Origin of the sequence: Salinivibrio sp. KP-1, from assembly GCF_000968645.1 — a bacterium.
GTDB lineage: Bacteria > Pseudomonadota > Gammaproteobacteria > Enterobacterales > Vibrionaceae > Salinivibrio > Salinivibrio siamensis.
Genome location: NZ_LAQR01000001.1, coordinates 807,402 through 865,072, shown reverse-complemented (window position 1 = coordinate 865,072; position 57,671 = coordinate 807,402). Strand labels below are relative to the sequence as shown.

The 57,671-nt window shown below is 51.8% G+C and carries 52 protein-coding genes, 3 tRNA genes and 2 pseudogenes (2 of these 57 cut by a window edge); 30 read left to right on the top strand and 27 right to left on the bottom strand.

Annotation, left to right across the window (positions count from 1 at the left end; genetic code table 11):
• The 10 genes from hemA to WN56_RS03840 all read left to right on the top strand — a co-directional run.
• Positions 1–203: the end of a glutamyl-tRNA reductase gene (gene hemA / locus WN56_RS03885; protein ID WP_046073693.1), read on the top strand. 1,057 nt of this gene lie to the left of the window's left edge; only the last 203 of its 1,260 coding nucleotides appear in the window; the start codon falls outside the window, past its left edge; the stop codon is at positions 201–203.
• Between the two features lie 11 nt (positions 204–214).
• Positions 215–1,303: a peptide chain release factor 1 gene (gene prfA / locus WN56_RS03880; RefSeq protein ID WP_046073692.1), complete on the top strand. Its 1,089-nt coding sequence runs from the start codon at positions 215–217 to the stop codon at positions 1,301–1,303.
• Positions 1,303–2,148 carry a peptide chain release factor N(5)-glutamine methyltransferase gene (prmC, locus tag WN56_RS03875; protein ID WP_046073691.1) on the top strand — a complete coding sequence of 282 codons (846 nt, stop codon included), beginning with the start codon at positions 1,303–1,305 and terminating at the stop codon, positions 2,146–2,148. Before prfA ends, prmC begins: the two co-directional genes overlap by 1 nt.
• A gap of 31 nt (positions 2,149–2,179) precedes the next feature.
• On the top strand, positions 2,180–2,563 hold the full coding sequence (locus WN56_RS03870; protein ID WP_046073861.1) for a SirB2 family protein: 384 nt from the start codon (positions 2,180–2,182) through the stop codon (positions 2,561–2,563).
• Between the two features lie 2 nt (positions 2,564–2,565).
• Positions 2,566–3,375, top strand: coding sequence for a SirB1 family protein (locus WN56_RS03865; RefSeq protein WP_046073690.1), 810 nt, complete (start codon positions 2,566–2,568; stop codon positions 3,373–3,375).
• Between the two features lie 31 nt (positions 3,376–3,406).
• Positions 3,407–4,258: a 3-deoxy-8-phosphooctulonate synthase gene (gene kdsA / locus WN56_RS03860; RefSeq protein WP_046073689.1), complete on the top strand. Its 852-nt coding sequence runs from the start codon at positions 3,407–3,409 to the stop codon at positions 4,256–4,258.
• 256 nt (positions 4,259–4,514) lie between these two features.
• A complete protein-coding gene (locus WN56_RS03855; protein ID WP_046073688.1) occupies positions 4,515–5,861 on the top strand; it encodes a Na+/H+ antiporter NhaC family protein in 1,347 nt (448 codons plus the stop codon).
• Positions 5,862–6,133: 272 nt separating this feature from the next.
• Complete coding sequence (gene ushA / locus WN56_RS03850) at positions 6,134–7,807, top strand: bifunctional UDP-sugar hydrolase/5'-nucleotidase UshA (protein ID WP_046073860.1); 1,674 nt, start codon at positions 6,134–6,136, stop codon at positions 7,805–7,807.
• Positions 7,808–7,905: 98 nt separating this feature from the next.
• A complete protein-coding gene (gene ybaK / locus WN56_RS03845; protein ID WP_046073687.1) occupies positions 7,906–8,379 on the top strand; it encodes a Cys-tRNA(Pro) deacylase in 474 nt (157 codons plus the stop codon).
• 17 nt (positions 8,380–8,396) lie between these two features.
• Positions 8,397–9,014, top strand: a complete 618-nt coding sequence (locus WN56_RS03840; RefSeq protein WP_046073686.1) for a LysE family translocator — start codon at positions 8,397–8,399, stop codon at positions 9,012–9,014.
• A gap of 69 nt (positions 9,015–9,083) precedes the next feature.
• Here WN56_RS03840 and smrA read toward each other — a convergent pair whose 3' ends face one another.
• On the bottom strand, positions 9,084–9,668 hold the full coding sequence (gene smrA / locus WN56_RS03835; protein WP_077578581.1) for a DNA endonuclease SmrA: 585 nt from the start codon (positions 9,666–9,668) through the stop codon (positions 9,084–9,086).
• Positions 9,669–9,813: 145 nt separating this feature from the next.
• Entirely contained in the window at positions 9,814–9,951 is a 138-nt protein-coding gene (locus tag WN56_RS16725) for a DUF3149 domain-containing protein (RefSeq protein WP_046073685.1), read from the bottom strand.
• Positions 9,952–10,259: 308 nt separating this feature from the next.
• On the opposite strand from WN56_RS16725, the gene WN56_RS03825 reads away from it, so the two are divergent.
• The 3 genes from WN56_RS03825 (at position 10,260) to WN56_RS03815 (ending at position 10,611) form a co-directional block, all read left to right on the top strand.
• Positions 10,260–10,351: transfer RNA gene (locus WN56_RS03825), tRNA-Pro, on the top strand.
• A 53-nt stretch (positions 10,352–10,404) separates the two neighbouring features.
• Positions 10,405–10,481: transfer RNA gene (locus WN56_RS03820), tRNA-Pro, on the top strand.
• Positions 10,482–10,534: 53 nt separating this feature from the next.
• Positions 10,535–10,611: transfer RNA gene (locus WN56_RS03815), tRNA-Pro, on the top strand.
• Between the two features lie 126 nt (positions 10,612–10,737).
• On the opposite strand, the gene WN56_RS03810 is transcribed toward WN56_RS03815, so the two are convergent.
• A complete protein-coding gene (locus tag WN56_RS03810; RefSeq protein ID WP_046073684.1) occupies positions 10,738–11,175 on the bottom strand; it encodes a DUF411 domain-containing protein in 438 nt (145 codons plus the stop codon).
• A gap of 12 nt (positions 11,176–11,187) precedes the next feature.
• A complete protein-coding gene (locus tag WN56_RS03805; protein WP_046073683.1) occupies positions 11,188–14,001 on the bottom strand; it encodes a cation transporter in 2,814 nt (937 codons plus the stop codon).
• A 103-nt stretch (positions 14,002–14,104) separates the two neighbouring features.
• On the opposite strand from WN56_RS03805, the gene cueR reads away from it, so the two are divergent.
• Entirely contained in the window at positions 14,105–14,566 is a 462-nt protein-coding gene (cueR, locus tag WN56_RS03800) for a Cu(I)-responsive transcriptional regulator (RefSeq protein WP_046073682.1), read from the top strand.
• Positions 14,567–14,569: 3 nt separating this feature from the next.
• Here cueR and WN56_RS03795 read toward each other — a convergent pair whose 3' ends face one another.
• The 3 genes from WN56_RS03795 to tesA all read right to left on the bottom strand — a co-directional run bounded on the left by WN56_RS03795 (position 14,570) and on the right by tesA (position 17,326).
• Positions 14,570–15,424, bottom strand: coding sequence for a co-chaperone YbbN (locus tag WN56_RS03795; protein WP_046073681.1), 855 nt, complete (start codon positions 15,422–15,424; stop codon positions 14,570–14,572).
• Between the two features lie 430 nt (positions 15,425–15,854).
• Positions 15,855–16,682, bottom strand: coding sequence for an SDR family oxidoreductase (locus WN56_RS03790; protein ID WP_046073858.1), 828 nt, complete (start codon positions 16,680–16,682; stop codon positions 15,855–15,857).
• A gap of 29 nt (positions 16,683–16,711) precedes the next feature.
• Positions 16,712–17,326, bottom strand: a complete 615-nt coding sequence (gene tesA, locus WN56_RS03785; RefSeq protein ID WP_046073680.1) for a multifunctional acyl-CoA thioesterase I/protease I/lysophospholipase L1 — start codon at positions 17,324–17,326, stop codon at positions 16,712–16,714.
• Between tesA and WN56_RS03780 the strand changes: the two genes are divergently transcribed.
• Both WN56_RS03780 and WN56_RS03775 read left to right on the top strand, forming a co-directional pair.
• Positions 17,325–18,011, top strand: a complete 687-nt coding sequence (locus WN56_RS03780) for an ABC transporter ATP-binding protein (RefSeq protein WP_046073679.1) — start codon at positions 17,325–17,327, stop codon at positions 18,009–18,011. The two genes, tesA and WN56_RS03780, sit on opposite strands and share 2 nt — an antisense overlap.
• Positions 18,001–20,442 (top strand): ABC transporter permease, encoded by a 2,442-nt coding sequence (locus WN56_RS03775; protein ID WP_046073678.1) that lies wholly within the window; start codon positions 18,001–18,003, stop codon positions 20,440–20,442. Before WN56_RS03780 ends, WN56_RS03775 begins: the two co-directional genes overlap by 11 nt.
• Positions 20,443–20,556: 114 nt before the next feature.
• Here the strand turns inward: WN56_RS03775 and WN56_RS03770 are convergent, their stop codons facing one another.
• Positions 20,557–21,453: a TIGR01777 family oxidoreductase gene (locus tag WN56_RS03770; protein WP_046073677.1), complete on the bottom strand. Its 897-nt coding sequence runs from the start codon at positions 21,451–21,453 to the stop codon at positions 20,557–20,559.
• Between the two features lie 226 nt (positions 21,454–21,679).
• On the opposite strand from WN56_RS03770, the gene WN56_RS03765 reads away from it, so the two are divergent.
• From WN56_RS03765 to WN56_RS03745, 5 genes are all read left to right on the top strand, one after another.
• The gene (locus WN56_RS03765) at positions 21,680–22,405 is read left to right on the top strand and encodes a DUF1538 domain-containing protein (protein WP_046073676.1); all 726 of its coding nucleotides are present in this window, start codon (positions 21,680–21,682) and stop codon (positions 22,403–22,405) included.
• Positions 22,402–23,184 (top strand): DUF1538 domain-containing protein, encoded by a 783-nt coding sequence (locus WN56_RS03760; RefSeq protein ID WP_046073675.1) that lies wholly within the window; start codon positions 22,402–22,404, stop codon positions 23,182–23,184. The genes WN56_RS03765 and WN56_RS03760 overlap by 4 nt, the downstream gene beginning before the upstream one ends.
• A gap of 9 nt (positions 23,185–23,193) precedes the next feature.
• Positions 23,194–23,544, top strand: a complete 351-nt coding sequence (locus tag WN56_RS03755; protein WP_025674528.1) for a P-II family nitrogen regulator — start codon at positions 23,194–23,196, stop codon at positions 23,542–23,544.
• Entirely contained in the window at positions 23,541–23,963 is a 423-nt protein-coding gene (locus WN56_RS03750) for a CBS domain-containing protein (protein ID WP_025674526.1), read from the top strand. Before WN56_RS03755 ends, WN56_RS03750 begins: the two co-directional genes overlap by 4 nt.
• Positions 23,964–24,220: 257 nt before the next feature.
• Entirely contained in the window at positions 24,221–26,449 is a 2,229-nt protein-coding gene (locus WN56_RS03745) for a hypothetical protein (protein ID WP_046073674.1), read from the top strand.
• Positions 26,450–26,504: 55 nt separating this feature from the next.
• On the opposite strand, the pseudogene WN56_RS16720 reads toward WN56_RS03745, so the two are convergent.
• Positions 26,505–26,774: pseudogene (locus tag WN56_RS16720) on the bottom strand (IS5/IS1182 family transposase); the annotation flags it as partial.
• A gap of 139 nt (positions 26,775–26,913) precedes the next feature.
• Between WN56_RS16720 and WN56_RS03740 the strand changes: the two are divergent.
• From WN56_RS03740 to WN56_RS03725, 4 genes are read left to right on the top strand one after another with little or no spacing between them, the layout of a single operon-like run.
• Positions 26,914–27,825, top strand: coding sequence for a 3-keto-5-aminohexanoate cleavage protein (locus WN56_RS03740; protein ID WP_046073673.1), 912 nt, complete (start codon positions 26,914–26,916; stop codon positions 27,823–27,825).
• Positions 27,822–28,778, top strand: coding sequence for an L-carnitine dehydrogenase (locus tag WN56_RS03735; RefSeq protein ID WP_046073672.1), 957 nt, complete (start codon positions 27,822–27,824; stop codon positions 28,776–28,778). Before WN56_RS03740 ends, WN56_RS03735 begins: the two co-directional genes overlap by 4 nt.
• Positions 28,778–29,239 (top strand): thioesterase family protein, encoded by a 462-nt coding sequence (locus WN56_RS03730; RefSeq protein WP_046073671.1) that lies wholly within the window; start codon positions 28,778–28,780, stop codon positions 29,237–29,239. Before WN56_RS03735 ends, WN56_RS03730 begins: the two co-directional genes overlap by 1 nt.
• Before the next feature lie 29 nt (positions 29,240–29,268).
• Complete coding sequence (locus tag WN56_RS03725) at positions 29,269–31,035, top strand: BCCT family transporter (protein ID WP_082084414.1); 1,767 nt, start codon at positions 29,269–29,271, stop codon at positions 31,033–31,035.
• A gap of 127 nt (positions 31,036–31,162) precedes the next feature.
• Here the strand turns inward: WN56_RS03725 and WN56_RS03720 are convergent, their stop codons facing one another.
• The 8 genes and pseudogenes from WN56_RS03720 to metN all read right to left on the bottom strand — a co-directional run bounded on the left by WN56_RS03720 (position 31,163) and on the right by metN (position 39,225).
• Positions 31,163–32,134: a GlxA family transcriptional regulator gene (locus WN56_RS03720; protein WP_046073669.1), complete on the bottom strand. Its 972-nt coding sequence runs from the start codon at positions 32,132–32,134 to the stop codon at positions 31,163–31,165.
• A gap of 182 nt (positions 32,135–32,316) precedes the next feature.
• Positions 32,317–32,487, bottom strand: a pseudogene (locus WN56_RS16715) (MetQ/NlpA family ABC transporter substrate-binding protein); the annotation flags it as partial.
• Positions 32,488–32,564: 77 nt separating this feature from the next.
• Entirely contained in the window at positions 32,565–33,449 is an 885-nt protein-coding gene (locus WN56_RS03715; RefSeq protein WP_046073668.1) for an alpha/beta hydrolase, read from the bottom strand.
• A gap of 14 nt (positions 33,450–33,463) precedes the next feature.
• The gene (locus WN56_RS03710) at positions 33,464–35,371 is read right to left on the bottom strand and encodes a TonB-dependent receptor domain-containing protein (protein WP_046073667.1); all 1,908 of its coding nucleotides are present in this window, start codon (positions 35,369–35,371) and stop codon (positions 33,464–33,466) included.
• 130 nt (positions 35,372–35,501) lie between these two features.
• Positions 35,502–36,440, bottom strand: coding sequence for a LysR family transcriptional regulator (locus WN56_RS03705; RefSeq protein ID WP_046073666.1), 939 nt, complete (start codon positions 36,438–36,440; stop codon positions 35,502–35,504).
• Positions 36,441–36,652: 212 nt separating this feature from the next.
• On the bottom strand, positions 36,653–37,468 hold the full coding sequence (gene metQ, locus WN56_RS03700; RefSeq protein ID WP_046073665.1) for a methionine ABC transporter substrate-binding lipoprotein MetQ: 816 nt from the start codon (positions 37,466–37,468) through the stop codon (positions 36,653–36,655).
• A 46-nt stretch (positions 37,469–37,514) separates the two neighbouring features.
• Positions 37,515–38,201 (bottom strand): methionine ABC transporter permease, encoded by a 687-nt coding sequence (locus WN56_RS03695; protein ID WP_046073664.1) that lies wholly within the window; start codon positions 38,199–38,201, stop codon positions 37,515–37,517.
• Positions 38,191–39,225: a methionine ABC transporter ATP-binding protein MetN gene (gene metN / locus WN56_RS03690; protein WP_046073663.1), complete on the bottom strand. Its 1,035-nt coding sequence runs from the start codon at positions 39,223–39,225 to the stop codon at positions 38,191–38,193. The genes WN56_RS03695 and metN overlap by 11 nt, the downstream gene beginning before the upstream one ends.
• A gap of 247 nt (positions 39,226–39,472) precedes the next feature.
• Here metN and WN56_RS03685 point away from each other — a divergent pair, with 247 nt between their 5' ends.
• Positions 39,473–40,111 (top strand): LysE family translocator, encoded by a 639-nt coding sequence (locus tag WN56_RS03685; RefSeq protein WP_046073662.1) that lies wholly within the window; start codon positions 39,473–39,475, stop codon positions 40,109–40,111.
• Positions 40,112–40,118: 7 nt separating this feature from the next.
• Here WN56_RS03685 and WN56_RS03680 read toward each other — a convergent pair whose 3' ends face one another.
• The 3 genes from WN56_RS03680 to WN56_RS03670 form a co-directional block, all read right to left on the bottom strand.
• On the bottom strand, positions 40,119–41,261 hold the full coding sequence (locus WN56_RS03680; protein ID WP_052708008.1) for an amidohydrolase: 1,143 nt from the start codon (positions 41,259–41,261) through the stop codon (positions 40,119–40,121).
• A gap of 126 nt (positions 41,262–41,387) precedes the next feature.
• Positions 41,388–43,535: a phosphate acetyltransferase gene (gene pta, locus WN56_RS03675; RefSeq protein ID WP_046073660.1), complete on the bottom strand. Its 2,148-nt coding sequence runs from the start codon at positions 43,533–43,535 to the stop codon at positions 41,388–41,390.
• Positions 43,536–43,640: 105 nt separating this feature from the next.
• Entirely contained in the window at positions 43,641–44,837 is a 1,197-nt protein-coding gene (locus WN56_RS03670; RefSeq protein WP_046073659.1) for an acetate kinase, read from the bottom strand.
• 356 nt (positions 44,838–45,193) lie between these two features.
• On the opposite strand from WN56_RS03670, the gene yfbV reads away from it, so the two are divergent.
• The gene (yfbV, locus tag WN56_RS03665; protein ID WP_046073658.1) at positions 45,194–45,643 is read left to right on the top strand and encodes a terminus macrodomain insulation protein YfbV; all 450 of its coding nucleotides are present in this window, start codon (positions 45,194–45,196) and stop codon (positions 45,641–45,643) included.
• 155 nt (positions 45,644–45,798) lie between these two features.
• Here the strand turns inward: yfbV and WN56_RS03660 are convergent, their stop codons facing one another.
• The 3 genes from WN56_RS03660 to WN56_RS03650 form a co-directional block, all read right to left on the bottom strand.
• Positions 45,799–46,770: a ChaN family lipoprotein gene (locus WN56_RS03660; RefSeq protein ID WP_046073657.1), complete on the bottom strand. Its 972-nt coding sequence runs from the start codon at positions 46,768–46,770 to the stop codon at positions 45,799–45,801.
• Positions 46,771–46,785: 15 nt separating this feature from the next.
• Positions 46,786–47,613 carry a 23S rRNA (guanine(745)-N(1))-methyltransferase gene (rlmA, locus tag WN56_RS03655; RefSeq protein WP_046073656.1) on the bottom strand — a complete coding sequence of 276 codons (828 nt, stop codon included), beginning with the start codon at positions 47,611–47,613 and terminating at the stop codon, positions 46,786–46,788.
• Positions 47,614–47,742: 129 nt separating this feature from the next.
• Entirely contained in the window at positions 47,743–48,243 is a 501-nt protein-coding gene (locus tag WN56_RS03650) for a YfbU family protein (protein ID WP_046073655.1), read from the bottom strand.
• 182 nt (positions 48,244–48,425) lie between these two features.
• On the opposite strand from WN56_RS03650, the gene WN56_RS03645 reads away from it, so the two are divergent.
• Positions 48,426–49,091 (top strand): energy-coupling factor ABC transporter permease, encoded by a 666-nt coding sequence (locus WN56_RS03645; RefSeq protein WP_082084413.1) that lies wholly within the window; start codon positions 48,426–48,428, stop codon positions 49,089–49,091.
• Positions 49,092–49,190: 99 nt separating this feature from the next.
• On the opposite strand, the gene focA is transcribed toward WN56_RS03645, so the two are convergent.
• Entirely contained in the window at positions 49,191–50,639 is a 1,449-nt protein-coding gene (gene focA, locus WN56_RS03640; RefSeq protein ID WP_046073654.1) for a formate transporter FocA, read from the bottom strand.
• A 197-nt stretch (positions 50,640–50,836) separates the two neighbouring features.
• On the opposite strand from focA, the gene WN56_RS03635 reads away from it, so the two are divergent.
• The gene (locus WN56_RS03635) at positions 50,837–51,742 is read left to right on the top strand and encodes a LysR substrate-binding domain-containing protein (protein ID WP_046073653.1); all 906 of its coding nucleotides are present in this window, start codon (positions 50,837–50,839) and stop codon (positions 51,740–51,742) included.
• 43 nt (positions 51,743–51,785) lie between these two features.
• Here WN56_RS03635 and pflA read toward each other — a convergent pair whose 3' ends face one another.
• A complete protein-coding gene (gene pflA / locus WN56_RS03630; RefSeq protein WP_046073652.1) occupies positions 51,786–52,526 on the bottom strand; it encodes a pyruvate formate lyase 1-activating protein in 741 nt (246 codons plus the stop codon).
• Positions 52,527–52,856: 330 nt separating this feature from the next.
• On the opposite strand from pflA, the gene WN56_RS03625 reads away from it, so the two are divergent.
• Complete coding sequence (locus tag WN56_RS03625; RefSeq protein WP_046073651.1) at positions 52,857–54,479, top strand: methyl-accepting chemotaxis protein; 1,623 nt, start codon at positions 52,857–52,859, stop codon at positions 54,477–54,479.
• A gap of 166 nt (positions 54,480–54,645) precedes the next feature.
• Here the strand turns inward: WN56_RS03625 and pflB are convergent, their stop codons facing one another.
• Positions 54,646–56,922: a formate C-acetyltransferase gene (gene pflB, locus WN56_RS03620; protein WP_046073650.1), complete on the bottom strand. Its 2,277-nt coding sequence runs from the start codon at positions 56,920–56,922 to the stop codon at positions 54,646–54,648.
• A 133-nt stretch (positions 56,923–57,055) separates the two neighbouring features.
• Positions 57,056–57,671: the 3' portion of a DUF3360 family protein gene (locus WN56_RS03615; RefSeq protein WP_046073649.1), read on the bottom strand. It continues 896 nt past the right edge of the window; only the last 616 of its 1,512 coding nucleotides appear in the window; its start codon lies off the right edge, out of view; the stop codon is at positions 57,056–57,058.

Here is a 57,671-nt window from a genome sequence, read left to right as displayed (position 1 = left end):
TTAAACAGGCGGAATTGGAGCAAAGTATTCAGGCTCTAGCCAATGGCGCTGACGCAGAAAGCGTATTACGCCAGCTGAGTAACCGTCTGACCAATAAACTGATCCATCCCCCCACGCAGGCGATGCAGCAAGCGGCGCAAAATGGTGAGCCGGATAAACTGGCGGTGATGCGCGTTTGTCTGGGGCTGGACAGTGACAACTAACGAAGAGACATATGAAAGCATCAATATTAGCCAAGCTAGAGTCGCTATCTGAGCGTTACGAAGAAGTTCAGCACCTGCTCGGCACCCCAGACATCATTAATGATCAGAACAAATTCCGCGCGTTGTCGAAAGAGTATTCGCAGCTGGAAGAGGTGATCAAGTGCTTCAGTGAGTTCAAGCAAGCGCAAGAAGACTTGGCTGCCGCAAAAGAGATGGCCAACGAAGACGACGCAGAGATGCGTGAAATGGCGCAAGAAGAAGTCGCGCAGGCTGAACAAACCATTGCATCACTGACCGATCAGCTCCAGATCCTGCTGCTGCCGAAAGACCCGAACGATGACCGCAATTGCTTCCTAGAAATTCGCGCCGGTGCCGGTGGGGATGAAGCCGGGATTTTTGCCGGGGATTTATTCCGGATGTATAGCCGTTATGCTGAGCAGCGTGGCTGGAAACTGGAAATTATTAGTGCCAGTGAAGGGGAGCACGGCGGCTTTAAAGAAGTGATTGCCCGTGTTGCCGGTGAAGGCGCGTATGGTGTGCTTAAGTTTGAGTCTGGTGGTCACCGCGTTCAGCGCGTGCCCGCAACAGAGTCACAAGGGCGCGTGCATACCTCGGCGTGTACCGTGGCGATTTTGCCAGAAATTCCAGAAGCGGAAGCCCCAGAGATTAATCCAGCTGATCTGAAAGTGGACACCTTCCGTGCATCCGGTGCCGGTGGTCAGCACGTCAACACCACAGATTCTGCGATTCGTATTACTCACTTGCCGACTGGCACTGTGGTGGAATGTCAGGATGAGCGCTCACAGCACAAAAACCGCGCCAAAGCGATGTCGGTATTGGCAGCACGCTTGATTAAAGCGGAAGAAGAAAAGCGCGCCGCAGAAGAGGCGTCAACCCGTCGTAATCTGCTGGGTTCGGGCGACCGCTCAGACCGGATTCGGACTTATAACTACCCACAAGGTCGGGTGTCAGACCATCGAATCAATCTGACGCTGTACCGTTTGGATGATGTGATGCAAGGCGATCTCAATAGCTTGGTCGACCCGGTGATTCAAGAACACCAAGCAGACCAACTTGCGGCCCTGTCTGAGCAGCAGTAATGACAGCAACGATTAGCGCACTACTGGCCGATAGCACCACAGAGCTGACCGCTTTATCGGGCGGCGCTGCGGCTGTCGACGTGAGGGCCTTACTCTGTCACGTATTAGGGCAGCCAAGCAGTTATCTCTACACCTGGCCTGAGCGCAAACTCACCGCGGCACAATTGGCGCAATTTCGCCAGCTGTTTGCCCGTCGTCTACAAGGCGAACCCGTGGCGTATATTTTGGGTTATCGCGATTTTTGGACGCTACGACTCAGTGTCTCATCCGCAACCTTAATCCCGCGTCCTGAAACCGAGCTGCTGGTGGAACAAGCGCTGGCCGTGCTGCCTGCCACGCCTTGTCGTGTGTTGGATTTAGGCACAGGAACGGGGGCGGTCGCCTTAGCCATTGCCAGCGAGCGGCCTGATGTTACCGTCGTAGGGGTCGATCTAATGCCCGAAGCCGTGGCCTTGGCAAGCCGTAACGCCCACGACAACCGCCTTCCCAATGCCCACTTTATTCAAAGTGACTGGTTCGACGCGCTCAGCGATATGAACCCGTTTGAGATGATTGTGAGTAATCCGCCGTATATCGACAGCGCTGACCCGCACCTTCAGCAAGGCGATGTCCGCTTTGAGCCGGCCAGTGCCCTGGTGGCGGAAGAAAGTGGCTTGGCCGCGATTCGTCACATCGGCCAAACCGCGGCCACGTATCTGGTCGATGGGGGCTGGCTGATGGTCGAACATGGCTACAACCAAGGCGAAGCGGTGCGGTCTGCATGGAAAGAAGCGGGCTGGCCTGATGCCAAAACCCAACAAGATTACGCTGGGCTCGATAGAATCACCTTGGCACAGCGACTTTAACTGACACTGATAGGAAGCAGGAATCGTTATGATCTACATGGCCCTGAAGCACACCCACTTACTGACCGTGGTTTTAAGTCTCTCATTATTTGTGATCCGGTTTGTCTGGGTAATGCGAGACAGTGAGATGATGAATAAAAAATGGGTCAAGGTCACGCCGCATGTGGTCGATACCCTATTATTGAGCACCGGTGTGGCGCTGATTTTTGTGACCGGGTTTATTCCCTTCACCGAATCTGGCGCGTGGCTCACGGAAAAGCTGACCTGTGTCTTGGCTTACATTGCCTTGGGCTTTGTGGCCTTGCACTACAGCCGAGGTAAATTATTCCGAACGGTAGCCTTTTTAGGCGCATTAGGGTGGGCCTATGCCGCGGCTAACCTTGCACTACTCAAAGTTCCTCACGTAATGGGATAAACATGATGCCATTAACCGATCAACAATTAGACGCGCTGACATTGGCAGAAGGGGCGGCGACCCTGAACCATGCCATCGACTCGTCAGTCGATGTGCATCAGGTTAAAGCGTCACTGGATCGCCTTGCCGACGAAGCGGAGCACCAGCTTGGTGCCGAGCCCGATATGGCATTACGTCTGGATGGCCTGTGCCGTCTGTTTTATCACCAGTGGCAATTCAAAGGCGACATCGAGCAGTATTTTTCATCGGATAACGTCTTTATTAATAAGGTATTAGAGCGAAAAACTGGGATCCCAGCCTCATTGGGCGCTGTCTTTTTATATCTGTGCGAGCGCTTGTCGCTGCCGGTTAAGCCAATGGCGTTTCCTAGTCAGCTGGTACTGCGTATTGATGAGTTGGAAGACGCGCCGGTTTTCATCAACCCGTTTAACGGTGAACGGGTTAATGAACGTATTTTGCGTGGCTGGCTAAAAGGGAGCCAAGGCCCACTTGCCGAGCTTGAATCGTCGCACTTGCAGCCAAGTGACAACCCCACGATTATCGGGCGTTGGCTCACCGTGGCGAAAAGTGCGCTATTACGGGAAGAAAAATACGCCATGGCGCTGCGTTGTAGTGAACTGGCGCTAACCTTTAGCCCTGATGATCCTTACGAGATTCGCGACCGTGGCTATATTTTCCAACAATTGGATTGCGATCGTGTGGCGGCGACTGACTACGAGTATTTTATTGAGCAATGCCCGGACGATCCGGCGGCAGAACTGCTAAAAATGCAAGTAAAGGCGCTTAACGAAGAGCAACCAACGTTACATTAATGCGTGATCACGCATGACTAAGGATACCTGTATGACGCAAAAAACCGTCCACATTGGTGACACCCCTGTTGCCAACGATCGCCCGTTTACTTTGTTTGCCGGCATGAACGTGCTGGAATCACGCGATTTGGCCATGCAAATTTGTGAGCATTACGTCAAGGTGACCGACAAGCTTGGCATTCCGTATGTTTTCAAAGCCTCATTTGACAAGGCGAACCGCTCATCAGTGCATTCTTACCGTGGCCCGGGCATGGAAGAGGGGCTCAAGATCTTTGAAGAGCTAAAAAGCACCTTCGGCGTAAAAGTGATTACTGACATCCACGAGCAATATCAAGCGGCACCGGTGGCGGAAGTGGCGGATGTCATTCAATTGCCCGCCTTCTTAGCGCGCCAAACCGACTTGGTTGAAGCCATGGCAAAAACCGATGCGGTTATTAACGTTAAAAAACCTCAGTTTATGAGCCCTGGACAAGTGGGCAACATCGTCGATAAATTTGCCGAGTGTGGCAACGAGAAAGTGATCTTGTGTGAACGTGGCAGCTGCCATGGCTATGATAACTTGGTGGTGGATATGCTCGGCTTTGACGTGATGAAAAAAGCCTCAAACGGCAGCCCGATTATTTTTGATGTTACCCACGCGCTGCAATGCCGTGATCCACAAGGTGCCGCCTCTGGTGGACGTCGTCAGCAAACGGTTGATTTGGCCCGTGCAGGTTTAGGGACCAAAATTGCTGGTTTGTTTATCGAAGCGCACCCAGATCCAGACAATGCCCGTTGTGACGGGCCGTCAGCGCTACCACTGGACAAGCTTGAGCCTTTCCTGGCACAAATGAAAGCGCTGGATGATGTGATTAAACACTTTGCAGAGATTGATATTCGCTAATTAGCGGTCGATCGATACCGATAAGAAAGCTGCCGAAATGGCAGCTTTTTTTTGTCTGTATTGAAACACAATAGGTCAGCCAGTGACGGATGCGGTCCCAAGGATAAAAAGGGAAGTAAGCAGTTGCTGAGTAATGAGTCAGCAATCTAGACAAGCAATCAAGATATTTAGATGTTTAGACGTCCATTCGTTGACTGGACGGCTAGAGGTCTGTAACCTTGATCACAGTTTTAAAAGAGGTATTACAAAAACTGCCATGACAACATCAGCAAACACCACACCGCAGCCCTCTGCGCTTGCACTCCTCCCCTTACTATTATTCTTAACCCTTTTTATTGGGGCGGGCGTTTATTTCACTTTAGAGGGCTCGGACTACGCGTTTTATCAACTCCCCGCGCATGTGGCGATTCTGCCGGCCGTGATGCTTGCCATCGGCTTGAGCCGTGAACGTTTGAACACCGCCATCGAACAGTTTATTCGTGGTATGGGACACGGTGACATCATCGCCATGTGCTTAATTTATTTGCTCGCCGGCGCGTTTTCCGCGGTGGCCGATGCGACGGGCGGGGTCGACGCCACGGTAAACCTAGGATTGGCCCTTATTCCAGAGAGCTTAATCTTGCCTGGGTTGTTTGTGATTGCGGCATTTATCTCAACGGCAATGGGCACCTCGATGGGCACCATTGCCGCGTTGGCACCGTTTGCATTGAATATGGCGACAGCCACGGGGCAGGCACCGGCGGTGATGGCCGGAGTACTGCTAAGTGGCGCAATGTTTGGTGATAACCTTTCTTTTATCTCTGACACCACCATCGCTGCGACGCGCTCACAAGGCTGTAGCATGCGTGACAAGTTCAAAGAGAACGTGGGGATAGCCATTCCCGCCGCAATCGCCGCGATTATTCTGTTTGTGTTTAACAACCAAAGCGCACCCGTCGACGCACCAGAGAGTATTAACTATTTGGCGGTATTACCCTATTTGTCGATCATTGTGTTGGCGCTAGCGGGATTAAACGTGTTTGTGGTGCTCACCGCGGGGATTGCATTGGCGTTGTGTGTGGGCTTAATGAGTACCCCAGATTTCACCGTGATGACCTTCAGCCAAGAGGTCAAAGCGGGCTTTGCCAGTATGCAAGAAATCTTTGTCCTGTCGCTAATGATTGGCGGGATAGCGGAGCTAATGCGTTGTCAGGGTGGGCTGAGCTTTTTAACCCAGGCCGTCAACCGTGTGATCGCCCGGTTTGAGAAAAACCGCGGCGCGCATCACTCCCGTGCAAGCGAGTTTGGCATTGCCTTGCTGGTGTCTTTTTCTAACCTGTGCACCGCTAACAACACGGTCGCCATTGTGGTCTCAGGGCAAGTGGCGAAAAACATTGCCAGCGAGCACTCGGTGCCAGCGAAACGCAGTGCCAGCTTGCTGGATATCTTTTCCTGCGTGGTACAAGGCCTGATCCCTTATGGCGCACAAATCCTGCTCCTCGGCGCGAGCTTTGGCTTGTCGCCTTTGGTGATTGTTAGCCATTCTTACTATTGTTTCTTCCTCGCCGCGTCTGCATTGATTGCGGTGATTAGCCGCCGATGGTGGCAAGCGCGTCGCGCTTAATCGCGACGGTTGACACATCACGGCGCTGTCTTTTCTTGTCTAGATAGGTAAGCAAAGGCTGCGCCGTTTTTGATCTGTCTAGAGTGCAGGCTCTAGAAATTTTGTCTCGATCACCAAAGTCGCCTTATCTAGGCGTTGTAAGGTGATCGTAGCAACAAAAATATGAAATCACTCAGCACCATAGCATCAATTCTTTTAGACTAGATAGCGTTTTATAACCACCGACAATGATGTCGATGGTGGTTTATCCATCGCTAAAAAGGTCTATGATCATGAAGGAACGTCTTTGTTTAAAGGCAGCGGTCAGCGCTGCATTAATTGCATCATTGGCAGGCTGTGCCAACTCTGGTTCAGAGACACAAGAGCAAGGTTGGGCGCCAGATACCACTTATAAACTCACCATTCTTCATACCAACGATCACCACGGTCGTTTCTGGCACAACCGCTATGGCGAATACGGCATGGCAGCACGTAAAACCCTAATTGATGATCTGCGCGCAGAAGCCAAAGCGGAAGGCAGCGAAGTACTGCTACTATCGGGCGGTGACATCAACACGGGGGTACCAGAGTCAGATTTGCTGCAAGCGGAGCCTGATTTTAAAGGGATGACCCAAATTGGTTACGATGCGATGGCCATTGGTAACCACGAGTTCGATAACCCGCTTAGCGTGCTTGAACAGCAAATGCAGTGGGCTGACTTCCCGATGCTCTCTGCCAACATTTACGATAAAGAAACCGGTGAGCGTAAGTATCAGGCTTACGAGATGTTTGAGCGCAATGGTCTGAAAATTGCGGTTGTGGGTCTGACTACCGAAGATACCGCCAAAATCGGTAACCCAGAATACATTGGCTCGCTCGACTTCCGCGACCCGAAAGCCGAAGCGAAAAAAGTGATCGCCAAGCTGAAAGAAACCGAGAAGCCTGACATCATCATCGCCGCGACCCATATGGGTCACTACGCTGACGGTAAGAGCGGCGTGAATGCCCCAGGCGATGTGGCGCTAGCACGTTACATGGATGACGGTGACCTCGACCTTATCATCGGCGGCCATTCACAAGAGCCTGTGTGTATGGAAGGCCCGAACATGTATAACAAGAGCTTCGAGCCTGGGGATGCATGTACGCCAGACCAACAAAATGGCGCGTGGATTATGCAAGCCCACGAATGGGGTAAGTACGTAGGTAAAGCGGAATTTGAATTCCAAAACGGCGACCTTAGCCTTGTTAGCTATGACCTGATCCCGGTGAACCTGAAGAAGAAAATTAAGGTTGATGGCGAGAAAAAACGCGTCTTTATTCAAGATGAAATTGAAAAAGACCAAGCGCTGTATGATTTCTTGAAGCCTTACCAGGACAAAGGCCAAGAGAAGCTGAGCGTCAAAATTGCCGAAAGCAACGGCAAGCTAGTGGGCGACCGCAACATTGTGCGCTTCCAGCAGACCAACCTAGGCCGTCTAATTGCCACCGCTCACATGGAGCGCGCCAAAGCAGACTTTGCGGTCATGAACTCAGGCGGTGTGCGTGACTCTATCATTGCCGGTGACATCACCTATAAAGACGTGCTCAAAGTGCAGCCGTTTGGCAATATGGTCACCTATACCGACATGAGCGGTAAAGAAGTGATGGATTACCTGAATGTGGTGGGAACCAAGCCAGTTGATTCGGGTGCCTACGCGCAATTTGCGGGTCTGTCGATGGTCGTTGAAGACGGTAAAGTCCATGACGTGAAGATTGGCGGTGAGCCTATTGATATGGATAAAACCTATCGCTTCACCGTGCCAAGCTTTAACGCTGCGGGCGGTGACGGTTATCCAAAACTGACTAACCACCCTGGTAACGTCAATACTGGCTTTGTTGATGCAGAAGTATTGAAAGACTATCTGGAAGACAACAGCCCAATCGATGTTAACGACTATGCGCCACAAGGCGAGATCGTTTACAAATAAACGGATGTAAGATTGCCAGAAGAAAAAGCGGTACCGATGCGGTGCCGCTTTTTTTATGTAATCATTAGTGACGGGTTTACAAATAAGTGGCAAAAACGATGACGCCTGCAATCAAATTAGCAGAAAAACAAAGCATTGCGTTTGAAGTTCACCAGTACCAGCACGATCCCAATAACCTTAACTTTGGTGAAGAAGCTGTCCAAGCGTTAGGGCAAGACCCCGCTCGGGTATTCAAAACATTATTGTTTTGTATTAATGGTGACAGTAAGCAGCTGGCGGTGGCGGTTGTCCCCGTCAAAGGTAGCCTCAACCTAAAAGCCGCTGCCAAAGCCGCGGGTGGCAAGAAAGCAACCATGGCCGATCCGCAAGTGGCCCAGCGCACAACAGGCTACCTGGTCGGAGGGATCAGCCCCCTAGGCCAGAAAAAGCGGCTACCGACGCTTGTCGACAGCTCCGCGCAGCAGTTTGAGACTATTTGTGTCAGTGCTGGGCGGCGTGGATTGGAAATCGAACTATCACCGGACGATCTGCTGTCTTTGACGGCGGGGCAATATGCCGCGATTGGCGATTAAATAAGAAGGATACACAGATGACTCTTACCATTTGGGCGTCGCTCGCGTTGGTTTGCATGCTTGGGGCGATGTCGCCCGGGCCGAGCTTGGTGGTAATGGCAAAGCATAGCCTTGCCAATAGTCGCTTACATGGCATTGTGGCTTCATGGGCGCATGCCTTGGGGGTTGGCCTCTACGCGCTAATTACGATGTTAGGGTTGGCGGTTATCTTTAAACAATCCCCGTTGCTTTTTACCGTCATTGCCTATGCAGGCGCTGGCTATCTCGCTTGGCTAGGAGTGAAATCATTGCTCAGTAAAGGCGGGGTGGCAGCGAAATTAGAAGCGGGACAACCCGCCAGTTTAGGCGAGGCGGCACGCGATGGGGCGATGATCTCGATGCTCAACCCAAAGCTGGCACTATTTTTTATTGCCTTGTTTAGCCAGTTTGTTGCGGTGGGCACGGACTTATTTAGTCGTAGTGTGATTGTGCTGACGCCATTATTGATTGATGGGCTTTGGTACACCTTGATAGCCTTTTTGTTATCTAGCCCTGCCATTGTCGACAAGCTACGTCACCACGGCGCGTGGGTCGATAAGCTCTCAGGTGTGGTATTGATTGCGCTGGCCGTGCGTGTGGTGGTTACGCTGCAATAGTGAGGCGAGCCAGAGGCAACAAACGGACGCGTTAATAAAAAGACTGGCAAGTGGCCAGTCTTTTTGCTTTTAAGGGCGGTGGCTTAAGTGACGTTCGCGGGTCTCTAGCTTTTTCTCTTGGCTTTTTTTGAGCATCACATATAACGCACCGGTGCCGCCTTGATGACGGAGTGCCGAGTGGTAGCAGAGCACATCTGAAATTTGTTGTAGCCACTGACAGACATAGCTTTTCATCATTGCCTGTGGGTTACTGCGCTCGCCTTTTCCATGCACAATAATCACGGTGCGCACATCCATACGCTGGCATTGTTTTAAAAAACGTAAAATTTCATCTCGGGCTTTTTCCAATGACATCTTATGCAGGTCGAGCCTTGCGTTGACGTCATATTTTCCCAGTCTTAGTTTACGAAACACGCCATCCTGTACGCCATCGCGTTTGTAAGCCATCACCTCGTCGGGCTTCACCATCTGGGCGTACTCGAGCGACAGGTATTCAGGATCGCTGTTTGCCAGTTTCTGTGCGGCCTGTTGGCGTGCAAGCTGGGCCTCAGTGGGCTGATGCGAGCCTGTTTGCTCCTCAACCTTGTCCTGCTTGATGGGCGCCACATCTGACATCATTTCTCGAAACAGCTCAAACTCGTTTTTATCACTCATCACTACAGTGCCATGTGCGTCGTGGAGTCATTTGGGGACAGTATAAACGAAAATAAAAAAAGAAACCTAGAGCCACACTCTGTGACCAACCATGCAACTCCAGGTTAAGCAATTATGCTTAAAGATAGGTAGGCAATAAAACAGGTTATTGAGGTTTGGAAGTCATCACTTTGTAGACAAAATAGCCGCCGAAAAAGCTGATCAGGCCAAATGTACAGATGATGACAATCATGGATGACAAGCCCACGGCGTTGCCGAAAAGTAGATCAAGCCAAAAGTCCATAGTCTGTACCCTCGTGTCCGTTAATGTAGGGTCAGGATGCCAATAGGAAGCGGGTTGAATACTGATCAGGATCAAGAGAAATGTCGAACAAATTATCAACATTTGTTAACAACGATCCGATCACAAACTGCGCGCAACTGATGCGAGTTTCACCGTTTAATGCGCTTAAGTGAAAAAATACACGGCGAGGGCTTGAGGTTTCGCGGTGCTTGAGTATGATAGGCGACCTCAGCAGGCAGGATGCACTTAAACGCATACTAAGCTGCTTGACAAGTTTGATACCTATTCGTAAAACTTGTCAGAGATGTCGGTGAATAGCGCAGTTTGGTAGCGCATCTGGTTTGGGACCAGAGGGTCGGGGGCCGGAAGCCGGTCCAATCGAATCCTTCTTCACCGACCACTATTTTTAAGCTCGGTAATCTAGGGTTGCTTGGCTGATGTAAAGAACATTGTCGGTGAATAGCGCAGTTTGGTAGCGCATCTGGTTTGGGACCAGAGGGTCGGGGGTTCGAATCCCTCTTCACCGACCATTATTTTAAAACTGAGTGATCGAATGTTACTTGGTTGAAGTAAAAAGCATTAACGGTGAATAGCGCAGTTTGGTAGCGCATCTGGTTTGGGACCAGAGGGTCGGGGGTTCGAATCCCTCTTCACCGACCACTATTCGGGTAGTGGAGAGCGCATTTAGTCGGGGGCCGGAAGCCGGTCCAATCGAATCCCTCTTCACCGACCAACAAGAAACCCCAGCCTTTTGGCTGGGGTTTTGTCGTTATAGTGGCAGGGTGTTTATGGTTTTGGGTAATGCTGGAAGGCTTGCGTGTTGCCTGCGTCATCAAACGCCATCACAGTGTAGGGCTGGTGACGGTCGCCATATTCCATGCCTGGCGAGCCGATCGGCATGCCAGCGACAGCGAGACCTTCTAACCCAGTATTGGTAGCGAGTAGCTTTTTCACCTCTTTGGCTGGTACATGCCCTTCAATCACATAGCCGTTGATACGTGCGGTATGGCACGATTGCATCTCCGCAGGTACGCCCATCTCTTGCTTAATGGACGCCATATCATCATGTGGCTTGACCTCTAGCTCAAAACCGGCTTGCGCCATGTGCTCAACCCAATCGTCGCAACAGCCACAGCTGGGCGATTTATACACCACGCCGCTCGCGGCCATCGCTGAGGCACTCATCAGGCCCACTGTCGCTGCAAGTAATTGTAAACGCTTCATTATCGCTCCTTGTTATTTGTCGTTTGATTTTATTTTGAAAAAACGTAGTCGATTGGCGTTGGTGACAACCGTAATCGAAGACAGCGCCATCGCGCCCCCTGCGATAACTGGGCTGAGCAACATGCCAGTGAAGGGATAGAGGATACCGGCCGCGACTGGGATCCCTAAGGTGTTATAAATAAAGGCCCCAAAGAGGTTCTGCTTCATATTGCGCACGGCGGCTTGAGACAAAGCAATCGCGTTAGCCAGCGCGCCAAGGTGCTGGTGCATCAAGGTGATTTGCGCACTTTCTATGGCAATATCACTGCCACTGCCCATGGCGACACCCACATCGGCTTGTGCGAGTGCAGGGGCATCGTTAATGCCATCGCCGACCATCGCCACACGCTTGCCTTGTTGTTGCAGCGCTTGAATTTGCTCGGACTTACCATCCGGAAGTACACCTGCAATCACATGATCAATGCCTAGCTGACGACCAATGGCATTGGCGGTGTCAGGGTGGTCACCAGAGAGCATGATCACTTCGAGCCCTTGCGCTTGCAGGTTGGCAACGGCCTCAATGGCATCGTCACGAATAGGGTCACTGACGCCAATCAGCGCTTGCACACTGTCTGTATTGGCAAGATAGATGGCGGTCTCGCCACGCTGAGTCATGGCGTCGATGTCGCTTTGATGGGAGGCAGTCTCGATCCCTTGTGCGTCCATCCACGCCTGGTTACCAATGAAGTAGCGCGCCCCATCGATCTGCGCCTGGATCCCTTTGCCGGATTCGCTATTAAAGTCGTTTGATGTTGGCAGTGAGAGATCTTGTGCCTTGGCATAATTAACAATAGCCTGCGCCAGCGGATGCTCAGAATGCTGCTCCAGCGAGGCGGCGATCGCCATTAAACGTTCTTGGTCGCCGTTAATCGCTTTTACATGGGTCACTTCGGGTTGGCCGCGTGTCAATGTCCCCGTTTTATCAAACACTAGCGTGTGAAGTTTGGCCGCGGTTTGTAGCGCATCCGCATCACGAATTAATACCCCGACTTCGGCGGCGCGACCCACCGCAGCAGTCACCGATAAAGGCGTGGCCAAGCCAAGCGCGCACGGACAAGCGATAATTAGCACGGTCGTGGCGGTGACTAGCATATAGCTGACCGACGGCTCTGGGCCGACAACATACCAGATAGCCGCCGTGATCAGCGCAATGGCCACTACGATGGGCACAAACACCGCGGAAATGCGATCGGCAAGCTTGGCCAGCTCAGGTTTACTGCTTTGGGCTTCGCGCACCAAATCGATAATACGCGCCAGCATAGTATCGCTACCGACGCCGGTGGCTTTAAACGTCAAGCTCCCTTTTTGGTTGACTGTCCCCGCGTGCAGCGTGTCTCCCTGCTGTTTGCTGACCGGCACGGGCTCACCTGTGAGCATCGACTCATCAATATAGCTGCTGCCTTCGACCACTTCGCCATCTACCGGCACTTTCGCCCCCGGTTTTACCCTAAGCGTCATCCCTTGTTTGACTTCATCAAGCGGACGCTCTGTCTCCTGGCCGTTCTCGATAACCAGCGCCGTGGGCGGCTGCAAATCAAGCAGCTGGTCAAGCGCTTTGGAGGTGTTGGCACGTGCGCGTGCCTCAATCGCATGGCCTAGGCTAATCAAACCAATGATCATCGCTGAGGCTTCAAAATACACATGCCGTGCTTGTTCAGGGAATAATGCCGGTGCCACGACGACGGCGGTAGAATACAGCCATGCTGCGCCTGTCCCGAGTGCCACCAAGGTATCCATGGTGGCACGTTTGTGCTTCAGTGCCTGCCAAGCATTGGCAAAGAAGTGACGGCCACCCGTAGCCAAAAGCAAGAGGGTAAGGATGGCTACCGCGCCCCACGCCCACTGATCTTGGCTGGATTGAATGGTCATGCTGCCACCGAATATCCCCCAAGCCATAATTGGGCCACCAAGACCTAAGCCAGCTATCGTACTGCGTTTAAAGTTTTTTAACTCGGCGGCTTGTTGGTGCTGCTGGCGCTCGCGACGGTCATTGTCATCCTCGACTTTCTCCGCGCCATAGCCAGCGTTCTCCACCGCCTCAACGATGGCATCAGGTGCGGCATTGCCTTTTACAATCGCACTGCGCTCGGCCAGATTAACGCTCACATTGGCCACGCCATCAACGCCACTAATCGCGTTTTCCACACTGCTTACACAGCTGGCACAGGTCATCCCAGACAATACGTATTGCTGACGGCTCACGTTGGAGGTTGCTTTCACGGTGTCATCGCTGGATGAATGCGCTTGTTCAGAGTGAGAGGCGGCGGAGCGGTTGTGTGCACTGTCACTGGGCTCGGCCCCTGACTCTGTATCACTGTCCATGTCTGAGGTTGCTTCATGATCAGTGTGAGCGCTTTGGTTATCGTCGGTGGCAAGCTCAGCCTGATAGCCGAGCTGGTCAACCAGCTCAATCAGCGTATCAGCACTTAAGCTGGTGTGCACATGAGCCTCAGTTTTACTCACTGAGTGAGAAAACACCGTGGGCTGCTCGTCCAGTGCCGCTTCGACTTTGGCCACACAGCGGCCGCAGTTTAGCCCGCTTAAGGCCAAGTGATAATGCTCGCCGACCTGATAGCCGAGCGCTTCAATCGCGGAGACCGCCTGGCGAAGTGGGTACTCGGTGCTTTCACCCAGGGCCTCTAACGACACTGACTGGGTGTCAATCTCTTCAATACGAATCCCGTCGATATCTTCAAGCGCTTTTGTCACTTTTTTCACACAGCCTTGGCAGCTTAAACCACTAAGCGGCAATGTGTAGTCGGTGATGTTAGTGTCGGTGGTAGTCATTGCCTCTCCTTATCGCCTGACATGATTCGATGTTGGCGATTGTCGCAATTTTCGTTAGGCTAAACTGTAAACCTTATAGCTACTGGAAGGTCAAGCGAGCAAAATGAAAATTCAACAAGTGGCAGAGAAAACCGGCCTAACTAGCAAAACCATTCGTTTTTACGAACAAAAAGGGCTGATCACCCCGCCGCATCGGGCGGAGAATGGCTATCGGGACTATCGCGCGCAGCACGTGAATGAGCTGCAAATGATCCGTCGGGCGCGACTGGTGGGGTTTACCTTAGAAGAAAGTGCGGATTTGTTAGCGTTGTCGCGCGATCCGTCGTTACGCAGTGCCGATGTCAAAGCGCGCGCCGAGACAAAATTGGTAGAGATTGATGAGAAAATGGCAGAACTGGCGGCAATGAAAACCACACTGCACGCCTTAACGCAGGCTTGTCCGGGCGATAGTGAAGCGCAGTGCCCAATTATCGAAGCACTGCGCGGTGACAGTGAGCTAGGCGAGTTGGACGCCAGCCCCTCAAGTTGTAGTGCGTCAGGGGATGAATCGCCCGTGACAAACTAACATTTAGTAAAGCAGCGAATAGAGCTGACGACGATAACGCGACGCCACCTCATTGCCTTGGCCGAGCGCGGTAAGGATGTCCATCAGGGTTTTCTTAGCTTCACCCTCGGCATGATTCATGTCGCGGCGAAGAATGTTCATCAGTAGCTCCAGCGCTTCTTCACTGCGATTGATCTGATTGAACTGCACTGCCAACTCATAGGCGACGTTGGCGTCGTCTGGGTTTTCTTCAAGTTGAGCCTGAAGACGGCGGATTTCAGGCGCATCAATCGCTTGGTTATGTAACTCAATCTTGGCGACCAAGCTTTTGTAGGTGGCATCTTGATCTTGCATCAGCACGGTATCCAGCAGCGCTTGCGCCGCATCAAACTGATGAGTCTCGACCAAGCATTCCGCCATCGCCAGTTTGTATTCACCCTTATCGCCGTGACTGGTTTCCAGCGGCTTTAAAATCACCAAAGCATCGGTGTAATTGCCTTCGGCCATGAGCTGACGCGCTTGCTCGAACGCTTGATCTTCTGGGCTTGGAAGGTGCTTGTTCAGCATCTCGCGTACGGTTTCTTCATTTTGCGGGCCAGCGAGGCCATCCACAGGTTGACCGTCTTTAAACAGCGCCAGCGTTGGCAGCGCACGCACACCAAATTGCGCGGCAATCAGCTGCTGCGCTTCGCAATCGATGGTCGCCAGTGTGAAGTTGCCGTGACTGTCGTGAGCAATTTGTTCAACCGTGGGTTTAAGCTCCACGCTTTCGGGCATCATGCTTGCCCAAAAGTACACCAGCACCGGCGTGCGAGACGACGACTCGAGAATCTGCTGAAAATTGTGCTCGGTTAATTCGACGATATAGTTTGCGTTCATCATGGATCCTGACCAAGTGGATTTGCTTTAAGGGTGGGGGCAAACGTGCAGAAATTCAAGCAACTGGGCGTGTATTTGGGCGTGTTATTACGGTTCTGACCAAAGGCGAAAGGGATTAAAAAGAGAAAAAACGAAAAAGCCACCGGAGGGTGGCTCATTTCGTCGGTCTGCAAGCGAAGTCATTACAAAACAAGTGCGAGTTACAACACGAGCACCACGCACAAAGCGACGCTCAAGCAGAGCCAGTTCAATTGATGCAAGGTCATCAGCCGGCTCCTTTATGATTGTTATCGAGGGTGTTGCGTTATTGGCGGATAATGTTCTAACGGACGTTTTCCACCAGTGACGGTCAGATTAGCGCTCGTCTATGACAAACGTATGACAAATGCGACAGCAACCACGCTTTTTTGGCGTTTTTTTCGCTGTTGCATCAACCGCCTTTGAGCAAGACCCGATCCAGCCAGCGGCTGGGAAGGAGCCGTTTGAGGATTGCCATCCACACTGTCGGTTGAGTCACGCGATAACGGATTTTGGGGCGAGGCGAGAACAAGGCATGCGTCAGTGGTGCGACAAGCGCGTCAGCGGGCAACGTATATTTGTTGCCACCTTCGTCTGCCGCAAGGCGGTCAAGTTGGGCTTGGTAGGCCTGTTGATGGCGGCTTTTATTAGGGTCTACCCAATGTTTAAAGGCGCTGAGTGCATTGGCACGAAACGCGGTTTCAATCGGGCCGGGCTCAATCAAGCTTACCTTAATCGGCGTGTCGCTGAGCTCTAAGCGCAGGGTATCAGTCCAGCCTTCGAGGGCAAATTTGCTGGCGTTATACGCGCCGCGGTATTTCAATGCCACTATGCCCAGCACCGAGCTATTTTGCACAATGCGTCCCTCGCCATAATTAAGCAGCATCGGCAACAAGGCTTGGGTTAAATGGTGCCAGCCAAACACATTGGTCTCAAACTGAGCGCGTAAGGCGTCGGTGGGCAAATCTTCCAGCGCGCCCGGTTGGCCGTAAGCGCCGTTATTAAACAGTGCAAAGAGTTTGCCGCCTGTCATTTGCTCGACGGTGTCGACCGCTTGGTTGATGCTGGCCGTGTCTGAAACATCTAACTGAATACAAGTTAGGCCTTCTTGCTGTAAACGGCTGACATCGTCAGCCTTTCGGCAACTGGCGATCACCGTGTGTCCTTGCTCATGCAAGGCTTTGGCGCAGGCATAGCCGATGCCGGTAGAACAGCCGGTGATTAAAATGGCGTTATTCAGCGGTGAGGCAGTGTCCATAAGATCCTCATTCATGATTCGGTTGCGTCAGACAAGTAAGGCGCGAGTTTTTCTGCCATAAAATCGGCAATCCAAGGTTGTGCGGCCGGCATCGGGTGAATGCCATCATCACGCATCCATTCAGGCTTTTGGATCACAGTCTCCATAAAAAAGGGCAGCAAGGGGGTTTGTGTTTGCTCTGCCAGTGTAGGATAAATATCAGCAAATCCTTGTGCATAGCGCTGACCATAATTAGGCGGGATTTGGATTTGCACCAACAAAGGCGTGGCATCGGCGGCGCGGGTTTGAGTGATCAATTGCTTAAGGTTGTCTCGTATACGACTAAATGGCCAACCGCGTAGGCCATCGTTGCCGCCGAGTTCAATCAGCACCCATTCGGGCTGGTGGCGTTCTAATAATTGCGGCAGACGCTGCAGGCCATTGGCGGTGGTATCGCCGGAAATGCTGGCGTTAATCACCTCAATCTCGACATCGTGGTCGTTGAGCGCGCGCGGCAGCTTAGCAGGCCAGGCTTGTTCAGCCGCCATTTGGTAGCCAGCGCTTAAGCTGTCACCAAGGACAAGGAGCGTTTGTGCACTGGCACTGCTCACCCACAAAAAACACAACAAAGTAAGGATGCGTAACATGGCCTCTCCTGTTATTCGAGCCGAAAAAATTGCAAAACATGTCGTGACACGCGAACAGCCGCTTACCATTCTGCAGGATGTCTCGCTACAAATCGAGGCAGGCGAGTCGATTGCATTAATGGGCGTGTCCGGCGCAGGAAAATCCACCTTAATGACTTTGCTTGCAGGATTAGATACGCCCAGTGAAGGCGAGGTCGATCTGCTCGGCCACAAGCTTTCCACCTTGGATGAAGATGCGCGTGCGGCGCTTCGTGCCGAATCGGTGGGGTTTGTGTTCCAAAGTTTTTTACTGGTGCCGTCACTGAACGCGCTTGAGAACGTGATGTTGCCGCTCACCATTCGCGGTGAGGAAGAAGATGACACCCGCGCCAAGCAACTGCTGGCGTCGGTGGGCCTACAAGGACGCGAAAGTCATTTGCCGTCGCAACTCTCTGGCGGGGAGCAGCAACGGGTGGCCCTCGCGCGTGCATTTATTATTCGTCCGCACGTGCTGTTTGCCGATGAGCCGACTGGCAATCTCGATCAAAAAACCGCGGCGACCATCATCGATTTATTGTTTGAGCTGAACGAAAAGCATGGCACCACCTTGGTGTTGGTCACCCACGATCCGGCGCTGGCGAAGCGTTGTCAGCGTACCTTGATGATGGACAGCGGCAAACTACAGGAGCGAGTGAATGGCGAGTAAAAACGGACTACTCAACCGCTGGGCGTGGCGCGAACTGTTACACGGGCAAATTTGGCCAGTGGCGGTGGCGCTGGCACTGATCATCACCTGTGTGTTTGCGCTGTCGGCATTGGCCGACCGCATTGAAAATGTGCTCACCCAGCAAGGGCGCAACCTAATTGCTGCTGATACCGTATTGCGCACTCGCCAGCCGCTTAACACCGAACAAATTGATGCGTTTAAACAAGCCGGCGCTACGGTATCTGCCCAAACCCGCTTTGGCACCATGGCGTTTAGCGAGCAAAAAATGCAGCTGGTCAGCGTGAAAGCGGTGGATAGCCTTTATCCGCTGCGTGGCGACTTGGTGCTGGAGCAAAACGGCCAAGCGATTGGCGGTGACCGCCGCATTCAACCCGGTGAGCTATGGCTGTCTGAGCGGGTGTTTAGCTTGTTGAGCGTCAAACCCGGTGACACCGTGTCGATTGGTAACCTCGATTTAAATGTGAGCGGCACTTTGGCCGCCGAGCCGGAACTCTCGTTTAACCCCTTTAGCCAAATGCCCGCGGTAATGATGCACCGTGCCGATGTGCCGGCTGCGGGCGTGGTGCGCGAAGGCAGTCGCGTGCGTTATCGCTACTTTTTAACCGGTGACGAGCCCAGCCTTAGTGCGGCTAAAGCCAGCTATACGCTGCAAGATGGCGAGCGCTGGGTGGATGAAAATACCTCCGATCGCACCGGCGATATGCTGGATCGCAGCCGTCAGTACTTGTCATTAACCGTGGTGCTGGTGATTGTGATGGCCGCGGCGACGTTAACCTTAACTTGTCAGCACTATGCCAAAAGCCGTGCGGACTTGGTGGCGATGCTAAAAAGCCTCGGCGCTAGCCAGCAATGGGTGCGGCGCTGGTTGGCACGGCAGTTAACCTTATTGTTTGTCCTTGCCACCGCCGTGGGGTTAGCGGCGGGTTACACCCTCGAAGTGCTCTTGCGCTTGCCGCTGACCGATGTGCTGCCCTCGCCATTACCAAGCTATGGCTGGGTGCCTTGGGTGCTTGCGCCCGGTGTCGCGCTGTTGGTGGCGCTGCCAGCCTTGGGGGTGCCGCTGCTTAAACTGCTGGATGCGCCCGCGTTGGCCGCCGTGCAATCGCAGGCTGCCATCGGACGTCGCCGTCGTGGCACCGCGGCTGTTTTGATTGCGATACCGGTGGGGGCGCTTGCGCTGTGGGCGTTTGACAACACCTTGCTATGGACAGTGCTGGGGGCGATGGCGGTGATGATCGTCTTGCTGGCGCTGGCAGGGTTAGGCCTGCTTAGGTTGGTGAAATCACGGGTGCGTGCGCCGTCGGTCAAGCTCGCCTTAAGCCGAATTACCCGCAACAAACTGGCTAGCAGCGTGCAGTTAGGGGCGCTCGCGATCTCCTTTATGCTCTTGGCGATTATCTGGCTGCTGCGCACCGATTTGCTTGCCGATTGGGGACGGATGCTGCCGCCCGATGCGCCTAATGTGTTTGCGCTGAATATCGCCCCGAGTGAGCAGCAAGACTATGTGGGTGAACTCGACGAAGCCAGCCTAATGCGCTCCGATGCCTACCCCATCGTGCGTGGCCGGCTGGTGGGCAAAAACGGTGAGCGTTATCAGCTCCCAACCGACGAGGCCGAGCGCGATGAAGCGGATGAGGCCTTGCGCCGCGAGCTTAACTTTACCTGGCGTGACAGCTTGCCGTCACACAATGAGGTGATTGCCGGAAACTGGCCAACCGAGAATGGCGTGTCGGTAGAGGCCGACATTGCCGAGCGTTTGGAGATTGAGATTGGCGATAGCCTGACTTTTAGCGTGACTGGCCAAGACTTTACCGCCACGGTGAACTCGATTCGTGAAGTCGAGTGGCGCAATATGCGGCCTAACTTCTACTTTATTTTCGACCGCGAGACGCTCGCCAACAAACCCGCCAACTGGCTGGTGAGCTTCAGGCTCGATGAATCACAAACCCCGCTGCTCAATCGCTTGGCACGGGAGTATCCGACCGTCACGCTGCTTGATTTGCGCACCATGAGCAGCCGTATTCAGTCGATTTTGCGTCAAATTGGCTTGTCGCTCTCGGTCTTGGCGGGGCTGGCGGTGATCAGCGGCTTGCTGCTGCTACTGACTTTGCTGCGTATCAGCCTGAGCGAACGCCAGCAGGAGATAAACCTCTATCGCACCTTGGGCGCGAGCCGCACCCGCATTCAACGCACCTTGTGGAGCGAATACGGCGTGATGGCCTTTGTATCGGGCTTAATGGCGGTGCTTGGCGCAGAAGCGGCGATGGTTGGCCTGCTGAAATGGGGCTTTGAAATGGAGGTACGCCTGCATCCTGAGCTCTGGGCGGTGTTGCCTGTGTTGGCGGTGGCGCTGGTGTTTGTCACGGTCGCCTCGATGCTGCGCAAACTGATTGACCCGCAACGGCGTTAACGCGATAAAACGTATCTGATTCGTCGAAAACAAAGCGGGTATCAAGAAAACTGATACCCGCTTTTTTGTGCAGAACGGCTAGCAAGCAACACGCTGTGTGATAGGAAAGGGCCGCTATTTAAAAAGTGACTGCATGGCTTCTTCCACCTTGGGGTGCTGGAATTGAAAGTCCGCATCCTCGAGTGCGTGAGGCAGGGCGCGCTGGCTATCGAGCAGCAAATGCGAGGCTTCGCCCATCATGGTTTTAATTGCCAGTGTGGGGACAAAGAACACATGCGGGCGTTTTAAGGCACGGGCGAGCGCTTGGCTAAAACGTTTATTGGTGACCGGCTCTGGCGCGGTGCAATTAAACGGCCCCTTGAGCTCAGGGGTGTTGAGCAGATGGATAATCGCACCGACCATATCATCAATATGAATCCACGGCATGTATTGCTGGCCTTTGCCAATTGGGCCGCCCAGCCCGAGTTTATACGGCAGCATCATCCGCTTTAGCGCACCACCTTCAGCGCTTAACACCACGCCGGTGCGCAGCAAGCACACCCGCGTTTGTTGCGACGCGCCTTTTAAGGCAATTTTCTCCCACTGATGACACACATGCTGGGCAAAATCATCGGCATGGACCACCAAGGTTTCATCAAAGCTGCGATCTTGCTGATCGCCGTAATAGCCTACTGCCGAGCCGCTAATAAAGGTGTGTGGTGGGGTGCTGCTGGCATGAATTTTCTCCACCAGTTTTTCGGTTAGCCCCCAGCGGCTGGTGCAGATAATCCCTTTTTGCTGCTCACTCCAGCGTTTATCGGCAATCGGCTCACCGGCCAAATTAATAATGGCATCAATATCATTGAGATGAGGGAGGTCATCAAGCCGCTCTAACGGGGTGACCTTATCGCCAAAGCACTGGGAGACCTTTTGCTTGGAGCGGGATAACACAGTGATCTGATGCTCGGTCAGCAAGCGTGGAATTAACGCCTGACCAATCAGGCCAGTGCCGCCAGTGATTAAGAGTTTCATGCCTGATGTCCTAACGTCGGGTAATGGTGATTATTACTAACGCTAAGAGGGTTTTAGACTTAGCGCAAGTGATTGCTTTGTATCCTGTTACGTGCCGCAACCAAAATCGGTTTGATCGCGCAGTTTTCTCTTCTGCTCCTCGCACCCCAAATTGGGAGTGCTAACATAAATAGGCATATAAAAGGTGTGTTTTTCATTCTATTGCGCAGGGAGTCATGTCGCCTACATGCAAGCGTTATTCAAATCATTGCTAGGAAGCTTTCGCGATCTCTTACCCATCATCCTAGTGATTGGCTTTTTTCAAGTGATTGTTCTGCAACAACCGCTGCCCAACTGGATCTCCATCACCTTTGGCTTGGTGCTGGTGGTCGTGGGGCTGACCTTATTTGTATACGGCTTAGACATGGGATTATTCCCGATTGGCGAGTCCATGGCGCATTCGCTGGCCCACAAAGGCAGTTTAGGCTGGTTGATTGCGTTCGCGTTTTTGCTCGGCTTTGGCACCACCATTGCCGAGCCCGCACTCACCGCGGTGGCGGCAGAGGCGGCAGATGTCGCCGCTAACGGCGGGATGATACACACCAGCGAAGCGGCCAAAGACAGCTACGCCAACGGTCTGCGGCTAACCGTGGCGCTCTCGGTTGGGTTTGCGATTGTGCTGGGGGTGGTGCGAATCATGAAAGGCTGGCCGATCCACCGTTTGATTATTGGCGGCTATTTGCTGGTGGTGGCGATGACCATGGTCGCACCGCCGAGTATTATCGGCATTGCCTATGACTCAGGTGGGGTGACCACCTCGACCATCACGGTGCCATTGGTCACCGCGCTCGGCGTGGGACTGGCGACCGTGATCAAAGGGCGCAACCCCATGGTGGATGGCTTTGGCTTGATTGCCTTTGCCTCTCTGTCTCCGATGATCTTCGTGATGGCCTACGGCATGGTGGTGGCATGAACAATCCACTCACCCTGTTTCTCGACACCTTTTTCTCCACCGTGCGCGATGTGATCCCGATTATCGCGATCATCTTTGGCTTTCAGCTGTTTGTATTGCGCAAAGCGCTTAACAATCCCAAACGGATCTTTCTCGGCTTTTTCTATGTCATTCTCGGCTTAAGCCTGTTTTTAATGGGGCTCGAGCTGGCATTGTTTCCACTTGGTTCGTCGATGGCCGAGCAGCTGACCGCTCCCGATTTTGTCGGCGCAGCACTCAAAGCAGGTGGCGAGATCGATTGGCAAGCCTATTACTGGGTGTATCTGTTTGCCGCAGCGATTGGCTTTAGCACCACGGTGGCTGAACCCTCATTGATCGCAGTGGCGATTAAAGCCGCCAAAGTCTCGGGCGGGGCGATTCGGGTGAACGGCTTACGTGCCTCAGTGGCACTGGGCGTCGCCATGGGGATTGCCTTGGGGTGTTACCGCATTGTGGTGGGCGATCCGCTCCATTATTACATCATCACCGGCTATGTGGTGGTGGTGATCCAAACCTATTTTGCCCCGCCGTTTATCGTGCCTTTGGCCTATGATTCTGGAGGGGTGACCACCTCAACCGTGACCGTGCCCTTGGTGACGGCGCTGGGGTTGGGGCTAGCCTCTACCGTACCGGGAAGAAACCCGATGCTTGACGGGTTTGGCTTAATTGCGTTTGCCAGTTTGTTTCCGATGATCACCGTGATGGGCTATGCCCAAATCACAGCCTATTTACAGAAAAAGCACGCACAGCGTTCATCGTAAGGAGAGCCTATGCGGTTCAAATTAATCATGGCGTTTATTGAAGATGCCAAAACCGATGCGGTGCTCGATGCCGCCAGACAAGCCGGCGCTACCGGCGCGACTATTATTAACAACGCGCGTGGCGAAGGCTTGGTGAAAAAGAAAACCTTTTTAGGGCTGACGCTGGATGTGCAGCGGGACGTGGCCATCTTTTTGGTGGAAGAGCACTTAGCGCGCACCATACTCGAAACCATTAATGATGTGGGCGAGTTTGATGCCACCTCCGGCAGTGGTATCGCGGTGCAAATTGATGTGGAAGATGCCGTGGGCGTGGCCCACCAAATGCGAGAATTAACCGAAGTGGTGAAGGACGAGTTATGAAACAACATAAAACGGTAAGAGATGTGATGCATGCCCATGCCGTGTGTATTGATGGGCTCACCACGGTCGAAGAAGCGATCCGCATTGCACGCGAACAAGAAGTGAAAGCGATTATTGTCAATAAACGCGATGAGCATGACGAATTCGGCATTGTGTTAATGAACGACATTGCCAAAAAAGTGCTCGCCAAAAACCGCGCGCCATCACGGGTCAACGTTTATGAAATTATGACCAAACCCGCGCTCAGCGTATCGCCCAATATGAATGTGAAATACTGCGCCCGTTTATTCGAACGCTTCGGCATCAGCCGCGCCCCCGTGATTGAAAACGGCCAAGTCCTCGGCATGGTGAGTTACAACCTAATCGTCATCTACGGTATGCTCGCTGAAGAAGTGGAGAGCCAGCATAGGAAGGATTAGAGGGATAGGTGTAAAGGTGGTTTTAAAGGAGTGGGGGGCTAGCTCATTTGTGCCCCTTTCTTAATTAGAGCAGATGATCTACGTCGGCAGTCCAATCTCCATTTTGCCTACTTTTTCTCATCCGAAAATTTTCAGTAACACCTCAGCATCAAACGACTGATGTCACACCTCTACCAAATGAAATGAAAGCACATAGATTATTTATAGTGATAGTAGTATCGTAACTTCATATAGAGCAGTTAGTTATGAGAACGGATATGGCACTAGAGGAAGTGAACACAAAACTGGCTCAAGTAGCACTTGATAATTGTGAAGGGTTTCCATTTGAACAGTTTGCAAATGAGTTAATTGGAGCCATCGATGGGCCAGGGTTTGTACCAGTAGGTGGTACTTCTGATGGTGGCGCAGACGGCGCTCGTGTGGAAGGTTTATATACAAAAGATAGACCTAAAGTGTTCTACCAAATGTCCGTCACAGCAAATCATAGACAAAAAATCAAACAGACATTAGATAGGCTGGAAGAGTTTGGAAGAGCTGTAAAAACGATCATTTATGTTACCTCCCAAACGATAGGAACATTTGATAAAGAGGAAGAGGATCTAACTGACAAACATGATGTATTTGTTCGAATTAGAGATGCTAAATGGCTACTTTCAAAGATAAACTATAATGAAGCGACAAAAAAAGCGTATTACACGCATTTGCACCGATTCACAGACTTCCTAAAAGACCTGTCGAAAAGTTCACAACTTAAGACTAGTGAGAACATAACTCACCCCTCGGTTTATGTTTTTCTTCAACAACAAGTAGAGAACAGAGAGAAAGACAAACATTTAGTCAAAACTGTCGCAGATAGTTTAATTTTATGGTCGCTGAATGATACAGACCCTGACCAAGATAAGTTCATGACTCTGTTGGAAATTAACCAAAAAATCGCGGAAAACATCCCGTGGGCAAAGAATATAGTTGGGGGAATGCTATCGGATCGTCTTCGAGAACTAGTAAAGAAGAATGGCGTTGGGGGTAAGCAAGTTAATTATCATAAAAAAGGGGATAAGTACTGCTTACCTTATGACACGAGAAAAATTATTGCGAACGAAAAAGCAATAGATGAAGGTGTCAAGATTGATGTAATCACTGAAATTAGCTCTCAGGATGAACTCTCAAAATTATCAATCGAAGATCGCAAAATCATTGCAAATATCGCTATAAGGACATCTCAACTCTTCTTCGAAAAAGAAGGGTTAAAGTGTTCATCTTACCTCAATGGTTCTGAAGGTAGCGAAAGCAGTTTCATCGAAAATACAGTCTTTGACCGAGTGTCTGATGCACTTGATGAATATGAAGCACAGGGGATGGATTTTCATGCTCAAAGAGACATGGTTGTTAATATAGTTCGTTCCATGTTTTACCAAAGCACAGAGAACCAACGAGCATTATTGAATAAGTTTTCTAGAACTTATGTACTACTATTTACGCTACAAGCGGAGCCTAGAGTTGTAGAGTATTTTCAGAAAGCCACAGCAAATTTTAGGTTAGTTGTTGGTACTGATATGATTGTTAGAGCACTTACAGAAAGGTTCTTAAGCAAAGAAAATCAGATGACTCGAAACCTCTTCAAAATGTCAAATGAAGCAGGTATTGAACTAATGCTCACTGAACCAGTGCTCGATGGTGTGATCAAGCATCTGATTGTGACTGATAATGAATATAAAAATCACATCCTTAAAAGAGAATCACATTTAACAGAAGATTTGATTAGAGAATCTGAGCAAATCTTAATTCGCACGTATTACCATGCTAAAAGGGAAGGATATTCTAATTCCTGGCAGTCTTTTATGTCTGGATTCTTAACTTATAATGAACTTCACACTTCGCTTGGTAAAGAGGAGTTAAGAGCATACATTATTCACCAGTTTGGAATGAGTTTTTACTCAAATGATGATTTGAGGTCAGTTACAAATGATGGCGAAGTAAACGAATTGGCAGAAGAAATTTTGCCAATCAAACGCAATCATCAACTAGCTGAAGGCGTTGCGTTAATCATAAAGGCTGTCTACGGCTATAGGAATAAATGGAAAGAGATTTCGACATACCCTGAGTATGGCTATCAAACATGGTGGTTGACGCAGGAGTCGAGAGTTCAACGCTATACTGGTGACCTTGAAAAAAAAAATGCAGCTAAATGTATTATGCGACCAGAATTTCTACTTAACTTTTTCTCATTAGCTCCCAGTGTACGTGATATAAGAGAGTCATATAAATCAATTTTCCCTTCAGTCATGGGCATTCAAATGGGCAACAGGTTACCTGATAAACTATTCCATAAGGTTCTGGAGCAAGTTGATATATGGAAGGAACAAGAAGATGGTCGAGTAGCCGCGAAAACTAGAATGCTATGTGATAAGCTAAAAGCGGAACATTTCGATGAAGACGTAAATGAGGCAAGTATCGACAAATTTATACGAGAAGTAGAGTCCTCATAGGCGTTGTTGATCAAATCATTCCCCTAACGCACTGATCCCAATAGGATTGCTCCCATCAATCAATTCGGTAGCTAACAGGCATACCGAGTCTTATGACTTTGTTTATCGCTTTCACGTTGGCCAATGCTTCGCCAGCTTGTGCATTGTAATTACGCAGAGTCAGCTTAGGGCTGAGTAATTTTTTGTATCGATACATCCCAGTTTCTGACAGAGAGCGTTGGTGGTAATTTTCTTCTCGTTTCCAGTCTTCCAAGTTACCCGACTGTAAGGCGCTGACGGCTGCATTGCGAGGGAGGTCATCCTCCCAATAGCCCGCATTTCTCCTTCATGCTTCCCCTACACCAAACCCCTCAATATTCCCCACAATGTCTCTTTTTGCTGTTTTTATGTCGCTTAGTGTCAAGTTTTGACGCTGTATTCCCGACACACTGTGGCCAGTTTAATCAAGCGACAAGAGGCCGAACATGAATCGCAGCGTCATTCTTACCTGCGCCGTTACCGGTGCGGGCGATACCACGGGCAAAAACCCCAATGTGCCAATCACGCCAAAACAGATTGCCGATAACTGTATTGAGGCGGCGCGTGCTGGTGCCAGTGTCGCTCATATTCACGTGCGTGACCCTGAAACGGGCGGCATTAGCCACAACATTGATCACTTCCGTGGGGTGATGGAGCGTGTTCGCGAATCAGACGTCGATATTGTCATGAACATCACCGGCGGTGGTGGCGGGGATTGGGTGCCGGATGCCCAAGACCCAAGCCGTGGTGGGCCGGGCACCGATATGCAAACCCCAGCCGAGCGCCATGCGCCAGTGGGCGAGCTCTTGCCTGAGCTTTGTACCTTAGATTGCGGCAGCCTGAATTTTGGCGACATGGTGTACATCAACACCGCTGACTGGCTACGTGAGCAAGCACGTATGGTGCAGGCAGCGGGCGTGAAAGCCGAGCTGGAGTGCTTTGACTTAGGTCACGTTTGGTTTGCCCGCCAGCTACAAAAAGAAGGTTTGCTCGAGGGCGATCCGTTGTTTCAGCTTTGCTTAGGCATTCCTTGGGGCGCGGAAGCGGACACCGAAACCATGTTGGCCATGCGCAATAAGCTGCCTGAAAACGCCAACTGGGCGGCGTTTGGAATTGGTCGCCATCAGATGCCGATGGTGGCGCAAGCCATGTTGCTAGGTGGCCATGCGCGCGTGGGCTTGGAAGATAACCTCTATTTAGAAAAAGGGGTGATGGCGACCAACGGCGGCTTGGTAGAAAAGGCGAGCACCATTATTGAAAACCTTGGCGGTCGCATTATGACACCCGCACAAACGCGCGCTGCGCTGAAACTGGTTGATCCTAAGACGGGTAAGCCGGTTGAAGGAGGTGAGCAATGAGCAAGCAGTTAGCGGTCATCGGCACCGGTGTGATTGGTAATGGTTGGATTGCGCGTGCCTTGGCGCAGGGCTGGGACGTGATTGCCTATGACCCTGACCCACAAGCGCCCACTCGCACCCGTGCCTTTGTGACCAATGCCTGGCCATCGTTAGAAAAACTGGGCCTTGCCGAAGGCGCGGATCCTGCTCGGTTAACCTTTGTTGATAGCCTTGAGCAGGCGGTGAAAGAGGCCGATCTGGTTCAAGAGAACGTGCCGGAGCGCATAGATGTTAAGCGCGAGACCTTGGCGGCAATTGATGCGGCCGCGGCGCCAAGCGCGATTATTGGCTCATCGACCTCTGGCTTTAAACCCACCGAGCTGCAGACGGATTGCCATAACCACCCAGGGCGGGTGATGGTAGCGCATCCATTCAATCCGGTGTATTTATTGCCGTTGGTTGAATTAGTGGGCGGCGAGGCCACCCAACCGGATCATATTGACTGCGCCCATGCACTATACCAAGCGCTGGCAATGCGTCCCTTGGTGGTTAAGCGTGAAATCGAGGGGCATATTGCAGACCGCTTGATGGAAGCGCTGTGGCGTGAAGCCTTGCACCTGGTTAATGACGGGGTGGCCACGACTGAAGAGATTGATGCGGCAGTGGTTTATGGCTGTGGCCTGCGCTGGTCGCTGATGGGCACCTTCTTAACCTTCCACCTGGCCGGTGGCGAGCAGGGCATGCGCCATATGCTAGAGCAGTTCGGCCCGGCGCTAAAACTTCCGTGGACCAAGCTGGAAGCGCCTGAGCTGACCGATGATCTGATTGATAAAGTGGTCGAAGGCTGTGAACACCAAGCCGCGGGTCGTCCGGTCTCTGAGCTAGACCGTCGCCGTGATGCGTTTTTGGTCGAGCTTTTAGACTTGGCGCAGAAGTACTGGCCAGAGGCTGAAGGTTTGGAAGGGCGCATCTAATGGCACTGTTAACGATAGACGTCGCCCCCGAATGGGTCGATTATAACGGGCACATGAATGATGCCGAGTACGCGCGTGTGTTCTCGCTGGGTGTCGATGCGTTAATGGCCACCATTGGCTTGGATGACGCCGGCCGCACCCAGCATGGCTATACCATTTATACCCTAGAAACCCATTTGTGTTATCGACGTGAGGCGCATCAAGGCCAGACCTTGGTGGTCGACGTGACTGTGTTAGCGCGGGATCAAAAGCGCCTGCACGTGTTTATGCAAATGTGTGATAGCCAAGGTGAGGTGCTGGCCACCAGCGAGCAGATGCTGATGGGCATCGATACGCAAACCGGTCGCCCCGCGCCGTTTCCGGATGCTGTCGCCAGCTTGATTGAGCGGCTGCCTGCCGCATCCGACAATGAGTGGCCCCAGCTTGCGGGGCGTCGCATCGGTCTACCCAGTAGGCAGTGAGCGCGTCGTCACCGAGATGGTGAGCCATCATGAGGTCCCGCCCAGCAGAGCCTGGGCGGATAACGGGATCGCCGGCCCGACTTCCGGCTCAAGGAGGAATCATTATCGCTACTTCAACACCCCCAAACTCACCCCAGCGCGGTGACAGCCAGCAGGCTGCTACCTCGACCGATTATATGGTCACCGAGCTTGCGCAAGGTGGCTTCTTCCAAGGCATGCATCGTGGCATGACCATTTGTTCAGCCGTATTGGTACTGGCATTTGTATTGTTCACCGGCTTTGAGTCAGAGACGGCTAGTGTCTTGTTTGGCACCACGCGCACCTGGATTGAAAGTACCTTTAGTGGCTATTACCTGGTCACCGTGATGCTGTTATTGACCGTGTGCGGTTTTATCGTTTTCAGCAAGTACGGCAACGTGCGTCTTGGCCCTGACGACAGTCGTCCAGAGTTTAGTAATTTCTCCTGGTTCTCGATGCTGTTCTCTGCCGGCATTGGTATCGGCATCCTGTTTTTTGGGGTGGCCGAACCCATCTTTTATCTCGATAACACCGGTGGATTTGGTTATCCCAACAATCCCCACGCCGACATGGCGGGCGCGGCGACCATTGGCTATGAGCGCGCCATCGATGCGCTGCGGGTCACCGTGTTCCACTGGGGGCTGCATGGCTGGGCCATCTATGTGATTGTCGGTATGTCGCTGGCGTATTTTGCCTACCGTAAGCAACTGCCTTTGGCCCTGCGCTCGGCGCTTTATCCTTTTATCGGCGATCGTATTTTCGGCGCCTGGGGCCATCTGTTTGACATCCTCGGGGTGCTGGGTTGCGTGTTTGGCGTGGCGACTTCACTCGGGCTTGGCGTGAGTCAAATGGCCGTGGGGCTGGAGCGCTTGATGGGTATCGCCTCTGGCTTATCGACCCAACTGGTGTTGATTGCGGTAATTTCGTTTATCTCGATTGTCTCGGCGGTCTCTGGTGTGCGCCGCGGGATCCGTATTATCTCGCAGATGAATATTTGGGTGTCGGTGTTTGTCGTTGGCGTCTTTTTAATTGGTGGCCCCACACTGTGGTTGTTCGGCGCGTTTGGTGAAACCTTACTCGACTATGCGATTAACTTTATCCCCATGGGGCTGTGGTTTGCTGATGAGCCGGGTACGGTAGATTGGCAGCAGGCCTGGACCATTTTCTATTGGGGCTGGTGGCTTGCCTGGGCGCCGTTTGTAGGGTTGTTTATTGCGCGTATTTCCAAAGGGCGCACCCTGCGTGAGTTCGTGCTGGGCGTGTTGTTTGTGCCTACCTTGCTGATCTTTGTCTGGTTGGTGATTTTTGGCGGCAATGCGATTTATCAAGAGCTGTATGCCAGTGGTGGTGTGGGCAGTGCTGGCATTATCGACTTGGTTAATGCTTGGGAGCTGCCAGCGGCCTTATTTGCGGCAGCTGATGGCATTGTCGGCACCGGGATGTTCGGCTGGATACTCTCGGCTCTGATGGTGTTCTTGCTGATGAGCTGGTTTGTGACCTCGTCGGACTCGGGCACCTTGGTGCTGACAACCATCTTATCACTGGGTGACGAAGAACCACCGCGGCGTTTCCGTATTATTTGGGGCGTGGTGATTGGCTTGGTGGCGGCGACGCTGCTGATGGCCGGTGGCCTTAAGGCGCTACAGACGGCGTTGATCGCCGCCGCCTTGCCACTGAGCGTGGTGATCCTGGTGATGACCGCCGGGGTGCTGATCTCACTGTTTGGTGAATCGCGCCGCTCGCTAGTGGCGGCTAAAAAAGCTAGCCGCCAAAAATAGCTGGCCGCGAAAAAATAGCGGTTTAGGGCGTCGCTCCGAGACGCGCTAAACGCGAGACAAGCTGCTCATTCCGTTGCCGATTAAGGTGGCGGGGTGAGCGGCTTTTATCTATCTTGTTTTTCTTCTTTTACTGGCTTTGGGCTTTGCGCATCTGTCGCGGTGACACACCGTAGTGGGTGCGAAACGCGCGGGAAAAACTCGAGTTTGAGCTAAAGCCACACGCCAACCCCACGGATAATACATCAAGATCGGTTTCTTTTAGCAAATAATGGGCACGCTCTAGCCGTAACCCCAAATACCAGCTTCGTGGTGACTGGTTCAGCTCGCTGTCAAAAAGCCGTTGCAAATGACGAAGTGAAATACCACTGCGCTGAGCCACCTCCGATAAAGGCAGGGGGGATTCTATATGGCGTTCCATCACATCCACCGCTTCGACCAGGCGCCGACGATGGGTGCCTAAACGGCGGGCGAGTGTCATTCGCTGTTGATCGCGTCGGGTACGAATGCGCTCGTGCACTAGCTGCTCAGAGACGTCGATCGCTAACTGGGTGCCGTGACGACGCGCAATTACATCCAGCGCCATGTCCATCGCCGCTGCGCCCCCTGCGCATGAAAAACGCCGCGGTCCCAGCTCAAACAGCTCATCTGAGGTCCTGACTTCCGGAAAGCGCTCTTGAAACGAGGGCAGGCTTTCCCAATGTAAGGTGACCCGCTCACCCTTGAGCAAGTCGGCAGCGGCCAGCAAAAAGCAGCCGGTATCGAGGCCGCCGAGCGCGCACCCCGCCGCATCAAGCCGGTGCAGCCAGCGCATTAAGGGGCGACTTAAATAGGCTTCAGGATCAAAGCCACTACACACAGCCAGCGAGGGCAGGTCATGCACCGCATCAATCGCTTTATCCGCCAGCAATGACATGCCGTTAGACGCCTTCACCGGTTTGCCATCTTCACTGATCATTTGCCAATCAAATAGCTGCTTGCCACTGATTTGGTTGGCAATACGCAGTGGCTCGACGGCAGAGAAAAAGGCCATCATCGAGAAGCGGGGCAGTAAAAGAAAGCCGATACATTCTGGCATCGGGCCTGTGTATTCAAGACGCATGACCGCACACCAAGCGTAAAAATAGGGAGGGTATGATGACTGGCCGCTGCTATGGGGGTCAAGTAATGCTGAATGTGTTGAGCGGTGAGGGGGATTACCGGGAGCTCTAACGCCACCATTAAAAACAAAGCCCGCACTTTTCAGTACGGGCTTAATCATTTCAATGTGTTGTGCTTAGCGTCTTACCAACCTTTTACCACGGCGCCGTCAAAGATTTCCATCGCGGCGTTGTAAACCGCATCAGTTTGGTAGGCTTTAACGAAGGTTTTGACGTTTTCAGCGTCGACGTTGTCTTTGCGCGCCACAATCAGGTTCACATAAGGCGATTCTTTGTCTTCAACAAAGATACCGTCTTATTTTACTGAATCTTGTGCCGATTTCCTTAGTCGAAACAGCCCACACGATTGCATACGGTTTTTATACATTCACTTTAACGCTGCGCCGGGAAGTGCTGTTCAAGGAATGCCATCACATGTGGCACGTATTTATCGGTATCAAACACAGCCGCGCTGTGTCCAACACCTTGCTCAATAAATAGCTGATTATCAATGCCATAGTCGTCGAGTTTAGATTGAAGCAGTTGGCTTTGTGACACTGGAACACGCTTGTCTTCTGCACCATGAAGCTGGATAAAAGGGGGCGTATTTGAGTTGATGTAGTGAGTGGTCGACGCGCGTTGTGCAATATCCGGTATGTTGCTCGGTATATCACCTAAAAAGCGCGCGACAGATGATCGCTTGCTCGCTTTTTTGCCATGTTTCTTGCCCAATGCCATCAAGTCTGTGGGACCAAAGAAACTGACCACTGCTTTCACTCTATATTTAGGATTGGAGGTATAAAAAGCGATATTGCTATGTGAGTTGGTGGCTCCCACTAACCCGGCTAAATGCCCCCCGGCTGAACGGCCCATCATCGCTAATTCATCCGCTCTAATATGATATTGATTTGCATGATCATGGAGATAATTAAGCGCATCATTGATGTCCGTTAAAGGGGCGGGGAATATCGCCTCACCGCTTAGGCGGTAATTGACAGCAGCCAATGCATAGCCTTTTTCTAACACAGCATTGAGTAATGTTGGATTTTTGGTTGGGATGGCATCTTTGCTCCCTCGTTTCCATGCACCGCCATGTACCCAAACCAAGAGCGGGTATGGTTGATCAGCTTGAGCGCTGGGTGTGTAGAGATCCAAGCCAATTGCTTTCCCTTCGACCTGTTTATAAGCAATATCCTTATGCATTACATGACTCTCGCTGGCATTTACTGAAGACATACAAATTAGAGAAAGAGATAAAAACTTTATGAGTAATTTCATATTTATTGCTCGTATTAGAATGATGTTTCAACTGCCAACCAATAACGACGGCCATCTTCAACGTAGCCATATTCATCGTAAGTGGTTTGCTTGCCTAAAAGGTTATAGATGCCGGCCATCAGTTTGAAATGGCGGTTGAGCTGCCAATTGGTGCCAAAGTCAACATAAGTAACGGATGGCGCGGTCTGACTTCTTGAATCGATACTAATCGGATCGGATTCTTCACTACGATAGGAAACGCGTAGCCATGAGCCAATGTCATCTTGAATAGCCCAATCAGAGTTGAGCGCGACCAAGTGGGTAGGGACCTGAGTTAATGGCTGACCTTTTTCTTCACCAGCGCGTTTTTCTGAGCGTGTGTAGGTGTAGGTCGCGGTTACATCCAGACTTTTTGTCAGTGCTTTTTTGACCGACGCTTCACTGCCATAAGTGATGGCTTCCTCGATATTGGCATAGGTGGCGTCACAGGCACGCGCGGTGCAGTTTGGATCAAGGTTAACGCGGTCAATTTTGTCTTCAAAGTCGTTATAAAAAACAGTGACGCTGGTACTTAACATGTCTATATCTTCATAGTACAGACCAAGCTCGGTATTGACTGAGGATTCCGGTTTGAGGTCAGCGTTGCCATATAGGTCGCATCGTCCATTACAGCTTTCTTGTACCCAGTCTTCTTCCATTTCGGTCAGGCTGGGCGCGCGGTAGCCTGTCGATACCCCCCCTTTTATCGCCCAGGTGGCGCTGGGAGACCATACTGCGTAAACCCGAGGACTAAGATGGGAGCCGAATTGTTCATTGTTGTCGTAACGAAGCCCTAAGGTGAGAGCAATATTATCGCTGACGTACCACTCATCCTCGGCAAAGACAGACCATTGTGCATTGCGAAACTCGAAACTACCGTTGTCGAGCACTTCACGCTCAAAGTCGGTACCAACCGAAACATAATGAAGGTTAAGCGTTTTGGACCACTGCGTTTTCGCTCGGGTATTCTCTACCTCTAACGAGCGACCCACGTTCTCGACTGATTCCATACTAAAATAGGAGGATCCGCTAATATCGCTGTAGCTTGCTTCGTGTCCAATTCCGATAGATTGCCGGTTATTGTTGGTTTCTGAATCGCGGGTTCTTGTCTTTCCGGCGGTGTTTTCCCGTGTTTGGTCGTGGTGGGTGTAGTCTACACTGATGGTATCGTCGTCAGTGGCAGTAAAGTGCAGTGATGCGCGATAGTTTTCGAGTGTTTTTCCACCATTGGCGAACGCAATGTCATCTTCAATGCGCTCTTGGTATCGTGCTGAAAGATTGGCACTGAGACGATCGCTGACTAGTGGGCCAGGTAAAGACAGCTCGCCTTGATAATAATCACCCGATTGATTATTTTCTTGCAGCACGGATTCAGCACGCAGTTGGCCTGCCCATTCGGTGTTATCTTTGCGGGTAATAATGTTTATTACTCCACCAATGGCATCGGATCCGTAGAGGGTGGACATCGGGCCGCGTATCACTTCAATTCGCTCTATGGTGTTTAGAGGGGGCAGCCAGTCTTGCTCATAGCCACCACCGCCGCTGACTTGTGTTTCTCGTCCTGACTGCTTACGGCCGTCAACGAGAATCACTGTGTAGTCAGACGGCATTCCGCGAAGTGATATCTCTTGGCGTGAACCGCCACTTGTGATCACCACGCCTGGAACGTCTTGAAGAGCATCAGTGATATCTTTGTAGGCACGGTTTTCAATTTGAGACCGATTTATCACACTAATAGACGCAGGGGCTGACAGGGTGGACTGTTCATAACCAGTGGCGGTAATAACCATGGTTTCACTGGACGTCGAGGCCTCAGAGCGTGGCGTATCAGCCAAAGAAACCAGCGGGATTGTTGAGGTTAACCCTACCGCAAAACGATAAATAAAAGGATTGGTTTTAAACATATTGGGCAGCTAACAGTTTGGTAATTAATAATCGTTATCAATTAAATACTCATTAGCAAATGCTTTCAATCAATACCTTATTCGTAGAACAAAAACCAACTATGCGCTATTTGCAATATGGTCCTTTGAGTCAGGAGTAAGTAGTAGTGCTATCGAATAGCTCATCAAATAGCTCACGGATCCAGACACACATAGGGTCATCGTGAAAGCGTTTGTGCCAGCATAGATAGACTTTCGAAAAATGTAACTGCAAGAGTTCAGGGACTTCTCGAGTGATAAGCCTTTCGTCGTGACAGGCTGCTTGTGCAAAAGGGGTAGGCAAATGGAAAATGATATCGGTTTGAGCAGCAATGTTTGGCGCAGAGCTGAAGTTAGTGATTTGTATAGGTGTGGAGAGGCGTCGCTTTTTATTCGCTAACCCCAACTCAATAAATTTGTGCTCAAGCGATAGTGTCTTTTCACCTTGTAATGAAATTTGTCCAAAATTGCACTGACTTAAGTTTTCTGCCGTCAATGTCATATTTGCTAAGGGATGATTGCGGTTCATCAGTAAACGAAAATCTCGTTGTGCAACGGCTTTTCGGTGAATACTTTGCTCAGATGTCGGTGGCTCGTGTGACGATAAAGAAAAGTGGATATCACCCGCAGCAAGCTTTTCAAAATGCTGCTGTGGCGAGGTGTCTATGCTGACAATGAGGTTAGGCGCTCTCTCGCGAATAGCGGCAACGACGTCTGGCATCAATGTGTTGATTTGTGGTTGTAATCCGTAAAAACGAACGGTGCCTGCTACCTTCTCAGGTTCAAATGAGTTCTTATGCGAAAGCTTCTCTAAATTAATGATTAAAGAAGAGATATCTTGCTTAATATCTTCGGCTTTGGGAGTGAGGGCAAAGCCAAAACTTGTACGCACCAAGAGCTCGTCATCGAAAAAAATCCGCATTTTTTGTAGTGCTCGGCTGACAGATGATTGACTGGTATTAAGTAGAAGTGCGGTATTGGACACATGCTTTTCCTCGAGTAAGTACTTGAGAATATAAAGAGATGTCACATCGATGTTGGGTATTTGCATAGTAGGGTATTTAATCAGTGATGCCAGTCATTGAAGCCGTAATGTTGGAATCAACATACCAGAATCTTGTATAAGATGAACAGCACCCCTCCTATTCAAGTATGTAGGGTCTGTTTTTTGGGGAGAGTTACATTTTGATACCTCTCACCACTAAAAAAAGCCCGCGCTTTTCAGCACGGGCTTAATCATTTCAGTATGTTACGCGTAGTGGCTTACCAGCCTTTTACCACGGCGCCGTCAAAGATTTCCATCGCGGCGTTGTAAACCGCGTCGGTTTGGTAGGCTTTAACGAAGGTTTTGACGTTTTCAGCGTCGACGTTGTCTTTGCGCGCCACAATCAGGTTCACGTAGGGTGACTCTTTGTCTTCAACAAAGATGCCGTCTTTGTTTGGCGTCAGGCCCACGCCGGCGGCAAAGGTGTTGTTGATGATAGCCAAGTCTACATCTTCTAACGAGCGAGGCAGTTGTGGGGTTTCTAGCTCGATGATTTCTACGTTTTTCGGGTTCTCAACGATATCCAGTTTGGTGGCGTTGATGCCTGCACCTTCTTTGAGCTTGATGATGCCTTGCTGCTCAAGCAATACCAGTGAACGGCCCAGGTTCGATGGGTTGTTTGGTACCGCAATTTTACCGCCTTCTGGTAGATCCTCGACGCTATCTAGCTTGTAAGAATACGCTGCAATCGGATACACAAAGGTGTTGCCGGCAATCGCAAATTCATAACCACGGTCTTTGATTTGTGCGTCTAAGTACGGTTTATGCTGGAAAGCATTCACGTCGACCGAACCATCGTCCAGTGCCGCGTTTGGCGAGACGTAATCGGTAAAGGTCACTAGCTCTACATCAAGACCGAGCTTTTTCGCTTCTTTCACCGCATGTTCAGCTACTTGTGCCTCTTCGCCGGCCATCACGCCCACGGTGATGCTGTTATTATCGGTTGCGGCTTGTTCTTTCTCACCGCAGCCAGTCAGCACCAAAGTTGAGGCAAGGCCAAGGGTGGCGAGTAGCGTTTTAATGGTGGTTTTCATTGTCTGTCTCCCTGTTTGGAACATATTCGTCATTATTGTGTTTGATTTAGCGGTGATCGGCGCGTCGCACCAAGTAATCACCAAAAGATTGAATCGCTTGTACTAAGACCACCAGCATCACAACGGTGATCAGCATGACGGTGGTATCAAAGCGTTGATAGCCATAGCGGATGCCCACATCCCCAAGGCCACCACCGCCGACGGCACCGGCCATGGCTGAGTAGCTCACCAAGGTGACCAAGGTAATGGTGGCGCCATTGATGATGCCCGGCAGTGCTTCAGGTATCAGCACTTTACAAATAATTTGGAGCGGGTTCGCGCCCATCGCTTTGGCCGCTTCCTCTAGCCCAGCCGGTAACTCGAGTAACGCCCCTTCAACCAAGCGGGCAATAAATGGAATCGCGCCGACGGTAAGCGGCACAATCGCCGCTGCGGTACCGATTGAGGTGCCAACCACCATGCGGGTAAAGGGGATAATCGCCACCAGCAAGATAATAAAGGGGATGGAGCGACCAATGTTCACTATTGCGCCAAGCACCTGGTTAACTTGTGGCTGACCCAGCAAACCACCGGGTTTGGTCACATGCAGTAGCACGCCCAATGGGATGCCAATCACAAACCCCATGATCCCGGAGGCAAACACCATGTACAGGGTTTGGCCAGTGGCTTCGAGGAGCAAGTTGATAAGGGCGCTGTTTTCATTGACCCAGTGAGTGAGTTGATCAATCAACATAGCCGAGTACCTCCGTGTTGACATGGTGCTTGTTGAGGTAAGTGATGGCGTTTTCAACCGCCTCTTTTGGACCCATGATTTCCGCAAGGAGTAGGCCGAATTTCACGCCGCCGGCGTAGTCGATATCTGAGCTTAAAATGCTGATGTCGATATCAAACAGACGCGAGATCTGGCTGATTAATGGGTCATCGACCGTTGCGCCGGTAAACTCGAGGCGCACCAAGGGGTAACTGCCTTCGAAGTATTCTTGTTGTAAGCGCTGGGCAAAATCATGCGGCACTGACAAGTCGAGGGTTGAACGAATAAATTGTTTGGCCAAGTCGGATTTGGGGTGCGCAAAAATCTCGCCCACCGGACCGGACTCGACGAGCTCGCCATCGCCAATAATAGCGACGTCGTCACAGATACGTTTGACCACGTCCATTTCGTGGGTGATCAGCAAAATGGTGAGGTTGAGCTTTTGGTTGATGGTTTGCAGCAGCGACAGAATGGATTGCGTGGTGGCGGGATCCAGTGCGCTGGTGGCTTCATCACAAAGCAAGACATTAGGGCTTGGTGCCAATGCACGGGCAATGGCGACACGTTGTTTTTGTCCGCCACTGAGGCTGGCAGGATACACATCACGCTTATCGGCCAAGCCGACCAGATCGAGCAGTTCGCTCACGCGTGTTTCAATCTCATCGCGGCTCGAGCCACTTAGCTCAAGCGGCAGGGCGATGTTGTCGAACACGGTGCGTGACGAGAGCAGATTAAAGTGTTGGAAAATCATCCCGATTTTACGGCGCGCTTGGGTCAACTGGCGGCTGGGTAGCGCAGTGAGGTTAGTGCCACCCACTTTGACTGAGCCGCTGGTTGGGCGCTCGAGCAGGTTAACCATCCGGATCAGGGTACTTTTCCCTGCACCGGAGGCACCGATCACACCAAATACTTTCCCCTTGGGAATAAATAAGTTGATGTTATTAAGGGCATGAATTCGGCGTTCCCCGAGTTCGAATACCTTGTTGAGGTTGGTTATCTCAATCATCACATGTCCTTGGCGAATAATTTGATCACAGCAGACTCACTCAGCGGCTTGTGCCACATTCTTGCTGTCGCTCTGGTTATTGATGCTATGAGTTAGTCAAAATTAAGTCAATGGATATTTTTACTTCTGGACGTCTAAATGGCAATAAGTCCAATCGCTTGGTTATAAACTCAACAGTAGGCTTGATCTCAAACGATAAAGGGCGTTTACTAGAAGCCCCTGTAGTGCTTTGTTCTGATTACGCTTTATGCCAACTGCTTTGATTGATACCACCATGCTTTCCTTGTTCATCCCGACCTTTTTTCTGGTGTCCGTGACACCTGGGATGTGTATGACCCTCTCGATGACGCTGGGAATGACCATCGGGGTTAAGCGTAGCCTGCATATGATGTGGGGTGAGTTAATTGGCGTGGGGCTAGTAGCGATTGCCTCGGTGATCGGGGTGGCGGCAATGATGCTTAACTATCCGTCAATCTTTCAGGTGTTCAAATACGTCGGTGGTGCCTATCTGGCGTTTCTTGGGGTACAAATGTGGCGATCTCGCGGGAAAATGGCCATTCCTGAGGATGATGACGCTAGCCCCAGTGAAGCATCAGCGTGGTCATTAGCGACCCAAGGGTTTGTCACCGCAATTGCCAACCCCAAAGGCTGGGCGTTTATGATTTCGCTGTTGCCGCCATTTATTAATCCTAAATTGGCGCTGCCTAGCCAGTTAAGTGTGCTGGTGTTGATTATTCTGCTGACTGAATTTAGCTGCTTGATGCTCTACGCCAGCGGTGGTCGCACGTTGCGTCGATTTTTGCAGCAAAGAGGCAACGTGCAACTGCTCAACCGGGTCGCCGGCACCTTGATGGTGGGTGTTGGCGTTTGGCTGGCGCTGGGGTAGGACGTGATTAGCCTGTGATGCAGCCGTGATGCTCAGCGACCAACGCGGTAAAGAGCGCTTTGGCGGTGGGGAGAATCGCATCTGGGAAATCATAATCAGGGTTGTGCAGCTGTGGATGATGCTCACCGCTGCCAATGCCAAATAACGCCCCTGGCCAACGAGCAAGAAATTCGGCCACATCTTCCGACCAACGCATGGGCTCGGTGAGCCTGTGAACCGCTAACCCTAACGACTGCGCGGCATTGACCACATGCTGCGTATGGTGTGTGCTGTTCTCGGCCGCGATAAAGGGTTCATGCCAGCTAACATTGACCGTTAATCCTGCCCGAGCCGCGAGCGTGTTTACTTTGTCGACTAAGTCGGCCTTCATGGCGTGAAAGCAGGCGTTGTCATCACTGCGCAAGGTAGCCATCACGGTCGCCTGGCCGGGTGCGACGCCGTAGGCGGGCTCTCCTAACTGGGCGTGAACCAAGGTAACGAGGCTGTTGGCGTCTGGGTAGGCGTCGGGCAGTTGTGTCAGGGTATGCATCACGCCTGTCATCGCACTGGCGGGGCTGATCCCACGCTCTGGGTAGGCGGCATGAGAAGTTTTTCCGTACAGCTCAATAGCGACCCCGGTTGATGCGCAGGCAAAGGTGCCGGGGCGCACCACGATTTGATGCTGATTAAAGCCGGGGAGATTGTGAAAGGCGTAGACGTTATCAATCTGCACGTTGGCAATCTCGGGGGACTCGCACATACGCGCTGCGCCTTCGCCGGTTTCTTCGGCAGGCTGAAAGGCGAGCAGCACAGTGCCACGAGCGGGCGGAATGTGGCTAAGCTCGGCGGCGACGGCCAGCAACGCCGCGGTATGACCATCGTGGCCACAGGCATGCATCACGCCTGGGTGCTGGGAGCAGTAAGCCTGTGATCCACGCTCTTCAATCGGCAGCGCATCGAAATCGGCACGTAGCAAGGTGGTGGGCCCTGGTGCCGCGCCTTGAATGGTAACCAGGATCCCGTGATCACCGATATCAGTGGCAGGGTGAAAGCCAAATTGCCGCAATTGGGCGGCGATGGTGCGGGCGGTGAGGGCTTCGTGATTAGAAAGCTCAGGGGTTTGGTGCAGGGTATGCCGTAGTGTGACGGGATCGAATTCGTTAGCCATCATCGACTCCAAAACCAGAATGGATACGCCATGCTAGATCGCGTTGGCATGTCACGTTGTGAACGCAAACGCAAAAAAGCCAGCAACAGGTGCTGGCTTTGGTTTTATCCCGACAGGGCGTGGTGAAAATTACACTTGGCCGTTGTCTTCCGCTTGTTTCGCTTGGATAGCGGTCAGGGCCACTGTGTAAACAATGTCGTCTACCAGTGCGCCACGCGACAAGTCGTTCACCGGCTTGCGCATGCCTTGCAGCATTGGACCGATAGACACCAGCTCAGCAGAACGTTGTACCGCTTTGTAAGTGGTGTTACCTGTGTTCAAGTCTGGGAAGACAAACACGGTCGCTTTACCGGCAACCGGTGAATCCGGTGCTTTCGACTTAGCCACGTTTTCCATGATTGCTGCGTCGTACTGCAGTGGGCCATCAATCACGAGATCAGGGCGCTTCTCTTTGGCAAGACGGGTCGCTTCGCGAACTTTATCCACGTCAGCCCCTTTGCCTGAGCTACCGGTCGAGTAAGAGATCATCGCCACGCGCGGCTCAATACCGAATGCTGCGGCAGAATCGGCGGATTGAATTGCAATTTCAGCCAGTTGTTCCGCGTTTGGATCCGGGTTGATCGCACAGTCACCGTAAACCAGCACTTGCTCAGGCAGCAGCATGAAGAAGACCGACGACACCAAAGAGGCGTTCGGCGCTGTCTTGATGATCTGCAGCGGTGGGCGAATGGTGTTAGCCGTGGTGTGCACGGCACCAGAAACCAAACCGTCCACTTCGTTGGCTTCTAGCATCATGGTACCCAGTACCACTGTGTCTTCCAGGTGCTCTTGCGCAATCACTTCGGTGATGCCTTTGCTCTTACGCAGCTCAACCAAGCGGGCAACATATTTGTCACGCGCTTTCACTGGGTCAATGATTTCAACGCCTGCGCCCAGGGTTACGCCCTGTTGATCGGCAACACGTTTAATTTCTTCTGGGTTACCCAAAAGCACACACTCAGCAATTTTACGCTCGGCACAGATAGCGGCGGCTTTGATGGTGCGTGGCTCGTCACCTTCTGGCAGCACAATGCGTTTGGCGGCTTTACGCGCAAACTCGGTGAGCTGATAACGGAAGGCCGGTGGGCTGAGGCGACGCTCGCGGTTAGAGCCAGAGCTTAGTGACTCAATCCAGTTACCATCAATGTGGCTGGCTACATGGTCGTTCACAAACTCAACGCGCTCTTTGTCGTCAGCCGGAACTTCGAGGCTGAAGCTTTGCAGGTTGAGTGAGGTTTGCCAGGTGTTACCTGCGGTGGTGAACACCGGTAGGCCCGTTTCAAAGGCACGATCACACAGTGCTTTGAGCTGATCAGGGATAGAGTAACCACCGGTCAGCAGCAGTGCACCGATTTCTACGCCGTTCATCGCTGCCAAGCAGGCCGCGACAATCACGTCTGGACGGTCTGCCGAGGTCACCAGCAGTGAGCCAGGACGGAAGTGCTCAACCATGTTAGGAATAGAGCGTGCGCAGAAAGTAATGCTCTTGATACGGCGTGAGTGAATTTCACCTTCGTTGATGATGGTGGCATTCAAGTGCTTGGCCATATCGCTGGCGCGGGTGGCAATTAAGTCGATTTTCCACGGCACACAACCCAGTACACGGATTGGGCTCGAGTTGAAGATCTGCATCACTTCAACGTTAGTTGGACGCGCGCCGTCTGCATCGTCAAAGATTTCTGACAGATCAGGGCGGGTGCGGCCAGCATCATCCACAGGCGCATTGAGCTTGTTGATGATCACGCCAGAGATATTGCCGTTTTTGCTGCCACCAAAGTTGGTGCACGCAAACTCGATACGCTCTTTTAGCTGGGCTGGGTTGTCGGTACCTGGTGTGGTGACAAAGACAATCTCTGCATCCAGCGTCTTGGCGATCTCGTAGTTGATTTGGTTGGCAAACGGGTGGTTACGCGTGGTGACCAAGCCTTCAACCAGCGCCACTTCGGTGTTTTGGGTGGCGCGTGTGAAGCGTGCAAGCACTTCTTCAAGCAGCACGTCTTCTTGATCGGAGCGCAGCAGATCTTCGGCCTGGTTCATGGACATCGACTCGGCGACTTTCATGTCACTGTTGGCGTGAATGATTTCTGTCGTCAGGTCTGTCACATCGGTGTCGCTACCGTGATGTGGCTGGGCAATGGGTTTAAAAAATGAGACGCGAACGCCTTTACGCTCCATCGCTCGCATTACGCCGAGGCTGATACTGGTCAGACCGACGCCGGAGCCGATTGGAATTAGCATAATAGTACGGGACACGTTGACTTCCTCTTACTATCTGATTGGCGTGCCGGACAGGCCGGCACAAATATAAAAACGGCTGAGTAGAATCAGCCGTTGGGAATGGTCTTACAGGCCAGTTAGGCGCGCAGTGTCTTGCGCAATGACCAACTCTTCGTTGGTTGAAATCACCATGGCTGGCACACGGCTTTCGTCTGTGGTGATCACGCCTTCGCCACCAAAGCGCGCTTTCAGGTTGCGCTCTTTGTCGACATCAACACCCAGTAGCGACAAGCGCTCAAGCACGAGCTCACGGATTGGACCCGAGTTCTCACCGATACCACCGGTGAAGACAATCGCATCAAGACGGCCGTCTAGGGTCGCGGTGTAGCTTGCTACGTATTTAGCAAGGCGGTGACAGAACACGTTCATTGCGCGCGTGGCTTCTTCTTTCTCGCCATAGTTATCTTCGACAAAGCGGCAGTCAGAGGTCACTTCGGTCAAGCCTTGCAGGCCAGACTCTTTGGTCAGCATGGTGTTGATTTGCTCAACGCTGTAACCCAGTGCATCGTGCAGGTGGAAGATAATTGCAGGATCTAAATCACCAGAGCGGGTGCCCATGACCAGACCTTCCAATGGGGTCATACCCATTGAGGTGTCGACGGATTTACCGTTTTTAATCGCACAAACTGACGCGCCGTTACCGAGGTGGCAGTTAATGATGTTCACTTCTTCTACTGGCTTGCCAAGCTGCTCAGCGGCGGCGTTAGCGATAAAGTAGTGTGACGTGCCGTGCATGCCATAGCGACGGATGCCGTGCTCTTTATAAAGATTATAAGGCAGTGCATATAGGTAGGCTTCTTCTGGCATCGTTTGATGGTATGCCGTATCGAATACTGCCACGTTTTTCAGCGCAGGGAAGGCTTTTTTCGCCGCTTCGATACCTACGATATGGGCAGGGTTGTGCAGCGGTGCAAAGCTGGCTGCATCGTGGATCCCTTTCAGTACATCGTCCGTAATTAATGCTGACTGGGTAAAGTGCTCACCACCGTGAACAACGCGGTGGCCGATGGCACCCAGGTTCTCGGCAAGCTCAGGCTTAGAGGCAAGAATGGTATCGACAATGAAGTTAAGGGCTTCATTGTGTGCGGCACCTTCGCCGAGTTGGGCTTCATGCTTACCGTCCATCTTCCACTTAATGCGGGCTTCTGGAAGGTGAAGGCATTCGGCTAGACCGGTAAGATGCTCATCGCCTGATTGAGCGTCGACAATGGCGAACTTCAAAGAGGAGCTTCCGCAATTGAGTACGAGAACCAGCTTGGACATGTATGACTACCTATGTTTCGTATGACAAAGTGTATTGAACAAAAAGGATAGTGGACAAACAGAGACACTACCTTTTTAAAAAAAGAATTATCTCATGCGTTGTCGCGGGGAAAGAACCATCTTTATCCGTCCTGGATAAATGAACGCTCCGTCGAGTACAACCAGATTAGGTTGCGAGACAATCGAATCCGAGCAACAATGATAAAGTGCGCTAAGGATAGCGGGACTTGATACAGATAACAAAAATTTTTTGAGCAATACTGGTTAATTTTGAAAGTTTTTAAACAGTTTGTTTAATTTTTATTGTAAAAGTTGAGTGACAGCGAGTCGAGTCACACTGAGTAAGTGAGGTAGGTATGACAACGAACAAGTCAATCTGGCGCTGCCTGCAAGACGGTCAGAAGTACATGCAGGAATGGCCAATGAGAAAGGAGTTGGCACCGGTGTTCCCCGAAAACCGGGTTATCACCATGACTCGTTTCGCGATTAAAGTCATGCCTGCAGTGGCGGCAATCAGTGTATTGCTGCAGATGTCGGCCAATAATGTGCAAGGGCTACCGCAAGCGGTGATTGTGGCCCTGTTCGCGTTGAGCTTGCCGGTGCAAGGGTTGTGGTGGTTGGGTAAGCGTCGTGATACGCCTCTGCCGCCGGCGCTAGCAGGTTGGTATCGCGAGCTGCATCAAAAAATCACTAGCGAAGGCCATGCGATGCAGCCGATTAAAAGCCAGCCAAAATACAAAGAGCTCGCGCATGCGTTAAGCCGCGCGTTTAAAGTTGATCGCGCCGCCTTGGAGCGTTGGTTCTAACATGTGAGCGGAGTAGACGCTATCGCGTAGATATCGGCCATCGACTATCGAAGCGCTAACGAGAAGAAACGATAACAAAAACGCCGACCAGCTGGTCGGCGTTTTTGTCTGTGGGAAAGTGTATGTGGGAAAGTGTATGTGGGAAAGCGTGAGCACTAGCTATTGGTGGCGCGCTTGCACTGGGTGTCACCTTGCCCTTTCATTTGGCTCACCGCTTGACGCATTTCATCCATCGACAGCCAACGCTGTGGCATGGGCTGCACGTGTAAGCGCAAGTCGGGTGCGTCGTCGCTTAGCATGGTTTGGTCGCTCACCGCGGTGATCAGTGCGATGCGCAGTTCAGGGTCGCGGGCGTGAATTTGCGAAGCGGTTCCCAACCCTTCCGCCACGTGAAATCGACCGGCGATATGCACAATTTGGCTGTTGGGGTGGGCAGCATGATACTCGACGATGCTTTCGGCCATCGTGGCATCCCACGCAAGCTGAGCCGCATATTGGGCGTCTGTTTGGCTGGCGCTGCCATGGTGCATATTGGCCTTAAACTTGCGCTTATAGGGGGAGTCTTGGGTATCGATGGTGTCGGCAAACCAGCCACGCTGTTGCTCGGAAAGGCTTTCGAGGTACGACAAGCCTTGCTGACCAATACAGCGCACCAGTCGCTTGGGGGCGTTGGCAGCAATCACCTCGATTTGGCGTTGCTTGGCCAGTTCAATCAAGGGCCGATAACTGCCGTCATAGTTATCCCAGGCTTTGGCTTGCCGCTTTAACGTGTCTTCGCCGATCTCGCCGGCAAGATATTGGTCAAGGACGGGTTGCGCATCGCGACTGAATTGCTCCATCGACAGGGCAACCGAATGCTCTGAGGCGAGCTGACTGAGTAGCTCAGTCTGAAAGCGGTGTACGCCCGGATGGCCGTGCCACTCGCCAATCAGCACCACATCGGTATCTGCCACTTGAGCGGCCACTTGGGTTAGGCTTAATGACTCACCCTCTGCGCGGGTCACTTGATAGTCAAACAAGGTGGCAAGCGCATCGGTTTTCGCATGGAGCGCCGAGCTGGTGAGTGCGATGCAGGCTGCGGCGAGCCAGGCGCTGACAATACGAACCGATACGCGACCTTGTTTCATGGGGTGTCTCCTTGGCTATGATTGTTCCGCAGCGTGATGGCGGTACACGCGCAGGGTGAAGTCTGCTTCGCACTCAAAGGCCTCGCTGTTGGCTAAGGTGTTACGCCACTCATCTGAGGCACGCCAAGCAAAGGGCGTCATCTGCAGCAACGTGAGGGCTTGCTCGCCAGCTAATGTCATCGAGTAATGCAGTGAGTGCTCACTTTCAAGTTGGAAGCCTGGCAGGGCTTCAGGTGGCGTTTCGTGTAAGCGAACCTCTTGATAGATACCGGCTTTTAGCTGAAATAGATGACGTGGACCTGGCGTTACCGTCACCACCACGCCGCCAGGCTTAATCACACGATCTAACTCTTCACCGTTACAGGGCGCATAAATGCGTACTACACCATCAAGGCTGTTATCGGCAAACGGCAGCCGCTGGGAAGAGGCGACCGAGAACTGACACTGTGGATACCATTTGGCCGCATAACGCACCGCCACTTTGGCAATATCTAATCCGTGTACAGACCACTGTTGCGCTGCGGTTTGATCGGCAATCGCATGGGTGTAGTAACCTTCACCACAGCCCACATCCAAGATGGTTTTGTACTCGCCACCGAGCGCTTGGGTGAGGGCGTCAATCATCGCTTGGCGCATGGGGGCGTAATGGCCGGCATTTAAAAACGCCCGACGCGCTTGGGTCATGGCCTTGTTGTCGCCCGGATCTTTAGAGCGTTTAAATTGCACCGGAAGCAGATTGAGGTAGCCTTCTTTGGCGCGGTCAAATTGGTGATTATTAGCGCAATAGGCGCCACGAGACCTGGCTTGCAGGGGCTGTTGGCACAGCGGGCATCGATAAATCATGGTTGTTCGGTGTGTTAGCGTCAATGGGCTTAAGGGTACGGGCTTGCGAGGCGTTCGACAAGCGCGAGACGCGCAAATAAAAAGCCGCCTCGCGGGCGGCTGGCAATGGAGAGGGTCGCTCTCTGCGGTTTAGGCGGCGAGGATTTGCTCAATCTCGGTTAAGCTTAAGTGGAATTGGCGCGGGCAATCACGCCATACATCCAGCATGCGACGGTATTTGTCCAACATGGGCATTTGGCTGTTAAAGCGATGCTCACCTTGATCGAATTGCGGATAAAGCCCCTCCGTATCAACCAGAAAGCGGACATAATGCACTAAGGCGCCTTCGGTCGCCGCATCGAAGCCCCAGAATTGAACGCGGCGTGGTGATAAGGCGGCTTGGTTGGCATCGTCCAGGAGGTTGTAAGAGGCCTGCATGGCATGGTGCATTTCCATGATATCAATGATTTCACGGCATTGGGTTTCACATAATGCCTCGAACTGGCTGATCACTTCCGCCATTTGCAAGCTGTAACCGCGCTCAATAATGGTTTGTAAGCGACGATACTTTTCGCTGTTAGAGGGATCGAGGTGGCACATTAATTGGTATTGATTAGATAAAATCAGACGTTGTGCAGGGGTCATATCCATCGCGGTTGGCCTCTTAACTCTTAAAGGTACAATAGTCGTTCATCAATTGATGAGGGAATAAACAAAGACTACCAGCTCTATAAGGATGAAATTTTGATCTGAGCTATGTCCGTAGCACGTTTATCACCCGCTAGTGGTTGTGTCAGTCAATGGTAGAAAAGGTCAGTGACTAGGGATTGAATATGTTTGAGTTCGCCGAAGTGAGTGGTTGGCAGTGGGGCGGCTGGTTATTGTGGGCAGCGGTGCTGTATCGGACCTATCCACCAGAGTTTTTCTCTAAGCTGCGCCAAGAAACCGGGTATCAGCATTTGGCGTTTTCCTCCGCGGTGGTGCTGTTTGCCTTGTGGGCTCTCCAGGCGGGGATTAAAGAAGGGCTGGATATCCACTTTTTAGGTGTGACCACCTTAGCTTTGTGCCACGGTTGGCGCATTGCCATTTGGATTGCCACTGTGCCACTGGCGTTGATGGCGGTGTTTGGTTTTGTTCCCGTTGCTGATGTGGGCATGACCGCATTGACCACGGCGGTGTTACCTATCACTTTTAGTTATGGCGTTTTCGCGCTCAGTTACCACTACTTAACCCGACATTTGTTTATTTACATCTTTATCGCTGCATTTATTGGTGCGGCGCTGACCATGGTATTCCAGCTCTCCGTGACCTCGTTGTGGTATTGGTTGGCCGACAGGCACAGCTGGCAAGATATTGTCCATAACTACCTGCAAATTGCGCTACTGATGTGGTTCCCTGAGGCGCTATTAAATGGCATGGCGGTGACGGTGATGGCGGTGTACCGCCCGCATTGGCTACGCACTTTTTACGATCGAGAGTATCTCTCACCCGAGCGTTAGTGTATGCGTCAATGACCGCGAAAAACTATAAGTGAAATATCGATAAAAAAACGCCGCCAGTGCAGGCTAGCGGCGTTATTGGTCGTGACAATCCTAGCTTTACGCGGTGACTAAGCCTTCTTTCGCATCGGCGGGAAGAATATCCATCGCATTGCCGTAAAGTGGCGCGAGTGCTCGAACCACATTGGCGCGCGTGATCACCCCCACCAAGCGCTCATCTTTCATCACCGGATAAATATAGGGGCGCGATAAGGTTTGTGTTTTGGCTCGCTCTAACGCTGATTGGGTGGTAAAGCGAGTGGCAATCCCCGTATCACTGACCGGGTAAAGCACTTGATTATCAATGCTCATGTACTGTGCCAGTTCAATCACCGATTGGTCTGCCTCAACCGTTTGTACCTCGGTGCGCATCAGATCTTCAACTTTCGCATCCATATTTGGTTGATAGTCATTCCACCATAAATCCACTAAGACATCCTGCACCGAGAAAAAGCCAACCAGTTGATTCTGGCTGTCTACCACAGGGGCGCCTTGAAGTTGATGGCGGTTAAGTTGCTCTATGGCGTCAGCCACAAACTGCTGGGCTTTTAAGGCACATTGAGCCGGTTGCATATTGTTTTCAATGGTTAAGGTTTCTTGGGTCATAACAGGTCTCTCAGAATAAGGCACAGACGGGAGCGTCAATGAAGAAATGTGCGCGGTTTTGTTTTCTCTTTCTGGGTTAATAATCAGCCAATAGCCCATGCCGACAAGGCCGGCACCACCCACGATATTGCCGAGGGTGACGGGGATTAAATTGGCGCTAATAAACTGGATGAGATTGACGTCATTAAAGGCTGCGGGGGAGCTGCCCACCGCTTGCCAAAAGCTGTCTGGTGCGAAGGTGGCAATGCTCATGCCCAATGGCACCATGAACATATTGGCGACGCTGTGCTCAAAACCGGTGCTGACAAACATGGCGACAGGCAAAATCACCATCACGGCTTTAGTCAGTGGGTTTTGTGAGGTGAATGTCATCCAAATCGCTAAACAAACCAGCAAGTTACAGAGCACGCCAAGGGAAAACGCTTGCAGCCAGCTGTGATGCAGTTTGTGCTGCGCAACGTGTAGGGCGTTGAGCCCCCATTGACCATCATCAAGCTGATACAAACCCGCTGCCATCACGATCAGCACCAACAAGAGTGCGCCACATAAGTTGCCGATATATACCCTTGCCCAGGTATAAAGCAGGCTGCGCGTACTAATTTTGCCGTTGGCACGCGCGAGCATTGATAGCACCGTGCTGGTAAACAACTCGGCCCCACCGAGCACCACGAGGATCAGCCCCATGCTAAAGGCCAGTCCGCCCATCAGTCGGGTGAGCCCCCAGCCGGCATTACTGCCTGTGGTGACCGTGAGGTAAAACACGAACGCTAACCCGATAAATAGGCCTGCCATCATCGCGAGTCCGACGGCCATACGGGTCGATTTGCGCGATTTGCTCTCTGCGTATTGCTCGGCTTGCACCAGCAGCGCAGCGGGGCCGTCAGTGTGGATAGGGGTTACCATCGGCTGCCTCCTCTTTTGGCAATGCGTACCCGACCTTGAAGACAAAAAAACATACTGGTTGTACTCCTTTTTAGACTGGATGTGAATAAATCCAGCCTATTCGTCTGGTTATCAGGAGTAAAATTGATATTGCTTAGGGTCATAATCACAAAAATTGATAGTCTGATGTCATCAAAGTCAGACAGTAAGGATCCTAGATGCGCTACTCACTCAAGCAGCTCGCGGTGTTTGAAGCGATTGCCGCGATGGGCAGTGTGAGCCGTGCTGCCGACCATTTAGCGTTAACACAGTCGGCGACTAGCATGGCGCTTTCGCAGCTTGAAAAGCTACTCGGTAGGCCGCTCTTTGAGCGCCAAGGTAAGCAAATGCAGCTCACCTATTGGGGAGCATGGTTGCGACCCAAAGCACGACAACTGTTGTTTGACGCGCAACAAATTGAAGCAGGGTTTGATGGGCAGCACATTATTAGTGGTGATATTGCCTTAATTGCCAGTCAGACCGCAGCAGAACACCTAATTCCAGACCTTATCAGTATTATTGATAGTGATTTTCCCGAGCTGAGAATCGACTTTACGGTGAAAAATACCCAGAAGGTGATTGATAGTGTGCGTCGGTATCAGCACGACTTGGGGATCATTGAAGGGCGTTGTGACGACAGCCGGTTGAAGCAACAGGTGTGGTGCCATGACCATTTGGTGGTGGTGGCAGCCAAGCATCACCCTTACGCGCAGCGCGATCAAGTAAGTTTGGCGCAACTTGAGCAAGCCCAGTGGGTATTGCGAGAGCCGGGAGCGGGGACGCGACACAGTTTTGATAGTGCCATTCATGGCGTTATCGAAGATCTTGATGTGCGTCGTGAGTATGAGCAGGTGCCAGTATTGCGCACCTTGGTGGCTAACTCCAACTACCTCAGTTGCTTGCCGTATCTTGATGTCGAGAAGTGGATAGAACGCGAAGAGCTGGTGGCGCTGAATGTGCCGGAGCTAAATATGCGCCGCACATTGTCGTTTATCTGGCGAGCAGACGCGGCGGATAACCCGTTGCGTGACTGTATTATTCGAGAAGCCATTCGAATGACGAAGGCGCGGCGACGCGAGATGTAAGGCGAAAAAGCCGGCTGCATGGCCGGCTTTATGAGGTTAACGCTTAGTAGGTGACACTGTGACCGTAACTGGCAATAATCGCTTTGACGCTATCCATCACTTCTTTTGATGGGGGCGAGACGTCTTGCAGTTCGTACTCATGACCCAGCGCTTCCCATTTGTGCGCGCCGAGTTGGTGGTAGGGAAGTAACTCAACTTTTTCGATGTTATCCATGTCTTGAATAAATTGGCCAAGACGATGGGCAGAGTCGTCATCATCGGTGTAGCCGGGGACAACCACGTAACGAATCCAGGTTTTTTGCCCAATTTTGTGCAGGTACTTAGCAAAGTCAAGCGTTCGCCGGTTTGATACGCCCACTAAGTCTTCGTGGACTTCATCGTTGAGTTGCTTCAAATCCAGCATCACTAAATCGGTGGCATCAAGGACTTCATCAATCACCGGGGTATGTTTGCGAATATAGCCGTTGGTATCTAAACAGGTGTGGATCCCTTCCGCGTTAGCGGCTTGGAAAAAGTCACGCACAAACTCAGGTTGCAACATGGCCTCACCGCCAGATGCTGTCACCCCGCCACCCGAGGCGGTAATAAAATGGCGATAGGCACGCACATCTTTCATTATTTCATCCACGGTGACTTCTTTGCCGCCGTGCGTGTCCCACGTATCACGGTTATGGCAGTATTTGCACCGCATCAAGCAGCCTTGCATAAAGACAATAAAGCGGATGCCAGGGCCATCTACGGTGCCACAGGACTCAAACGAATGGATGCGACCAATTGTCGACATAGCTGTCTCCAGACTGCGAATGGCTATACCGTCATTTTATTACAAACCCAGTGTGAAGATAAGGGAATTCCTGGCTTTTTCGCACTTCTCACCTTCGTATTTCTTCTATGTTGCATCCCTGTCATAGCTTGATCACAGTTCCAGTTTTTCGTCGCCTAGCGAATGAGACGTTAACCAGATAAATTCCATGCAGATTTTGTGACTTTTTGTTTTTTTGTCCAAACTTACGTGCGACACGTCGCCAAAGCGATACATGCTTATGCCAGGTTGCATGCAAGCAAGGACATGCTTGGTGTCAGGCTAGGATCAAAGCAAATGCTAGGACTTATAATGAGAAAAATCAGTGATCTGAGAGTGAAAAATAAGCTTGTTGCACTAATGCTGGTTGCCGTTGTGTTGCTGGCAGGGATCAGCGCGTACACCATCAACAAAGAGCGGGAGCAGTCTTATGCTGAACGGACGGCTTCCTTGCGTGCCAATATTGAGGTGGCGCAAAGTGTGGTGGCCTATTATCGCCAGCAGGCACCACAAATTGGCGTAGACGAAGCAAAGGCACAAGCGATCGCGCAGCTTAATAAACTGCGTTACGACGGGAATAATTACTTTTGGGTACTCAAGCCCGACCTCACCATAGTGAATCACCCGATCAAGCCCAAGCTAAACGGCACCAGTGCGGATGGGCTGACCGATGGTGACGGCAAGCACCACTGGCGTGAGATGGTGCAAGTCAGTCAAGGCGCGCAGGGCGGCGTGCTCGATTACACCTGGCGTTCACCTGAGGGCGAGATGAAGCCGAAAATTTCCTATGTGAAACGCGTTGATGGCTGGAATTGGATTATTGGCTCAGGCGTGCATGTCAGTGATATTGAGGAGCGGGTGATACAATCCGCTTGGCAAATTGGAGGTTTAACTCTGTTATCTGGCGCTATCTTGCTGGTAGCGGGTGGGTTTGTCAGCCGCGATATCGTGGTGCCCTTGGATGAGCTGGTGGAAAAATTCGATCGCATTGCCGGTGGCGATCTTCGGGTCGAGTGTGGTTATACCCGTCATGACGAAATTGGCAAACTCGCTCGGCGAATGGATACCGCGATGAGCAGTGTCCGCGAGGCGCTGCGTGTGGCGCATGATGAAGCCAAGCAATCATCGACCATGGCCTCCTCCATAGCATCAGCCAGTGAGGAAAGTGCACAAAGCATTCAATCGCAGCGCGCACAACTTGAGCAGCTCGCCACGGCGATGAACGAAATGACGGCTACCGTGGCCGATGTTGCCGATCACGCCGAGCAAACCGCGCAAGCAACCAACGATATTTCGTCGATGGCGGAAGACAGCAACCACAAGCTAGATAGCACGGTGGCCAGTATTCGTGAGGTGGCTGAGCGTATTGCCGCAGCGGATAAATTGGTGAATCAAGTGAAGCAAGGGGTGATGGAGATCAGTGATGTGGCGACGGTGATCCAAGGCATCTCTGAGCAAACTAACCTGCTGGCACTCAATGCGGCGATTGAAGCGGCGCGAGCGGGTGAGCAAGGCCGTGGCTTTGCGGTGGTGGCCGATGAAGTGCGCTCGCTCGCTCAAGGCACGCAAAAATCGACCACTCAAATTCAAGGCACGATTGAATCGCTCACCAACAATGCGATTGAGGCCGCTGAGGCAATGACATCAAGTCATCAATCGAGTGAAGACAGTGTCAATACGGCGCTAGAAACCCAAGCGCAGTTGAAGGAAATGGTGAGTGCCTTACATGGCTCGAATGACCGCGTGGTACAAATCGCCGCGGCGGCAGAAGAGCAGGGGACGGTGTCGGAAGAGATGAACCAAAATGTGAGTAATATTCACAACTCGGCCAACGAAGTGAGCGGTGCGGCGTCGCACCTTGCCGAGCAAAGCCAGCTGCTTGCCGATTCAGCACGTGAGTTGGACAGTAAGTTGGACCGCTTTGAAGTGGGGTAATGGCTGATTGCGCCTAGCTGGCAGGTTAAACAACTGTTCGCTGGGCGTCGGCTTTTTGGCGTTGCCCCCGGACAAAGAAAGACATAGCGCTGAAAAACGACAGACAAACAAAAACCGCCAGCATTGCCGGCGGTTTTTTCTTTAGGCGTTAACCCTTATTTATCTCTTACAGTGAAGAGGTAAAGGTACGGGTAATCACGTCTTGTTGCTGCTCTTTGGTCAGCGAGTTAAAACGTACCGCGTAACCAGAAACACGGATGGTCAGCTGAGGATAGTTCTCAGGGTGCTCCATCGCGTCCAGCAGCATTTCACGGTTCATCACGTTGACGTTCAAGTGCTGGCCACCTTCTTGACCGCTTTCGTGGTGGAAGTAACCATCCATCAAGCCTGCCAAGTTAGCGCGTTGTGCGTTCTCATCTTTACCCAGTGCATTTGGCACGATAGAGAAGGTATAAGAAATACCGTCTTTGGCGTGAGCAAATGGCAGTTTACCGACAGATGTCAGTGACGCAACCGCGCCTTTTTCATCACGGCCGTGCATAGGGTTAGCACCTGGGCCAAATGGCATGCCGGCTTTACGACCGTCAGGCGTGTTACCCGTTTTCTTACCGTATACCACGTTTGAAGTGATAGTCAGGATAGACTGGGTAGGCACCGCGTCACGGTAGGTCTTCAGTGAACGGATTTTGTTCATGAAGCGCTCAACCAGGTCACAAGCGATTTGGTCAACACGCTCGTCGTTGTTACCAAATGCTGGGTATTCGCCTTCGATATCAAAGTCGATAGCAATACCGTCTTCGTCACGAACAGGCTTCACTTTGGCGTATTTAATCGCGGCTAATGAGTCAGCTGCTACCGAGAGGCCCGCGATACCACATGCCATGGTGCGATACACATCACGGTCGTGGAAAGCCATCAGTGCCGCTTCATAGCTGTACTTGTCGTGCATGAAGTGAATGCTGTTTAGGGCAGTCACATACTGTTTAGCCAGCCAATCCATCAGGTGATCCATGCGGTCCATGACTTTGTCATAGTCCAACACTTCGTCAGTCATTGGCGCGTGTTCAGGCGCAACTTGGATTTTCAGCTTCTCGTCAATACCACCGTTGATGGTATAAAGCAGGGTTTTCGCCAAGTTGGCACGGGCACCAAAGAATTGCATCTGCTTACCAACAATCATGGGTGACACGCAGCACGCAATCGCATAGTCGTCATTGTCAAAGTCAGTGCGCATCAGATCGTCGTTCTCGTACTGGATAGACGAGGTGTCGATAGAGACTTTGGCACAGAACTTTTTGAAGCCTTCTGGTAGCTGCTCAGACCAAAGCACGGTGATGTTTGGCTCTGGGCTTGGCCCCATGGTGTATAGGCTGTTAAGGAAACGGAAGCTGGTACGTGAAACCAGTGGACGACCGTCAACACCCATACCGGCAACAGATTCTGTTGCCCAAATTGGGTCACCAGAGAAGAGATCATCATACTCAGGCGTACGCAGGAAGCGCACCATGCGTAGCTTCATCACGAAGTGGTCGATCAGCTCTTGCGCTTGCTCTTCAGTCAGTTTACCCGCCGCGATATCGCGCTCTACATAGATATCGAGGAAGGTAGAGGTACGGCCAAGCGACATGGCGGCACCGTTTTGGGTTTTCACTGCACCCAAGTAACCGAAGTATGTCCACTGAATGGCTTCTTGCGCGGTTTCGGCTGGGCGAGAAATGTCACAGCCGTATTTTGCGGCCATTTCTTTCAATTGACCCAGTGCGCGATGCTGCTCTGCAATTTCTTCACGCAGCTGCATGGTCATCTGCAGATCTTCGCCGTTTTCGAATTTCTCTTGCAGCGAGTCGAATTGGGCTTTCTTGTCTTTCATCAAGAAGTCGATACCGTATAGCGCAACACGACGGTAGTCACCGATGATACGGCCACGGCCATATGCATCAGGCAAACCGGTCAACACGCCAGATTTACGGCACTTCATGATTTCTGGGGTATAAATATCGAAAACGCCTTGGTTGTGGGTTTTACGATATTCGGTGAAGATTTTCTTCACTTGTGGGTCAAGTTCGCGGCCATAGGCGTCGCATGACCCTTGAACCATGCGGATACCACCATACGGGAGCATCGCGCGTTTTAGCGGCGCGTCAGTCTGTAGACCGACAATCTGTTCCAGATCTTTCTCGATGTAGCCGGCGTCGTGAGACGTCAGGGTAGAAACCACAGACGTATCAAAATCAACCGGTGCATGCGTCGCGTTCTCTTGCTTGATGCCTTCCATCACGCGCGCCCACAGTTTGCGAGTGGCGTCAGTTGGCTCAGAAACTAGGAATGATTCGTCGCCCTCGTAAGGGGTATAGTTTTTCTGGATGAAGTCACGAACATCAACTTCTTTGCTCCAGTTACCTTCAACAAATCCTTCCCATGCATTGGAAACGTGCTCAGACATGTTGCACCTACCTGTACTCTTTTCAAAAAGATATGTATTGGGACCAGGTTCAGTCATCGTATTTGTCAGTATGGCTGACGCCTGCGACCCATCGATTTATCCGGATACCCCGCCCGAAAGCGGGGCAATGTTATTACAACAAAGATGGAATGCCGGGAATCATTCCGACTGCCAACATGGCAGCAATACAAATGATCACTGTGGCGGTTGGAATCACCAGACGGTCAACGGTAGAAAGCGTTGTAGGACGCTCTTTATCACCGATAAGGCCGTTGTTGTCCAAGAGCATAGTGACTGCCCAACCAAAGACTGGGTTAACAGCCATGGAGGCGAAAATACAAATACCCGCTGCTTGGCTCGACTTGGCGTCTTTCACCATCTGCATGCCTGCTTCAAGCAAGGGCAAGAAAACACCTGACAGTAGCGCGATGGTCATCACGGGTGGCCAAGTGGCGACATCCATTGGGTAGCCAATCAAGGCAACGGCAATACATAACAGACCCAGTACAATGGCACCGCCAGGGATGGGTCGACGCGCAATCGCCGCCGGAATCATGTAGGTTCCCCACGATGAAGTGATGTTACCGCCACCCACAGAGGCACCGACCATTTGACGGATAGAACAACCTGTCATGGTGTCATCCACGTCCATCAATACTTTTTCGGCTTTCTTCGGATAATTTAGTTCCTGGAATATACGGTGACCAAGAAAGTCCGGTGACCACATCGCTACCGCGAGCAATGCAAAT

Excerpts from the sequence above, each read along its gene's own strand:
- prfA (WP_046073692.1), top strand. The coding sequence starts at position 215 with ATGAAAGCATCAATATTAGCCAAGCTAGAGTCGCTATCTGAGCGTTAC.
- prmC (WP_046073691.1), top strand. The coding sequence starts at position 1,303 with ATGACAGCAACGATTAGCGCACTACTGGCCGATAGCACCACAGAGCTG.
- WN56_RS03865 (WP_046073690.1), top strand. The coding sequence starts at position 2,566 with ATGATGCCATTAACCGATCAACAATTAGACGCGCTGACATTGGCAGAA.
- kdsA (WP_046073689.1), top strand. The coding sequence starts at position 3,407 with ATGACGCAAAAAACCGTCCACATTGGTGACACCCCTGTTGCCAACGAT.
- WN56_RS03855 (WP_046073688.1), top strand. The coding sequence starts at position 4,515 with ATGACAACATCAGCAAACACCACACCGCAGCCCTCTGCGCTTGCACTC.
- ushA (WP_046073860.1), top strand. The coding sequence starts at position 6,134 with ATGAAGGAACGTCTTTGTTTAAAGGCAGCGGTCAGCGCTGCATTAATT.
- ybaK (WP_046073687.1), top strand. The coding sequence starts at position 7,906 with ATGACGCCTGCAATCAAATTAGCAGAAAAACAAAGCATTGCGTTTGAA.
- WN56_RS03840 (WP_046073686.1), top strand. The coding sequence starts at position 8,397 with ATGACTCTTACCATTTGGGCGTCGCTCGCGTTGGTTTGCATGCTTGGG.
- smrA (WP_077578581.1), bottom strand. The coding sequence starts at position 9,668 with ATGAGTGATAAAAACGAGTTTGAGCTGTTTCGAGAAATGATGTCAGAT.
- WN56_RS16725 (WP_046073685.1), bottom strand. The coding sequence starts at position 9,951 with ATGGACTTTTGGCTTGATCTACTTTTCGGCAACGCCGTGGGCTTGTCA.
- WN56_RS03810 (WP_046073684.1), bottom strand. The coding sequence starts at position 11,175 with ATGAAGCGTTTACAATTACTTGCAGCGACAGTGGGCCTGATGAGTGCC.
- WN56_RS03805 (WP_046073683.1), bottom strand. The coding sequence starts at position 14,001 with ATGACTACCACCGACACTAACATCACCGACTACACATTGCCGCTTAGT.
- cueR (WP_046073682.1), top strand. The coding sequence starts at position 14,105 with ATGAAAATTCAACAAGTGGCAGAGAAAACCGGCCTAACTAGCAAAACC.
- WN56_RS03795 (WP_046073681.1), bottom strand. The coding sequence starts at position 15,424 with ATGAACGCAAACTATATCGTCGAATTAACCGAGCACAATTTTCAGCAG.
- WN56_RS03780 (WP_046073679.1), top strand. The coding sequence starts at position 17,325 with ATGGCCTCTCCTGTTATTCGAGCCGAAAAAATTGCAAAACATGTCGTG.
- tesA (WP_046073680.1), bottom strand. The coding sequence starts at position 17,326 with ATGTTACGCATCCTTACTTTGTTGTGTTTTTTGTGGGTGAGCAGTGCC.
- WN56_RS03775 (WP_046073678.1), top strand. The coding sequence starts at position 18,001 with ATGGCGAGTAAAAACGGACTACTCAACCGCTGGGCGTGGCGCGAACTG.
- WN56_RS03770 (WP_046073677.1), bottom strand. The coding sequence starts at position 21,453 with ATGAAACTCTTAATCACTGGCGGCACTGGCCTGATTGGTCAGGCGTTA.
- WN56_RS03765 (WP_046073676.1), top strand. The coding sequence starts at position 21,680 with ATGCAAGCGTTATTCAAATCATTGCTAGGAAGCTTTCGCGATCTCTTA.
- WN56_RS03760 (WP_046073675.1), top strand. The coding sequence starts at position 22,402 with ATGAACAATCCACTCACCCTGTTTCTCGACACCTTTTTCTCCACCGTG.
- WN56_RS03755 (WP_025674528.1), top strand. The coding sequence starts at position 23,194 with ATGCGGTTCAAATTAATCATGGCGTTTATTGAAGATGCCAAAACCGAT.
- WN56_RS03750 (WP_025674526.1), top strand. The coding sequence starts at position 23,541 with ATGAAACAACATAAAACGGTAAGAGATGTGATGCATGCCCATGCCGTG.
- WN56_RS03745 (WP_046073674.1), top strand. The coding sequence starts at position 24,221 with ATGGCACTAGAGGAAGTGAACACAAAACTGGCTCAAGTAGCACTTGAT.
- WN56_RS03740 (WP_046073673.1), top strand. The coding sequence starts at position 26,914 with ATGAATCGCAGCGTCATTCTTACCTGCGCCGTTACCGGTGCGGGCGAT.
- WN56_RS03735 (WP_046073672.1), top strand. The coding sequence starts at position 27,822 with ATGAGCAAGCAGTTAGCGGTCATCGGCACCGGTGTGATTGGTAATGGT.
- WN56_RS03730 (WP_046073671.1), top strand. The coding sequence starts at position 28,778 with ATGGCACTGTTAACGATAGACGTCGCCCCCGAATGGGTCGATTATAAC.
- WN56_RS03725 (WP_082084414.1), top strand. The coding sequence starts at position 29,269 with ATGAGGTCCCGCCCAGCAGAGCCTGGGCGGATAACGGGATCGCCGGCC.
- WN56_RS03720 (WP_046073669.1), bottom strand. The coding sequence starts at position 32,134 with ATGCGTCTTGAATACACAGGCCCGATGCCAGAATGTATCGGCTTTCTT.
- WN56_RS03715 (WP_046073668.1), bottom strand. The coding sequence starts at position 33,449 with ATGAAATTACTCATAAAGTTTTTATCTCTTTCTCTAATTTGTATGTCT.
- WN56_RS03710 (WP_046073667.1), bottom strand. The coding sequence starts at position 35,371 with ATGTTTAAAACCAATCCTTTTATTTATCGTTTTGCGGTAGGGTTAACC.
- WN56_RS03705 (WP_046073666.1), bottom strand. The coding sequence starts at position 36,440 with ATGCAAATACCCAACATCGATGTGACATCTCTTTATATTCTCAAGTAC.
- metQ (WP_046073665.1), bottom strand. The coding sequence starts at position 37,468 with ATGAAAACCACCATTAAAACGCTACTCGCCACCCTTGGCCTTGCCTCA.
- WN56_RS03695 (WP_046073664.1), bottom strand. The coding sequence starts at position 38,201 with ATGTTGATTGATCAACTCACTCACTGGGTCAATGAAAACAGCGCCCTT.
- metN (WP_046073663.1), bottom strand. The coding sequence starts at position 39,225 with ATGATTGAGATAACCAACCTCAACAAGGTATTCGAACTCGGGGAACGC.
- WN56_RS03685 (WP_046073662.1), top strand. The coding sequence starts at position 39,473 with ATGCCAACTGCTTTGATTGATACCACCATGCTTTCCTTGTTCATCCCG.
- WN56_RS03680 (WP_052708008.1), bottom strand. The coding sequence starts at position 41,261 with ATGATGGCTAACGAATTCGATCCCGTCACACTACGGCATACCCTGCAC.
- pta (WP_046073660.1), bottom strand. The coding sequence starts at position 43,535 with ATGCTAATTCCAATCGGCTCCGGCGTCGGTCTGACCAGTATCAGCCTC.
- WN56_RS03670 (WP_046073659.1), bottom strand. The coding sequence starts at position 44,837 with ATGTCCAAGCTGGTTCTCGTACTCAATTGCGGAAGCTCCTCTTTGAAG.
- yfbV (WP_046073658.1), top strand. The coding sequence starts at position 45,194 with ATGACAACGAACAAGTCAATCTGGCGCTGCCTGCAAGACGGTCAGAAG.
- WN56_RS03660 (WP_046073657.1), bottom strand. The coding sequence starts at position 46,770 with ATGAAACAAGGTCGCGTATCGGTTCGTATTGTCAGCGCCTGGCTCGCC.
- rlmA (WP_046073656.1), bottom strand. The coding sequence starts at position 47,613 with ATGATTTATCGATGCCCGCTGTGCCAACAGCCCCTGCAAGCCAGGTCT.
- WN56_RS03650 (WP_046073655.1), bottom strand. The coding sequence starts at position 48,243 with ATGGATATGACCCCTGCACAACGTCTGATTTTATCTAATCAATACCAA.
- WN56_RS03645 (WP_082084413.1), top strand. The coding sequence starts at position 48,426 with ATGTTTGAGTTCGCCGAAGTGAGTGGTTGGCAGTGGGGCGGCTGGTTA.
- focA (WP_046073654.1), bottom strand. The coding sequence starts at position 50,639 with ATGGTAACCCCTATCCACACTGACGGCCCCGCTGCGCTGCTGGTGCAA.
- WN56_RS03635 (WP_046073653.1), top strand. The coding sequence starts at position 50,837 with ATGCGCTACTCACTCAAGCAGCTCGCGGTGTTTGAAGCGATTGCCGCG.
- pflA (WP_046073652.1), bottom strand. The coding sequence starts at position 52,526 with ATGTCGACAATTGGTCGCATCCATTCGTTTGAGTCCTGTGGCACCGTA.
- WN56_RS03625 (WP_046073651.1), top strand. The coding sequence starts at position 52,857 with ATGAGAAAAATCAGTGATCTGAGAGTGAAAAATAAGCTTGTTGCACTA.
- pflB (WP_046073650.1), bottom strand. The coding sequence starts at position 56,922 with ATGTCTGAGCACGTTTCCAATGCATGGGAAGGATTTGTTGAAGGTAAC.